The 46557-nt window shown below is 59.3% G+C and carries 55 protein-coding genes and 1 tRNA gene (1 of these 56 cut by a window edge); 31 read left to right on the forward strand and 25 right to left on the reverse strand.

Going from position 1 to position 46557, the window contains the following annotated elements; translation table 11 throughout:
• Positions 1–1143 carry the 5' portion of an MFS transporter gene (locus POI8812_RS10160; protein ID WP_108782423.1) on the reverse strand. The gene continues 9 nt to the left of window position 1, outside the view, so 1143 of the gene's 1152 nt are visible here — the first part of the coding sequence; its start codon is at positions 1141–1143; the stop codon falls past the left edge of the window.
• A gap of 138 nt (positions 1144–1281) precedes the next feature.
• Positions 1282–2547, reverse strand: coding sequence for a DEAD/DEAH box helicase (locus tag POI8812_RS10165; RefSeq protein WP_211310423.1), 1266 nt, complete (start codon positions 2545–2547; stop codon positions 1282–1284).
• Between the two features lie 319 nt (positions 2548–2866).
• Between POI8812_RS10165 and POI8812_RS10170 the strand changes: the two genes are divergently transcribed.
• The 3 genes from POI8812_RS10170 (at position 2867) to efp (ending at position 6467) form a co-directional block, all read left to right on the forward strand.
• Positions 2867–3952: an Mrp/NBP35 family ATP-binding protein gene (locus POI8812_RS10170; RefSeq protein ID WP_108782424.1), complete on the forward strand. Its 1086-nt coding sequence runs from the start codon at positions 2867–2869 to the stop codon at positions 3950–3952.
• A 126-nt stretch (positions 3953–4078) separates the two neighbouring features.
• Positions 4079–5791, forward strand: coding sequence for an ATP-binding protein (locus tag POI8812_RS10175; protein WP_108782425.1), 1713 nt, complete (start codon positions 4079–4081; stop codon positions 5789–5791).
• Between the two features lie 112 nt (positions 5792–5903).
• On the forward strand, positions 5904–6467 hold the full coding sequence (gene efp, locus POI8812_RS10180) for an elongation factor P (RefSeq protein ID WP_108782426.1): 564 nt from the start codon (positions 5904–5906) through the stop codon (positions 6465–6467).
• A 75-nt stretch (positions 6468–6542) separates the two neighbouring features.
• Here efp and POI8812_RS10185 read toward each other — a convergent pair whose 3' ends face one another.
• Complete coding sequence (locus tag POI8812_RS10185; RefSeq protein WP_245895341.1) at positions 6543–7388, reverse strand: YHYH protein; 846 nt, start codon at positions 7386–7388, stop codon at positions 6543–6545.
• Positions 7389–7529: 141 nt separating this feature from the next.
• On the opposite strand from POI8812_RS10185, the gene POI8812_RS10190 reads away from it, so the two are divergent.
• The 3 genes from POI8812_RS10190 (at position 7530) to POI8812_RS10200 (ending at position 9227) form a co-directional block, all read left to right on the forward strand.
• Positions 7530–7730, forward strand: a complete 201-nt coding sequence (locus POI8812_RS10190) for a hypothetical protein (RefSeq protein ID WP_108782427.1) — start codon at positions 7530–7532, stop codon at positions 7728–7730.
• 97 nt (positions 7731–7827) lie between these two features.
• Positions 7828–8619, forward strand: a complete 792-nt coding sequence (locus tag POI8812_RS10195; RefSeq protein ID WP_108782428.1) for an inositol monophosphatase family protein — start codon at positions 7828–7830, stop codon at positions 8617–8619.
• The gene (locus POI8812_RS10200; RefSeq protein WP_108782429.1) at positions 8619–9227 is read left to right on the forward strand and encodes a type VI secretion system-associated protein TagO; all 609 of its coding nucleotides are present in this window, start codon (positions 8619–8621) and stop codon (positions 9225–9227) included. The genes POI8812_RS10195 and POI8812_RS10200 overlap by 1 nt, the downstream gene beginning before the upstream one ends.
• Here the strand turns inward: POI8812_RS10200 and ygfZ are convergent.
• Together ygfZ and POI8812_RS10210 are read right to left on the reverse strand one after the other, a co-directional pair.
• Complete coding sequence (gene ygfZ, locus POI8812_RS10205) at positions 9224–9979, reverse strand: CAF17-like 4Fe-4S cluster assembly/insertion protein YgfZ (protein WP_108782430.1); 756 nt, start codon at positions 9977–9979, stop codon at positions 9224–9226. The genes POI8812_RS10200 and ygfZ overlap by 4 nt on opposite strands.
• Positions 9980–9995: 16 nt before the next feature.
• Positions 9996–11036 (reverse strand): DUF2332 domain-containing protein, encoded by a 1041-nt coding sequence (locus tag POI8812_RS10210; protein ID WP_162844993.1) that lies wholly within the window; start codon positions 11034–11036, stop codon positions 9996–9998.
• 63 nt (positions 11037–11099) lie between these two features.
• On the opposite strand from POI8812_RS10210, the gene POI8812_RS10215 reads away from it, so the two are divergent.
• Positions 11100–12062, forward strand: coding sequence for an NADPH:quinone oxidoreductase family protein (locus tag POI8812_RS10215; protein ID WP_108782432.1), 963 nt, complete (start codon positions 11100–11102; stop codon positions 12060–12062).
• A gap of 33 nt (positions 12063–12095) precedes the next feature.
• Here the strand turns inward: POI8812_RS10215 and POI8812_RS10220 are convergent, their stop codons facing one another.
• Positions 12096–12968, reverse strand: a complete 873-nt coding sequence (locus POI8812_RS10220; protein ID WP_108782433.1) for a LysR family transcriptional regulator — start codon at positions 12966–12968, stop codon at positions 12096–12098.
• Positions 12969–13093: 125 nt separating this feature from the next.
• On the opposite strand from POI8812_RS10220, the gene POI8812_RS10225 reads away from it, so the two are divergent.
• Positions 13094–13279: a DUF1127 domain-containing protein gene (locus tag POI8812_RS10225; RefSeq protein ID WP_108782434.1), complete on the forward strand. Its 186-nt coding sequence runs from the start codon at positions 13094–13096 to the stop codon at positions 13277–13279.
• Positions 13280–13306: 27 nt separating this feature from the next.
• Here POI8812_RS10225 and thpR read toward each other — a convergent pair whose 3' ends face one another.
• Together thpR and POI8812_RS10235 are read right to left on the reverse strand one after the other, a co-directional pair.
• Positions 13307–13861: an RNA 2',3'-cyclic phosphodiesterase gene (gene thpR / locus POI8812_RS10230; RefSeq protein ID WP_108782435.1), complete on the reverse strand. Its 555-nt coding sequence runs from the start codon at positions 13859–13861 to the stop codon at positions 13307–13309.
• Positions 13861–14535: an arylesterase gene (locus tag POI8812_RS10235; RefSeq protein WP_108782436.1), complete on the reverse strand. Its 675-nt coding sequence runs from the start codon at positions 14533–14535 to the stop codon at positions 13861–13863. The genes thpR and POI8812_RS10235 overlap by 1 nt, the downstream gene beginning before the upstream one ends.
• Positions 14536–14539: 4 nt before the next feature.
• Here POI8812_RS10235 and POI8812_RS10240 point away from each other — a divergent pair, with 4 nt between their 5' ends.
• The 3 genes from POI8812_RS10240 to POI8812_RS10250 all read left to right on the forward strand — a co-directional run bounded on the left by POI8812_RS10240 (position 14540) and on the right by POI8812_RS10250 (position 18614).
• Positions 14540–15229 (forward strand): ABC transporter ATP-binding protein, encoded by a 690-nt coding sequence (locus POI8812_RS10240; protein WP_108782437.1) that lies wholly within the window; start codon positions 14540–14542, stop codon positions 15227–15229.
• Between the two features lie 13 nt (positions 15230–15242).
• Positions 15243–17762, forward strand: coding sequence for an ABC transporter permease (locus tag POI8812_RS10245; protein ID WP_108782438.1), 2520 nt, complete (start codon positions 15243–15245; stop codon positions 17760–17762).
• Positions 17763–17858: 96 nt separating this feature from the next.
• Positions 17859–18614: a Bax inhibitor-1/YccA family protein gene (locus POI8812_RS10250; RefSeq protein WP_108782439.1), complete on the forward strand. Its 756-nt coding sequence runs from the start codon at positions 17859–17861 to the stop codon at positions 18612–18614.
• Between the two features lie 54 nt (positions 18615–18668).
• Here the strand turns inward: POI8812_RS10250 and POI8812_RS10255 are convergent, their stop codons facing one another.
• The 4 genes from POI8812_RS10255 to POI8812_RS10270 all read right to left on the reverse strand — a co-directional run bounded on the left by POI8812_RS10255 (position 18669) and on the right by POI8812_RS10270 (position 20647).
• A complete protein-coding gene (locus POI8812_RS10255; RefSeq protein WP_108782440.1) occupies positions 18669–19184 on the reverse strand; it encodes a GNAT family N-acetyltransferase in 516 nt (171 codons plus the stop codon).
• A gap of 68 nt (positions 19185–19252) precedes the next feature.
• Positions 19253–19420, reverse strand: coding sequence for a 50S ribosomal protein L33 (gene rpmG / locus POI8812_RS10260; RefSeq protein WP_108782441.1), 168 nt, complete (start codon positions 19418–19420; stop codon positions 19253–19255).
• A gap of 101 nt (positions 19421–19521) precedes the next feature.
• Positions 19522–20199 carry an NUDIX hydrolase gene (locus POI8812_RS10265; RefSeq protein ID WP_108782442.1) on the reverse strand — a complete coding sequence of 226 codons (678 nt, stop codon included), beginning with the start codon at positions 20197–20199 and terminating at the stop codon, positions 19522–19524.
• Between the two features lie 31 nt (positions 20200–20230).
• Positions 20231–20647 carry a DUF983 domain-containing protein gene (locus POI8812_RS10270; protein WP_108782443.1) on the reverse strand — a complete coding sequence of 139 codons (417 nt, stop codon included), beginning with the start codon at positions 20645–20647 and terminating at the stop codon, positions 20231–20233.
• A gap of 183 nt (positions 20648–20830) precedes the next feature.
• On the opposite strand from POI8812_RS10270, the gene POI8812_RS10275 reads away from it, so the two are divergent.
• The 4 genes from POI8812_RS10275 to POI8812_RS10290 all read left to right on the forward strand — a co-directional run bounded on the left by POI8812_RS10275 (position 20831) and on the right by POI8812_RS10290 (position 22890).
• Positions 20831–21322 (forward strand): EF-hand domain-containing protein, encoded by a 492-nt coding sequence (locus POI8812_RS10275; protein ID WP_162844992.1) that lies wholly within the window; start codon positions 20831–20833, stop codon positions 21320–21322.
• 118 nt (positions 21323–21440) lie between these two features.
• Positions 21441–21974, forward strand: coding sequence for a sigma-70 family RNA polymerase sigma factor (locus POI8812_RS10280; RefSeq protein ID WP_108782548.1), 534 nt, complete (start codon positions 21441–21443; stop codon positions 21972–21974).
• A 14-nt stretch (positions 21975–21988) separates the two neighbouring features.
• A complete protein-coding gene (locus POI8812_RS10285; protein ID WP_146186151.1) occupies positions 21989–22384 on the forward strand; it encodes a hypothetical protein in 396 nt (131 codons plus the stop codon).
• On the forward strand, positions 22381–22890 hold the full coding sequence (locus tag POI8812_RS10290) for a periplasmic heavy metal sensor (RefSeq protein WP_146186152.1): 510 nt from the start codon (positions 22381–22383) through the stop codon (positions 22888–22890). The genes POI8812_RS10285 and POI8812_RS10290 overlap by 4 nt, the downstream gene beginning before the upstream one ends.
• A 14-nt stretch (positions 22891–22904) precedes the next feature.
• Here the strand turns inward: POI8812_RS10290 and POI8812_RS10295 are convergent, their stop codons facing one another.
• Positions 22905–24308 carry a diguanylate cyclase gene (locus POI8812_RS10295; RefSeq protein ID WP_108782447.1) on the reverse strand — a complete coding sequence of 468 codons (1404 nt, stop codon included), beginning with the start codon at positions 24306–24308 and terminating at the stop codon, positions 22905–22907.
• A gap of 132 nt (positions 24309–24440) precedes the next feature.
• On the opposite strand from POI8812_RS10295, the gene POI8812_RS10300 reads away from it, so the two are divergent.
• Both POI8812_RS10300 and POI8812_RS10305 read left to right on the forward strand, forming a co-directional pair.
• Positions 24441–24725 (forward strand): DUF3572 domain-containing protein, encoded by a 285-nt coding sequence (locus POI8812_RS10300; RefSeq protein WP_108782448.1) that lies wholly within the window; start codon positions 24441–24443, stop codon positions 24723–24725.
• A complete protein-coding gene (locus POI8812_RS10305) occupies positions 24725–25378 on the forward strand; it encodes an HAD family hydrolase (RefSeq protein ID WP_108782449.1) in 654 nt (217 codons plus the stop codon). The genes POI8812_RS10300 and POI8812_RS10305 overlap by 1 nt, the downstream gene beginning before the upstream one ends.
• Before the next feature lie 18 nt (positions 25379–25396).
• Here POI8812_RS10305 and POI8812_RS10310 read toward each other — a convergent pair whose 3' ends face one another.
• From POI8812_RS10310 to POI8812_RS10325, 4 genes are read right to left on the reverse strand one after another with little or no spacing between them, the layout of a single operon-like run.
• Positions 25397–26038, reverse strand: coding sequence for an SOS response-associated peptidase (locus POI8812_RS10310; protein WP_108782450.1), 642 nt, complete (start codon positions 26036–26038; stop codon positions 25397–25399).
• Positions 26038–26565 carry a gamma carbonic anhydrase family protein gene (locus POI8812_RS10315; protein WP_108782451.1) on the reverse strand — a complete coding sequence of 176 codons (528 nt, stop codon included), beginning with the start codon at positions 26563–26565 and terminating at the stop codon, positions 26038–26040. The genes POI8812_RS10310 and POI8812_RS10315 overlap by 1 nt, the downstream gene beginning before the upstream one ends.
• 4 nt (positions 26566–26569) lie before the next feature.
• Positions 26570–27223, reverse strand: coding sequence for a guanylate kinase (gene gmk, locus POI8812_RS10320; RefSeq protein ID WP_108782452.1), 654 nt, complete (start codon positions 27221–27223; stop codon positions 26570–26572).
• 3 nt (positions 27224–27226) lie between these two features.
• Positions 27227–28090: a YicC/YloC family endoribonuclease gene (locus POI8812_RS10325; protein WP_245895343.1), complete on the reverse strand. Its 864-nt coding sequence runs from the start codon at positions 28088–28090 to the stop codon at positions 27227–27229.
• 156 nt (positions 28091–28246) lie between these two features.
• On the opposite strand from POI8812_RS10325, the gene POI8812_RS10330 reads away from it, so the two are divergent.
• Positions 28247–28906, forward strand: a complete 660-nt coding sequence (locus POI8812_RS10330; protein WP_146186153.1) for a PAS domain-containing protein — start codon at positions 28247–28249, stop codon at positions 28904–28906.
• A gap of 16 nt (positions 28907–28922) precedes the next feature.
• Here the strand turns inward: POI8812_RS10330 and serB are convergent, their stop codons facing one another.
• Positions 28923–29777 carry a phosphoserine phosphatase SerB gene (serB, locus tag POI8812_RS10335; RefSeq protein ID WP_108782454.1) on the reverse strand — a complete coding sequence of 285 codons (855 nt, stop codon included), beginning with the start codon at positions 29775–29777 and terminating at the stop codon, positions 28923–28925.
• A 79-nt stretch (positions 29778–29856) separates the two neighbouring features.
• Positions 29857–31224: a class II 3-deoxy-7-phosphoheptulonate synthase gene (locus tag POI8812_RS10340; RefSeq protein WP_108782455.1), complete on the reverse strand. Its 1368-nt coding sequence runs from the start codon at positions 31222–31224 to the stop codon at positions 29857–29859.
• A gap of 312 nt (positions 31225–31536) precedes the next feature.
• On the opposite strand from POI8812_RS10340, the gene POI8812_RS10345 reads away from it, so the two are divergent.
• The 3 genes from POI8812_RS10345 to POI8812_RS10355 all read left to right on the forward strand — a co-directional run bounded on the left by POI8812_RS10345 (position 31537) and on the right by POI8812_RS10355 (position 33705).
• A complete protein-coding gene (locus POI8812_RS10345) occupies positions 31537–32505 on the forward strand; it encodes a GlxA family transcriptional regulator (RefSeq protein ID WP_108782456.1) in 969 nt (322 codons plus the stop codon).
• Between the two features lie 3 nt (positions 32506–32508).
• On the forward strand, positions 32509–33300 hold the full coding sequence (locus POI8812_RS10350; RefSeq protein WP_108782457.1) for a phosphodiesterase: 792 nt from the start codon (positions 32509–32511) through the stop codon (positions 33298–33300).
• A 198-nt stretch (positions 33301–33498) separates the two neighbouring features.
• Positions 33499–33705 (forward strand): cold-shock protein, encoded by a 207-nt coding sequence (locus POI8812_RS10355; protein WP_108782458.1) that lies wholly within the window; start codon positions 33499–33501, stop codon positions 33703–33705.
• A 68-nt stretch (positions 33706–33773) separates the two neighbouring features.
• Here the strand turns inward: POI8812_RS10355 and POI8812_RS10360 are convergent, their stop codons facing one another.
• The 4 genes from POI8812_RS10360 to POI8812_RS10375 form a co-directional block, all read right to left on the reverse strand.
• Positions 33774–34370: a DUF6434 domain-containing protein gene (locus POI8812_RS10360; protein ID WP_108782459.1), complete on the reverse strand. Its 597-nt coding sequence runs from the start codon at positions 34368–34370 to the stop codon at positions 33774–33776.
• A 60-nt stretch (positions 34371–34430) separates the two neighbouring features.
• Positions 34431–34507 (reverse strand) — tRNA-Pro (locus POI8812_RS10365).
• Between the two features lie 42 nt (positions 34508–34549).
• A complete protein-coding gene (locus POI8812_RS10370; protein ID WP_245895345.1) occupies positions 34550–35029 on the reverse strand; it encodes a DUF192 domain-containing protein in 480 nt (159 codons plus the stop codon).
• Positions 35022–35513, reverse strand: a complete 492-nt coding sequence (locus tag POI8812_RS10375) for a cold-shock protein (RefSeq protein WP_108782461.1) — start codon at positions 35511–35513, stop codon at positions 35022–35024. Before POI8812_RS10375 ends, POI8812_RS10370 begins: the two co-directional genes overlap by 8 nt.
• Before the next feature lie 173 nt (positions 35514–35686).
• Between POI8812_RS10375 and POI8812_RS10380 the strand changes: the two genes are divergently transcribed.
• Complete coding sequence (locus POI8812_RS10380; RefSeq protein ID WP_108782462.1) at positions 35687–36508, forward strand: hypothetical protein; 822 nt, start codon at positions 35687–35689, stop codon at positions 36506–36508.
• A gap of 6 nt (positions 36509–36514) precedes the next feature.
• On the opposite strand, the gene pdxH is transcribed toward POI8812_RS10380, so the two are convergent.
• Positions 36515–37129, reverse strand: coding sequence for a pyridoxamine 5'-phosphate oxidase (gene pdxH / locus POI8812_RS10385; protein ID WP_108782463.1), 615 nt, complete (start codon positions 37127–37129; stop codon positions 36515–36517).
• 119 nt (positions 37130–37248) lie between these two features.
• Here pdxH and fabI point away from each other — a divergent pair, with 119 nt between their 5' ends.
• The 5 genes from fabI (at position 37249) to POI8812_RS10410 (ending at position 41047) form a co-directional block, all read left to right on the forward strand.
• A complete protein-coding gene (fabI, locus tag POI8812_RS10390) occupies positions 37249–38064 on the forward strand; it encodes an enoyl-ACP reductase FabI (RefSeq protein ID WP_108782464.1) in 816 nt (271 codons plus the stop codon).
• 1 nt (position 38065) lies between these two features.
• A complete protein-coding gene (locus POI8812_RS10395; RefSeq protein WP_108782465.1) occupies positions 38066–38680 on the forward strand; it encodes a LysE family translocator in 615 nt (204 codons plus the stop codon).
• Between the two features lie 19 nt (positions 38681–38699).
• A complete protein-coding gene (gene gpt / locus POI8812_RS10400) occupies positions 38700–39209 on the forward strand; it encodes a xanthine phosphoribosyltransferase (RefSeq protein WP_108782466.1) in 510 nt (169 codons plus the stop codon).
• On the forward strand, positions 39209–39658 hold the full coding sequence (locus POI8812_RS10405) for a tellurite resistance TerB family protein (RefSeq protein WP_108782467.1): 450 nt from the start codon (positions 39209–39211) through the stop codon (positions 39656–39658). Before gpt ends, POI8812_RS10405 begins: the two co-directional genes overlap by 1 nt.
• A gap of 90 nt (positions 39659–39748) precedes the next feature.
• On the forward strand, positions 39749–41047 hold the full coding sequence (locus POI8812_RS10410) for an ABC transporter substrate-binding protein (RefSeq protein ID WP_108782468.1): 1299 nt from the start codon (positions 39749–39751) through the stop codon (positions 41045–41047).
• A 71-nt stretch (positions 41048–41118) separates the two neighbouring features.
• Here the strand turns inward: POI8812_RS10410 and POI8812_RS10415 are convergent, their stop codons facing one another.
• Positions 41119–42117 (reverse strand): transferrin-binding protein-like solute binding protein, encoded by a 999-nt coding sequence (locus tag POI8812_RS10415; protein ID WP_108782469.1) that lies wholly within the window; start codon positions 42115–42117, stop codon positions 41119–41121.
• Between the two features lie 167 nt (positions 42118–42284).
• On the opposite strand from POI8812_RS10415, the gene POI8812_RS10420 reads away from it, so the two are divergent.
• From POI8812_RS10420 to POI8812_RS10435, 4 genes are read left to right on the forward strand one after another with little or no spacing between them, the layout of a single operon-like run.
• A complete protein-coding gene (locus tag POI8812_RS10420; protein ID WP_108782470.1) occupies positions 42285–43412 on the forward strand; it encodes an NAD(P)H-dependent glycerol-3-phosphate dehydrogenase in 1128 nt (375 codons plus the stop codon).
• On the forward strand, positions 43409–44191 hold the full coding sequence (locus tag POI8812_RS10425) for an HAD-IIB family hydrolase (RefSeq protein WP_108782471.1): 783 nt from the start codon (positions 43409–43411) through the stop codon (positions 44189–44191). Before POI8812_RS10420 ends, POI8812_RS10425 begins: the two co-directional genes overlap by 4 nt.
• Positions 44188–45669, forward strand: a complete 1482-nt coding sequence (ggpS, locus tag POI8812_RS10430) for a glucosylglycerol-phosphate synthase (RefSeq protein WP_108782472.1) — start codon at positions 44188–44190, stop codon at positions 45667–45669. Before POI8812_RS10425 ends, ggpS begins: the two co-directional genes overlap by 4 nt.
• A gap of 3 nt (positions 45670–45672) precedes the next feature.
• The gene (locus POI8812_RS10435; RefSeq protein ID WP_108782473.1) at positions 45673–46458 is read left to right on the forward strand and encodes a DUF4198 domain-containing protein; all 786 of its coding nucleotides are present in this window, start codon (positions 45673–45675) and stop codon (positions 46456–46458) included.
• Positions 46459–46557: the final 99 nt, after the last annotated feature.

The raw sequence follows: 46557 nt of genomic DNA on the forward strand, positions 1-46557 counted from the left end.
CTCCCGCGCGCCCACTGCGCGCACCAGCAAAATTACACAGAGCAGGACGATGGCAAGCATGGTCCAGGCGGCGGCCCACCCCGCCCCTCCTACCATCGTCCCCATGAGCGGGGACGCCGTCAGGTAGCCGACATAGGCCAGGGCCGTGACCCCAGCCAGCACCGGCCCGCGCGCGGCGTCCGACATGCGACGGGAGACCATGCGAAACACGGTTGGTTCCACGGGGCCAACTGCAATGCCGATGATTGCACAAAGCATAACCGTGACCGGGAGCGATGGCAGCATTGAGAGCAACAGGAAGGCCGGCCCGCCGATCAGTCCGGCTGCAAGCAGAATGCGGTGCGCCCGTATCCGCAATTCAATCATATGCGCGATGAACCGTCCGCCACTCATGCCCAGCATGAAGGCAGCTGGTGCCAGTGCCGATTGGAGCGGCTCAACCAGCCAGAGCGTTTCCAGGTAAAGCACGGTCCAGCTCATCGCCGCCTGTTCCGAGAAGGCACCGGCGGCGGCGATCAGGCCCAGAAGAATGGCAATCGCGCCAAACTGCATCCCCGACGCCGGCGTCGCAGCGGCGGCCCTTTGCGCTGTCGCGCCGGCGCGGTTTTCGATCAGCGCGGCAAGTGCGAGGCTTAGCGCGACCAGGGTGAACACCTCCTCCACGCCCCCGCCAAAAGCGCGGATCGCGCCCGCCAGCGGGGCCGCGGCGACAACCGACAGGGTGAAAATCCCATGCGCCAGATTGAAGAGCCGCATTGAATACGCGTTCTCCAGGATCGAGATTCGCATATTCAACGCAATGTCGAGCCCACCGGACGCAGCACCGGCAAGGCCGAGCGCCACGCCAAGCATGCCAGCGCCGTCAGCGCGCGATAGGATCAGGCAGGCAAGGCCGAACAGGGCAAGGGACGCCGGCAACATCACCGGCTGAAACCGGCGCATGAGAAAGCCGGAGATCAGCAGCGCGGGCAATCCCCCAACTGTGATCGCCCCCATAAGCCAGCCGAACCCTGCCGCGCCGAGCGCACTGATCGCCTTGAGATCGGGCATCGAGGCCGCCAGCCCGCCCCAGAAAAACCCCGCGGCAACATAGCCGAGGCACAGGGAACTTGCCTGAATGCGGGGAGAAAGCGCAGTGGTCATGGGTCACTGCTAGCCCGGCTTCAACCCCGCGACAATGCGCATCCGGCGCGATTGCTGTCTGTTCGCGACATGATCCTTGCAGCAGAAGGGCCGCGCGATAGTCATCGCGCGGCCCCTTCCGTTCAGATTTGGAGTATCTCAGGCAGCTGAGGACGCGCTGCCCGGCTTATTTCGGCCGCCCGCGTTGCGCCGCCGTCGGTTCGGACGGCGCTTTGCGTTCGGATTGGCTGGCCCGTTGCCACGGCGATTGCGCTGGGGCTTGCGGCTTTCCTCTCCCTGGACAGAGCCGGGCAAGAGTTTCTCCCCAGTGATACGCTCAACCGCGCGCAGCTTCTTCACCTCATCCGGTGCCACGAGGCTGATCGCGATGCCGTCCGCACCATTCCGACCGGTTCGCCCAATGCGGTGAACGTAGTTTTCAGGCTCATCGGGCAGATCAAAGTTCACGACGTGGCTGATGCCTTTCACGTCTATACCACGTGCTGCAATATCCGTAGCGACAAGCACGCGGATCGTGCCGTGCTTGAAATTGTTAAGCGCTTTCTGCCGGGCGTTCTGCGCCTTGTTGCCGTGGATCGCGTCCGCTCCAATCCCGTCCTTGACGAGGTTTTGAGCGACGCGGTCCGCACCGCGCTTGGTGCGGGCAAATACGATGGCCCGCTCCACACCTTCGCCCGAGACGATCTGAGCGAGGCGCGCCCGTTTCTTGGGGCCTTCAAGCAATTCCGCGCTCTGCTCGATTTTCGTGACCACGGTCGATTGGGGCGCCACCTCTACCCGAACAGGATCCTTTAGGAAGCTGTGGGCAAGGCCCGATACTTCCTCTGGCATCGTTGCCGAGAACAGCGCCGATTGGCGGCGCGGATGCAGCATAGATACGATCCGCTTGACCGGCTTTACAAAACCCATGTCGAGCATGCGGTCCGCCTCATCCAGCACGACCCAGCGTACCTCATCAAGACGGACCTTGCGGTCATCAACGAGGTCGAGAAGGCGCCCCGGTGTTGCGATCAGAACGTCGACACCGCGGCTGAGCTGACGGACCTGACCGCCGCGGCTGGTTCCGCCGAGGACAAGGCAGGTGGAAATCCGCGCGCCGCCGGCGAAGCGACGAAACTCATCCTGGATTTGCACCGCCAGTTCGCGTGTTGGGGCCAGGACAAGCGCGCGCGCCGTTCCCGGCGTCGGGCGTCCCTGAAGGCCAAGCAAGTGATGCAGGATGGGCAGGGCGAAAGCTGCCGTCTTCCCGGTTCCTGTCTGGGCAAGCCCCAGAATGTCGCGTCCTTCCAGTTGCGGCCCGATGGCCTGCGCCTGAATCGGCGTCGGTGTGTCAAAACCCGTGCGGGCCAGTGCATTTGTGATCGGTTGCGCAAGCCCGAAGCTTGCAAAGGTCAAATCGGTCAAATTCAGTCCTAAGGCCACAAGACATGTGGCGATCCGCAAAGCCGGGCGCATCCGGTGCGGCAATTCATAAAGCGATGATCGGTCTGGGGCCGTTGGCCGCCGGGCGCGTTGCGCCATCGCGAAGGGTCTGGTGCGTCCCGCACAAGCGGGGCGAAAGAGGTTCCCGTGGAACCGACCCACGGCGCGAGGACACTGATCCCCACGAATACGGTTGGATGCGACCTAATGTGCTGCGGTGCAAAAAGCAACCCTTTCCCCTTGCACCGCAGGCCCGATTGGCCGACTTGTCACAGCAGATAGATATGTGGAGACCCTTCCGATGGCCCTGACCAAAGACGCGCTGATTGCGGCCCTTTCCGATATTCCCGACCCGTCAGGTTCCGGAAATCTCGTATCGAACGACCGCGTGCGGGCAATCACCATCGACGGCGACGCGGTTCGGTTCCTGCTTGAAATGCCGGCGGAGCTTGCTGCGCGGGCCGAACGTCAGCGGGCCGCAGCAGAACAGGTTGCAAAGACGCTCGGCGCGGCCAAGGCCTCTGTCCTGCTGACTGCGCACAATGATGGGAGCGCGCCCAAGGCTGCGCCGCCGCCAGACCTGAAAATTGGCCGTCACCCGACCCAGCAGGCTGGGCCACAGAAGGTTACGGGCGTCAATCGCATCATCGCGATTGCCTCAGGCAAAGGCGGCGTTGGCAAATCGACCGTGTCCTCAAATCTGGCCGTGGCACTTGCCCAGCAAGGCAAGCGTGTCGGACTGCTGGATGCGGATGTCTATGGTCCCTCTCAACCGCGAATGCTGGGCATCTCCGGGCGCCCGGGTGCAGGCGACGATGGGCAGACCATTATTCCCCTGCGCGCGCACGGGGTCACTGTCATGTCCATCGGCTTCATGCTGGCCGATGACGAAGCGGTCATCTGGCGTGGCCCGATGTTGATGGGGGCCTTGCAGCAATTTCTGGGACAGGTGCAATGGGGCGATCTGGATGTGCTGATCGTTGATCTGCCGCCGGGAACAGGCGACGTGCAGCTTACGCTGGCCCAGAAAGCCGAACTGACCGGCGCGATCGTCGTCAGCACGCCGCAGGACATTGCGCTGCTCGACGCGCGCAAGGCGTTGAACATGTTCTCCAAGACCAAGACACCGGTGCTTGGAATGATCGAGAATATGAGCACGCATATCTGCCCGAAATGTGGTCACGAAAGCCATATCTTCGGCAATGGCGGCGCGAAGGCCGAGGCCGAGAAGCTGCGCATCCCGTATCTTGGCGCCGTACCGCTCGACATGTCGATCCGCGAGGCGGGCGATGGCGGCGCGCCGATTACAGCGGCGGATCCCGACGGTCAGCACGCCGCCATATTTCAGGGCATGGCGCAACGTCTGATTGAAGGCGGTCTGGTCTGATCTGTCCGATCCCGCGCGATTGCAACTTCGGGTTGTCAAAAATGAACGAGATCAGGCCCAAAGATTGCCACAATGCGGCGCAAGGTTGATGCTGTGGCTTGATGACTTTTGGGGGAAGGCACCAGCGTGACGGTGGAACGTGAACAGGTCGGGACGGAGGGGTTCAACTCGCAGCGCTTGCGCTTCGGGCGGCGTATTCTCATCCTGTCCTCTGTCACAATCTCCATCACCACATCGCTGATTTCGATCCTGCTGGTCTTTGGATTGCAGCAGGATCAGAACGCGGTTCTACCTGTTCTGATCGGCTCCCTTATCTATTTGATAATCCCGGTGCTTTTTCGGGTCGGATTGTCGGTCGAGATTGTGCGGGACTCGTTTTTCGCGATCACCTTTGCCGTGGTCTTGCTGATCTCTCTCGACCCTGCGGCCGGTGTCGCCTTCGGATTCATCAGCTATCTGCCGATTTTCGTATGTGTCGCAGGCATGCTCTATAGCCTGCGTGGCCTGTTGGTGATTGCCGGGCTGGCAACCGCGCTCGTCGTCAGTATCGCGATCCTGGACATCACCCGCCTGCCCAATGTGCGCACGGTTTCGGATCCCGGTGAGGTCATCATGATCGCGACGCGGCAAGGTTATGCGATCCTGTTTTCCACCGTTCTGGTGATCGTGGCGATGCGCCTGTTTCAGGACATGTTGGCCCGAATGCGCGAAGCCCGCGACGAAGCGCGGCGCATCAGCGAAAGCAAGACAGCCTTCCTGGCCAATGTGAGCCACGAGGTGCGCACGCCGCTCAACGCAATTCTGGGCATGGCGGAAATCCTGAAGACAACCGAGCTGACAGCCGGTCAGCGCCGCAAGATCGAAACCATCTCGCATTCCGGCGGCACCTTGTTGGAACTGCTCAATGATGTGCTTGATGTTTCGCGGCTCGAAGCCAATCAGATGCCCGTCACCCCATCCGCGCAGAGCCTTAGCGAGATTTTCGACGGGCTTCACAGGCTGTGGGCCCCGATGGCTCAAGGTAAGGGCCTGACCCTGCGCCTTTCGATTGAGCCAGGCGTGCCTGATCGTGTCATGGTGGATGCGCAGCGGCTTCGCCAATGCGTCACCAATCTGATCTCGAACGCGATCAAATTCACATCTGACGGAGAGGTCAGCGTATCCGTCCGCGCTGAACCGCACGAGTCGGGCGACACAAAGCTAATCATCGACGTCACGGATACGGGCATTGGCATGTCCGCAGATGCAGCCGACAGGGTGTTTCGTGCGTTCGGGCAGGCTGATGAGGCGATCAGCAAATCCTTCGGCGGAACTGGCTTGGGCCTGACCATCACACGGCAGCTTGCACGGCTGATGGGCGGCGACCTGCGCTTTAAGTCTTTGGAGAACTCCGGGACGGTCTTCACTCTGACACTGATCGCAGCCCCCGCCGTGGAAGAACCGGATGATATTGATCAGATGGGCGGGCAACCCGCAGCGGGAATGCGCGTTTTGATCGTGGACGACGTTCCGACCAACCTCATGGTTGCCGCGACTTACATGCGGGCACTTGGCGCCCAGGTTGACGAGGCGATGAACGCTGACACGGCGTTGGAGCTGATCCGCAATCAGGCCTTCAATCTGGTTCTGCTCGACATCCACATGCCGGGCAATAATGGCCTTTGGGTGTTGGAGCGGTTGGCAAATGGCAAGGGACGGGTGCCGCCGATTGTGATGATCACAGCCGGAGCCACAGAGCGGGAGATCGAGCGGGCGCGCAATCTGGGCGCGCGGGATGTTCTGGTCAAACCGTTGACGCCACGCATGCTCGAAGGGCTGGTGCGCGATCTTGCTGCGTAAGCGCCACGGCGCCTTTCGGGAAAAATGAAGACAGCTTTCAGCGCCCTTGCACGAAACAGCCCCCGCGCTGTATAGGCGCCGGAAAGCAGAGTTTTCATCAGGACAGAAGCGTATGGCCAAGATCAACGGTAACGAAATTCGCCCCGGCAACGTGTTGGAGCATAATGGCGGTCTTTGGGTCGCCGTAAAGGTCGGCCACGTGAAACCCGGTAAGGGTGGCGCGTTCGCTCAAGTCGAAATGAAAAACCTGCGCAATGGCTCGAAGCTGAACGAACGCTTCCGGTCTGCGGACAAGGTCGAGCGTGTGCGGCTGGAACAGAAAGACCAGCAATTTCTTTACGAAACCGACGGCATGCTCGTTTTCATGGACAGCGAGACGTTCGAACAGGTCGAAATTCCTGCCGATATCCTCGGCGATCGACGCCCGTTCTTGCAGGACGGCATGACCATCCAGCTGGAATATTACGAAAGCGAGGCGCTGAACGCGTCCCTGCCAGAACGTGTGACCTGCCAGATCGTGGAAACCGAGCCTGTGGTGAAAGGTCAGACGGCCGCGAACTCCTTCAAGCCCGCCGTGCTCGACAATGGTGTCCGGGTCATGGTGCCACCTTTCGTTGCACAGGATGAGAGCATCGTGGTGTCCACGGAAACCATGGAATATGTTGAACGCGCCTAATCCAGGACGCGTCAGAAAAGCAAAAGGCCGCTTTCCAAATGGAGAGCGGCCTTTTCCGTTTCACCCACGGTTCATTCAGAGGCGTCGTGGCGCCGGACCGCGCGGCGGTTGGCCCGGTTGTAATCCCACTGCCGCCGCGCCGCCGCCACCTTGTGCAAAGTTCGTAGAGATCTCTCCCCAGAAGCAGCGGGGAAAGAAGGGGTAGGTGTCGGTCGCGAAGTAGACGAATTCCCCATTCAGATATCCGCCATTGCACTGATCGAGGTCGCCCGAACCCGAAACATACTCCCAATCCTCGACATAACTGCCATCATAGGCGCCGAAGGGCTCAGACGGGCGCGTTCCGGATTTGAGTTGCCAGCTCGACGTCATCGCACTGCTGACATAGTGGATTTCGAACCCGTCTGCCGCATAGCCAAGATGCGTACCGTCCATGCCAGCCATCAGGACATCGGACGGGCCGTGGTAGTGATAGATGCCTTGATTGTCGACATGTGCCCCCGCCGCGTCGATGCCCAGAAGATCCGCTGACCCCATCCCCTCAAGGTTCCAGCCCGACGAACGATCCCGAGAATGGCCGCGCGGGCTGCTCGCATCATACCAATCTGCGGTTCCGGGGCGGATCGGGATGCCGTTCAAAGCGATCCCGACGGTTCCGCCAGATTGCTGCGCGGTCGTCCCTCGGGTTGGCGTCGCGTCTACACAATACTCATGATCTTGAACGGAAATCGAATGTGGGTTGCCAGCGTTCGGGAAGGTTCCCGTTTCATGGTCTGGAATGCCATTTGACAGAACGCAAATCTCCCCGCCCTGCTGGACAATGTCGGAGCGGGCGATGCTGGCGCCGACGGCCCCTGTGCACGCGGCGACAAGCAGAGTTCCTGCCAGGATGCGGGCGTGGGTCTTAAGAGTGGTCATCATGGCATTGGCCTCATTCTTAGCGGTGATTTGCCTGTGATACGGACCGCTGCGCATCTTCCGTCGCAGAAATGTCAGATCGTTTGAAACTTCTTTCAAACCATTCCGTGGTTGGTTGGAGTTGTTCATCCAAGGAGGCATGCGATGTTGAGTGAAAATATTATGGTCGGTCTGGGATTTGCCGCGTTTGGGATTGCCCTGATTGCCATATTGGCGCGTCCCGCTCCGGTGGAAGAGGTGCACGTCTTCAACGTGATCGCGATGACGGAAGCACCAGTCATCGGGGTTGTCCCGGAAACCGAGACGGTTGCCATTCTACCTGCGCCCGCGCCCAATCGCGGTTGATCTGCGTATTGCGCAACCCCGTGTGGCGCTATCTGCCCTTGCATATTGATCGGCTGAGCGTTACGCCCCGCCCGTCCACTCCATCGCAGGTAGTCCCATGTCCGTAGCATCCGCAAATATCAATCTGATGATCAAAGCCGCCCGCAAAGCGGCACGCGGGCTCGTTCGGGATTTCGGCGAGGTGGAGAACCTGCAGGTTTCCATGAAGAGTGCCGGTGACTTCGTTTCGAAGGCCGACATGAAAGCGGAAGAGATCATTCGGCAGGAGCTGATGGAAGGGCGTCCCAACTATGGCTGGTTGGGAGAGGAGAGCGCCGAGGTCAAGGGCGCGGACCCGACCCGTCGCTGGATCGTCGACCCGCTCGACGGCACCACGAATTTTCTGCACGGCATGCCCCATTGGGCGATTTCCATTGCCCTTGAGCATAAGAAGGAAATCGTGGCTGGCGTTGTCTACGATCCGGTGAAGGATGAGATGTTCGTGGCCGAGAAGGGCAACGGCGCCTGGCTTAACGACCGTCGCATCCGGGTCAGCGGTCGGCGTGACATGATCGAAATGGTCTTTGCGACCGGCGTGCCCTTTGCGACGAAGGGCGATCTTCCCGAAACCTTGAAAGATCTGGGCCGTTTGATGCCGCATTGCGCCGGTGTCCGTCGCTGGGGTGCGGCGTCGCTCGATTTGGCTTATGTGGCTGCGGGGCGATATGATGGATATTGGGAGCGGTCGCTGAATGCTTGGGACATCGCGGCCGGGCTGGTGCTCGTGAAAGAGGCCGGCGGGCTTCAGGCCCCGATCGAAGAGGATGAGAGCATCCTCGAAAGTGGCTCCGTCATCGTTTCGAACGAAGCGGTTCACGAACGCTTCACCAAGATCATCCGCAACCAGTGATGCGTTGGCTGGCAGGGATTGTCTTTGCCGCCGCCCTGCCCGCCAAGGCTGATGAGGCCGCGTTGCGGGGTGCCGTTCAAACCTGCCTTGGCATAGAAAGTCGGCTGGACCGGCTGGAGTGCTATGATGCTATTTCCCCGCGCTTTGCCATTGCGCCTGCGCAAAGCGCTTGGCGGATGGAAATAGAGCCGGGATCGCCAAACAATATTACGATCAGCCTGGAGGCCGTGCGCGGGCGTGCGGCTTTTGACCGACCGATCCTTCTGATCGCAAGATGTCGCAACGACACGACGGAGATGTTCATCCACTGGAACCAATTTCTGGGACAAGATGGCGGAACCCTGCCCGATCTTTGGAAAGAGGTTGAAATCAAGCTGGATGATGGCCCCGCCGAACGTGGCGAATGGCCCCTCTCGGATATACAAGAAGCGACATTCACACCTGAATGGGGCGGACGCCTGCTGCGCCGATTGTCGGAGAGTGATCGGCTGATCGCGCGCATCACGCCCTATGACGGTGAACCGCTGGAGGCGGAGTTTGCTTTGACCGGTTTGGAAACGGCGGCCCGACCGATCGCTGCGGCATGCGGCTGGTCCTTTGACGGCTAGTCGATCCGCCGCAAGACTGCCTCACCCGCCTGCATGTCGCCCGTTGCGCGATCGAAGCGCAGATGAGCGAGGCCTTCATTGCCCGAAACGGTGAAGAGCGTTCCTACAGCCTTCTCCCCCGCCGTGATCGGGGTTCCCGATGAAGGTGCAGGTCCCTCCACAGACACCCGTGAGAGGCCCTTGCGCAGCTCGGTCTTGTGCTTCATGCGCGCAGTCACTTCTTGCCCCACATAGCATCCTTTGCGGAAATCGACGCCGTTCAATCGCTCGAACCCTGACTCCAGAATGTAGCTTTCATCCGGGACCAGCTCGATCCCGGTCTCTGGCACAAGATAGGCGACACGGCGCGCGTCATAGTCTGCGCGCGTCATGCCTTCGCTGACCGACGCACCATAAAGCCGCCATCCCATGCGCGGGTCCCGCGGATCGGCAATCGCGTCTTCGACGGGCTGATCCAGTGCCGCAACCGACATATCTGTCGGCGTGATCTGAACATCCGCACGCAGCCGATACATCGTCAGGCGCCGCGCCAAACCAGCGGCCTGATCGCTCTGCACATCCAGCAAGACGGCGTCCCCTTGTGCGATCAGGAAGAAATCGCAGAGGTATTTCCCCTGCGGTGTAAGGATCGCCGCCCAGACAGGCGCATCTTGCAGTTTGGACACATCATTGGTGACCAGCCCTTGCAGGAAATCGATCACATCCCCGCCGGTCAGTCGCAGGATCGTTCGGTTGCTGAGCGCATGTGTCATCGGGAAGCTCCTCGCATCATGCGATCGATATAGGGGACGGATGCCACCGCGCCCACCTTCCGTGAAAATCTGCGCGCGCAAGTTCGACGGTGTCGCCTGTCGGCCACTCCGTCAGCTGAACCGTGGCGCTGTCCGACCGGTCGTCGAGCTCAAGACGCAGCCAAGAGAGAGGCCTTGTCCGGCCAAGCTCAGCCAACTGCGTGGCGACGGCCCTGCGCTCCACGTCTGACAGGTATCCCCACATCACAGAGTGGAAGATGACCGGATGGGCGGATGCGTTTTGAATTTCCGGGGCGATTGATGCGAGCCATTCGGCCGCCCCAGCGGTCGCAATGGGCGGACGAGCTGCACCCACGAGGGCAAGCGCTGCCCTAGCGCGAGCCAGACGCTGTGGCTGATCGGGCCAGATATAGGCGAGCATTCGGGCGGCAGCCTGCGGATTGGATGCGTCGATGGGTGAGAGGTCAGATCCGGCCCGGTCCATGATCTCAAGCGGTATGTCGAACGCGGGAGGCGCGCCGGACCACTCACATTCCAGCGTAACCGTAGCGTCTGGCGCGCCCCAATGGCGTCCACCGCCGAAGTCATAGCGATACTTTTCCGGGAATAGGTTCAGCCCCGCGCTTGATCCAATCTCATACAGGTTCAGAGCGCCATTCCGGGCAGCGATGGTGAGCAAGCCCCCCAACAAGACACCAGAGCGTGCGACCTCATTCGTCTGCGGTGCGGCTTTCAGCCAATCCTGCAATGCCTCATCAAAAAGGGCAGCGCTCACCCGCTGGCGCAAGATATGCGGAGGTACACCATTGGGCGGGTAGACCTCGGCCAACCGATCGTCCCGCCAACTCAGGGCATGCAGGCCGCCACACAAGCGCAATGCGAGAGCGGCGTCCCGTGGATCGGCGCTGAAACTCAAGACAGTCTTGGCAACGGGCGCATCGCTCATCGGCAACAGATCCGCCAGTATATGGCAGAGATTTCCCGTGAAAGGACTGCCAAGATTTGTGCAGATATCGCCCTGCGCCCGAAAATGATCCAATATTGCCGCTGACGTCACGTTGGCCCTTTCCCCCAAGGCGCATGGGCCTAGAGTTTGCGCAGAACATAAGGGAGCACGACCATGAAAGCGATGCAGATTACAGAACTTGGCCAGCCTTTACAGCTGGTTGACGTCGACGCTCCGACACCGGGAAAGGGTGAAGTCTCCATCCGCGTTGCCGCATGCGGTGTGAATTTTGGCGATACGTTGATGGTCAAGGGCACCTATCAGGAGCGCCCACCGTTGCCCTTTGCGCCCGGTATGGAAATCTGCGGCACGGTTGAGGCGGTCGGCGAAGGCGTAAAGGGCCTCAAACCCGGCACGCGGGTTGCGGCGCTCTGCGGATCAGGTGGTTTTGCCGAGGTGGCAACCGCACCTGCTGCAGCCTGCGTGCCCGTCCCGCCAAATATGAGCGATGCGGAGGTTGCGGCCTTTTTGGTGGCCTATGGCACCTCCCATGTCGGGCTCGACTACCGCGCGCGCCTGAAAGAAGGTGAGAACCTGCTGGTGTTGGGTGCTGCGGGCGGGGTCGGGCTGACCGCCATCGAAATCGGAAAGCTGATGGGGGCAAACGTCATTGCCTGCGCGCGCGGCGCGGCGAAGCTGGAGATTGCCAAGCAGACCGGCGCGGATCATCTGATCGACAGCGACACCGACGATATTCGCGAGGTCGTAAAATCACTTGGTGGTGCTGATGTTGTTTATGACCCGGTTGGGGGAGATCAGTTCAAAGCTGCGATGAGGGCGTGCAACCCAGAGGCTCGTTTACTGCCGCTCGGCTTTGCATCCGGTGATGTGCCGCAGATCCCAGCCAATATCCTTTTGGTGAAGAACCTGACTGTTCACGGCTTCTATTGGGGTGCCTACTCGAAGTTCAAACCTGAAGTCCTGGCCAACAGCTTCATGCAGCTCTTCCAGTGGCACATGGCTGGCAAGCTGAAGCCGCATGTCAGCCATCAGATTCCATTGGCGGATGCGAATGACGCCCTTGACCTGCTGACCACCCGTAAAGCGACGGGAAAAGTCGTTGTGACGATGGGCTAGATTGGGTTGGCGGGCGCCTGTCAGGCGCCCACATTACTCTGCCGCGACAGCGGTTGGACCTCCATAAGCGCCACGCACAGCCCGGGCGAGGTGCCCCGCCAATTCCGCATTGGCACCCTTTGCGACGTACATATTGATGTTGATCTCTGGCAGCTGCGGCAACGCCCCGCCATGCCGCACCGCTTCCATATAGGGCGGTGTCGATCCGCTCACGACGGCATGTACTGCAAGATCGGCCGAGACACTGGCCTCCACCGTACGTGTCGAGTCGCTCTCAACGGCCATCTCCCACGGGACGTCCGCTGAATCGAGCGCCACCTGCACACCCGCGCGGAAAATGCAGGCATATTCGAAGGCTAAGCGCAGCGGCCGTTGCTTCCACGCCTGACCGTTTGGTGCGCCAACCCATTCCAGCTGCTTGCTGGCCAGTGTCACGCCCCCTGCGTCCACGTCCTGCTCGGTGGTGAGGATCAGATCAACCTCACCCCGCGCCATTTGAGCCTTGAGGCCACGGGTGTAGGATGAAATCAGCGTTACCTTCACGCGGGGATAATCGACGGCGAAACGCTGCAGGATCAATGGAACATGGGGATAGACGATGTCGTGCGGGACGCCGAAAACAATTTCGCCTTCGTAATCAGAATGCGTCATCCGGCTCCAGACTTCGTCATTCAGACGTAGGATCCGCCGTCCGTAGCCCAACAGCTGCTCCCCCTGAGCGCTGAGCGCGACGCCCCGACCGGACCGATCGAGGAGCGGCTGGCCCAGAGACTCCTCCAACCGCTTGATCTGCATGGATACGGCACTCTGTGTCAGATGCAGCTGACCGGCGGCGCGCGTGACCCCGCCGCATTCTGCAACGGTCACAAATGACCGGAGGGCTGTCATATCGAGATTGCGGGGCATCATCACCTCCCGTGATGTATCACTTCACATTCATTCGTTTGTGTTACGTGAAGTGAGTCTCTAAATCAATCACCATCAACGATATGAAATGCGCAATACATTCGCAAACAAGATGGACCTTGACCATGTATATGACCGCAACCCTTCCCCGCTCTGCCCGCCCTGCCCTTTCGCTGGCCTGGTTCACCCGTTGCTATCTGATGGCTCGGACCCGTGCGCAGCTTGCAAAACTGGATGACGCTCAGCTTGAGGATCTGGGCCTGTCCGCACAGGACGCGGCACGCGAAGCAGCCCGCCCCTTCTGGGCCTGATCTGCCGCACAAACAGGATGGGGACGATCAATCGTCGAGATCGTCCCAGTCCGGGCCCAACGGATAGGACACCAGTGTTCTGTAATCTGGCCCATCTGGCGAGAGGCGGGATTCGATCAATTCGAACCGGTCCGCCCAAAAAGGCCCCAGCTGAACATCCACATTCTGCGCGAACCACGCGGCATCTCGCACGTCGAGCGGTGCGCGCAACCTGCTGAGCGTGATGTGAGGCACAAAGCGGCGTCGCTCGAGCCGCAAACCCGCGCCATCCGCGGCCTTCACAACCGAACGGTGCAAACGATCAAGGCCAGAGGCCTCCACATTTGCGTGCAGGTTCCGGGGCTTTGACGATCCAAATTGGCCAAGCCCGGCCACCTTCCAGCTGAACGGATCATCCTCGATGCATCCCAGCAGTGCTGCGCATTCTTCTGCCTGCGCCTGTCCAACAGCGTCGCCGAGAAATGCTAGTGTGATGTGATACTGCGCGGGGGGAACGATGCGCCCGCACCGAAAGCCAGCGCCAACATTGGCAACAGCCTCGCGCGCAGGTCCGTCAACGGGCACCGCCACGAATAGGCGCATCACTCAACCCGTTCAATCAGCTCGAGCACATATGGGCCAAGCCCCTCGACAATCAGGCTGACCCCTTCGGCATTTGGATGAATTCCGTCCGCCTGCATGTAGTCTTGCGCGGCCGCGAGGCTTTGTTCCTGCAACCCCAACCCTTCGAACCAGCTTGGCGCAAAGACCGCGCCATACCTCTGGGCGAGTTCGGGATACATGGTATCGAATGCTTCCTTGAATGCGGGGCCATAATTGCCCGGCGCCTCCATCCCCACCAGCAGCACGGGCAGATCCTTTTCAGCCGCCGTAGCCAGAATTCCATCGAGATTGGCACGGCTCATGGAAGGGTCGAGCCCCCGTAGCAGGTCGTTGCCACCCAGCGCCACGATCATCGCATCAACATCGGGGGTGAGGGTCCAATCCACCCGTGCCAGCCCGCCGGCGGTCGTATCGCCCGAAACACCTGCGTTCATAACGGTCACGTCCGCGCCTTGATCGCGAAGCCACGCCTGCATTTGAGGCACGAACCCGTCCTCGACCGCGAGCCCGTAGCCCTGGGTCAGACTGTCGCCCAAGGCTGCGACCGTGATCTCCTGCGCGGTGAGCGGCGTAGCAAGCACGATCAGGCCCATGGCCCCATTGCGGATCGACAGCGCCGCCCCATATGTGAACCGAAGTCCCTTACGGAGCATTCCAATGACCGACACTGTTCTCTCGCTCGTCGATGCGCGGCTCACGCTCGCTGGCAATGCAGGTCCGATTGACATTTTGCATGGCATATCGCTGGACATCACGCGCGGAGAAACTGTTGGGCTGACAGGGCCAAGTGGTTCGGGCAAATCATCGCTCCTCATGCTGATGGGCGGGCTGGAACAGGCGACCGGCGGAACGATCAACGCGCTCGGTCATGATCTTACATCACTGGGCGAAGATGCGCTCGCCCGGTTTCGCAGGGATCATATGGGCGTAGTGTTTCAGTCTTTCCACCTGATCCCAACGATGACCGCACTGGAAAACGTTGCGACGCCACTGGAATTGGCCGGCAAGGCCGACGCGTTCGACCGGGCCGCGGAAGAACTGGCTGCCGTGGGCCTGAAGGACCGCATTCACCACTACCCCAGCCAGATGAGCGGTGGGGAGCAACAGCGGGTCGCTCTTGCCCGTGCCGCAGCCCCACGCCCCGAAATCCTGCTCGCGGACGAGCCGACCGGAAACCTGGACGGCGCTACGGGTGAGGCCATTATGGATGTTCTGTTCGGGTTGCGGGACCGTCACGGATCGACGTTGGTGCTCGTGACCCATGCGCCTGAGCTTGCTGCACGGTGTGACAGGGTGATCCGCCTGCGCGACGGCGCGCTCGACACCCTTGCACAAGCCGCCGAATAGACCGGAGCGCGTCATGAGCTTTTCTGTTGCCACCCGCATCGCCCGTCGAGAATTGCGCGCGGGCTTGCGCGGCTTCTACATCTTTCTTGCCTGTCTCGCGCTCGGCGTTGCGGCCATTGCCGCGGTCGGATCTGTGCGTGCGGGTATCGAGGCTGGGTTGGCACGGGAAGGCGCGGCCATCCTTGGCGGAGATGCACAGGCACAATTCACCTACCGTTTTGCCACGGAAGAAGAGCAGGCCTGGCTTGCCTCAATATCCACACAGGTCTCGGAAACGGTCGACTTTCGCTCGATGGCTGTTTCGGGAGACGAGCGCGGGCTGACCCAGGTGCGTGGCGTCGACGACCTTTACCCGCTTTACGGTGAAGTTGAATTGAGCCCCCCGCTTCCGCTCGACCAAGCGCTGGAGATGCGCGCACTGCCCGGCGGTGTGATGCAACCCGTACTAGCAGACCGTATGGGCCTGTCCGTTGGAGATACGTTTACGCTGGGAACTCAGGAATTTGAGTTGCGTGCCTTGTTGGAGCGCGAACCCGATGGCGCTGGTGCAGGCTTTGGTCTGGGGCCACGAACCATCGTGACGCTCGAAGGGTTGGAGACATCGGGCCTCATAACCCAAGGAACCCTCTTTGAGACGCAATATCGCCTCGCCCTGCCCGCTGATGCCGATCTGGATACGATTGCAGCCGCAGCGGAAGAGCGTTTTGCCGATGCGGGGCTACGGTGGCGCGACAGCCGCAATGGTGCGCCTGGCGTGGCGCGCTTCGTGGATCGCCTCGGCGCGTTTCTTGTGCTTGTGGGGCTGAGTGGCCTTGCTGTCGGCGGGCTGGGCGTCAGCGCAGCGGTGCGCACCTATCTCGATGGAAAGATCGAGACAATTGCGACGCTCAAAACATTGGGTGCAACCGGGTCGACGATTTTCCAGACCTATCTGATCCAAGTCGGTGTGCTGACCCTCGTAGGGATTGCCATCGGCATCGCTCTCGGCGCACTCGTCCCGCTCGCCCTCGGTCCAATTATTGAAGCCCGCCTGCCCGTGCCCGCTGTGTTCGGCATCTATCCTGGTCCTTTGGCAGAAGCCGCTGTCTATGGCGTGCTGACCGCGCTGATCTTCGTGATCTGGCCCCTCGCTCGGGCACAGGATATTCGTGCGGCTGGCCTCTTTAGGGAAATTGATGGGGGCGGACGCAAGTTGCCACGGTTCGCTTACCTGTTGGTGATTGCGGCTCTCGCCGTATCACTTGTCGGCCTTGCCGCGTGGTTCTCTGGCGTTTGGATGCTGGCGCTGGCGACCGCCGGAGGCATTCTGGGCGCGCTGCTGATCCTTGCGATTATGGCTTGGCTAATCCGGATTGGCTGTCGCCGCTTGTCGCAATCCAGACTGGCGCGCGGCCGTCCGGCCCTGCGGCTCGCATTGGGGGCAGTTGGTGGACCCGGCGGGGAGACCGCAAGCGTCATCCTGTCTTTGGGGTTGGGCCTGACGGTGCTGGCAGCGGTCGGTCAAATCGAGCGAAACACCCGCGACGCGATCAGTCAGGATCTGCCCGAGATCGCACCCGCCTATTTCTTTGTCGACATCCAAAACACGCAACTTGACGGTTTCCTCTCAACCGCGTTCGAAGATCCGGCTGTGGATCGCATTGATACTGCCCCGATGCTGCGGGGCATTCTGACGCGCATCAACGGCCAGCCGGCCAAGGATGTGGCCGGAGATCATTGGGTGCTGAATGGCGACAGAGGGGTGACCTACTCGGCCTTACAGCCCGACGATGCCATCCTCACGGAAGGCGCGTGGTGGCCGGAGGATTATGATGGCCCGCCGCTCGTCAGCTTTGCTGCCGAAGAAGGGGAAGAGCTTGGCCTCTCGCTCGGCGATATGCTGACAGTGAACATTCTGGGGCGGGATGTAGAGGTTGAGATCGCATCCTTCCGCGTGGTGGATTTCGGCAATATGGGCATCAACTTCATCATGACGATGAGCCCCAATGCCCTTGCCGGAGCGCCCCACACCCACATTGCCACGCTTTATGCCGAGGAAGCCGCAGAAGGTCGTTTGCTGCGCGCGCTTGCGGGAGCCTATCCAAACATCACTGCCATCGGCGTCAGGGACGCAATCGCCCGCGTATCGGACGCGCTGGGTGGATTGGCGGCTGCAACGTCCTATGGCGCGTCGGCAACGTTGATTACTGGTTTCGTCGTGTTGATCGGGGCCGCAGCCGCGGGCACACGGCGGCGTGTTTTCGAGGCCGCGGTGCTAAAGACCGTTGGCGCGACACGCGGTCGCATCCTGGGATCTTTCGCCCTGCGCTCTGCCATTTTGGGCGCCGCGGCTGGCCTTGTTGCGATCCTGGGGGGCGCACTGGCTGGGTGGGGGGTCATGACATTCGTCATGGAGGCAGACTATGTATTCGAGCCGGTTAGCGCCTTCATGATCGTACTCGGTGGAGCCACCGCAAGCCTGTTGGCGGGTCTTGGTTTCGCGCTTGGACCGCTGGCGGCCCGCCCTGCCCGTGTCTTGCGCAGTAAGGACTGAACAACCCCAAGCTGCGTCTTGAAATTGCGCCTCTGATCCCAATATTATGACCGAAAGGCTCAGGATTGAGCCACTCATGCCGGAAAGGGAGTTTCAATGGCACAGTTTGACACCGTACGTCAGCAGACGGCTGCAACAGCCGGTGCTGGCGCCCGCGCAGCCGAGATCGATACGGGTCTGCGCGCTCATATGAACAAGATCTACGGGCTGATGTCCGTGGGCCTGGGTGTGACCGGCGCGGTCGCATGGGCTTTTGGCACATCCGAAGGACTGCAATCGATCCTGCGTGATCCGATCACCTTCCAGCCGAACATCCTCGGCTTTGCCGTGATGTTTGCGCCGCTCGCCTTCATCCTTGTGATGTCCTTCGGCATCAACAAGCTGTCGGCCGGTGCCCTTCAGTTCCTGTTCTACACCTTTGCTGCTGTCATGGGCGCGTCCATCAGCTGGATCTTCCTAGCTTACACCGGCGCATCTATAGCACAAACATTCTTTGTGACGGCAATCGCCTTCGCGGGTCTGTCTCTCTATGGCTACACGACCAAGAAAGACCTGTCAGGCATGGGCGCGTTCCTGATCATGGGCCTGATCGGTTTGATCGTGGCGAGCATCGTCAACATCTTCCTCGCGTCCTCCGCGCTTGGCTTTGCGATTTCCGTGATTGGTGTTCTGATCTTCGCGGGCCTGACGGCTTATGACACGCAGCGTCTGAAGAACGAGTATATCATGGCCGCCCGCGCTGGTGCGACCGAATGGCTGCAGAAGTCCGCAATCATGGGCGCACTCAGCCTGTACCTGAACTTCATCAACATGTTCATGTTCCTGCTTCAGTTCCTCGGCAACCGCGAGTGATCTGAGCAAAAGTCAATGATACACAGGGCCGGAGGGAAACCTCCGGCCCTTTTGCTATGTGATGTGTAAACGGGCGTCACGCTGCATGCGGATTGCGGGAAACGGAATGTCGCCCGGGAAGCGAAGTTCGACCGGCTCAATCTCCACAAATCCCTGTGCCGCATAGAACGGGACTGCGGTCAGAGTTGAGAGCGCTTCAAAACGATGCAGTCCGACAGCCCGCGCGGTGGCAAAGCAGTGTTGCAGGATGCGCGCCGCCACACCAAGGCGGAGCGCATCGGGATCTACGGCCACGTGACGGATATGGGCCAATCCGTCCGTCACCGCATCTCCACCGGGTGCGTTCAGCGTGAAGCCCCCGCAACCGACGATCTGTCCGGCCCGCTCGACCACAAAGTAGCTGCCGCTGGACAATAGGGCCGGTTGCGCGCGCACCATCACCGGAAGAGCCGTTACAAGGACAGATGGTGGATAATCCGCGGGCAGTAAGGCGGCATAAGAACGGCGCAGAACTGTTTCCACGGCATCCATGTCGCTCAGCGTTGCCGTTCTCAACTTAAGATCAGCCATATGTCCCCTCTAAACGAAAAAGGGCCGCACCTTGCGGCGCGGCCCCCTGATCCTAGGATCGGGCTAGATCACTTGATCTTGCCCTCCTTGTATTCAACGTGCTTGCGCGCGACCGGGTCGTACTTACGTACGGACATCTTTTCGGTCATCGTGCGGGAGTTCTTTTTGGTGACGTAGAAATGGCCCGTTCCCGCAGTGGAATTCAGGCGGATCTTGATCGTCGTCGGCTTCGCCATGATCCATCTCCTGTAACGGGCGGGGTCCGCCCCTTGGTTTACACTGAGTCCGTTTGGACCCTAAATCTCGAACCCGTCTCCTACACCGCTGGTCGGTGGTGTCAAGCGGTGAGCATCCGGAAATGGGACCGTTCGCCAACGTGATTGAAGAACGGCACAGGTCTTGGGCCAGTGCGCAGGCGCGCCTCAACCTCGGACAGTACGATCTCTGTTATGAAGGGCAATGCGAGCTTGCGGGCATCGGCAAGCGGAACCCAGTGCAAGTGGCTCAATTCATCGCAGGCTTCGCTGAAATCGTCTGGGTCCCCTGTGATATCCTCTACCCGCGCCATGAAGAACCGGGCGTCAAACCGGCGCGGCCGACCCGCAGGCGTCACGGCGCGAAAAATCACATCAAGCGCGCCAAGATCGGGAAGCAAACCGCGTGCAACAAAGCCAGCCCAGTCTGGGGGAACATCCTGTTCAGTCTGACCCGGTTGGCCCAGCGCGAGACCAGTTTCCTCAAACAGCTCCCGAATCGCGGCGAGTGCCAGGCGCGCCGACTTATCTGGCTCTGACTGCTGATTTAAAATTGCGCGTACGTGCGGAACAAGGTCCCGGTGGACCGGAATGTCGCGGTCCTGATCATCAAGTGCGCCGCCCGGAAACACGTATTTGTTCGGCATGAACACCGCCTTTGCGCCGCGCTGGCCCATAAGAAGGTGTGGATCATCTCTGCCGCCACGCAGAAGGATAATCGTCGCGGCATCACGGATAGGAACGTCATTTGGATCTGTCATAGCCGACTATGCGCAGAGCCTGGAGGTCGGCTCAATAGTTGTCAGGCTCCGCGCCGAACCCGTGCATGCGCTTGGCCCACTGGAACGCGATCCAACCGCCCTTGATCCGCGGCAATAGCCAAAGCGAGAGCAAAACGAACGGCACGGAGAGACCGAAAAACAGCACCCAGGGGCTGGGCCGCCATAGTTCGTAAATCAGCACGATCAGCGGTGCCATCAGATGGCCCGCGATCAGCATGGTGAGCCAAGCCGGACCATCATCCGCGCGCTGTGGCGTGAAATCCTGCTGGCAGACAACGCAGTCATCACGAACTTTGAGATAACCCTCAAAAACCGGTCCCGCGCCGCATCGCGGGCAGGTACGCCGCCATCCTCGCATGATGGCCGTCTTTGTATCACGCTCCTCAGAGCTAAGGGCGGGCGGTGTGTTTTGGGCATTCTCTATCATGCGACCTCCCTACTCCCTCTTTTGAGCGGCGTCACGTGGACAAAAGCGCCCGCCTGCCGTCGACCGAAGAATCTGAAAAATTCTGCGACGGAATTGCTCTGGCCGATGCGTATCACCCCCGACAACGCGCAAAGCGGGGTCGAGACAGACAAGAACCTATCGAGTGGAGCACAGACAATGTTTATGACCAAGAAAACCCTTCTCGCCACGGCACTGATTGCAGTGCTCGCCGCACCCGTCGCCTTCGCCCAAAGCGGACCAAGCGGTTTCGACTTTGACGTTGTCGATACCAACTCTGACGGAGAGCTGACAGCTGATGAGCTGAACGCCTTTGCATTGGCCCGTTTCGAGGCACAGGACCTGAACGACGATGGCGAACTTGACGCGGAAGAGCTGTCCGCAGCGATCGCGGCTCGCGCGGAAGAGCGCCGGACCCGTGGCGTGGAGCGCATCATCGAGCGCGCGGATGCTGATGGAAATGGGACGCTGAGCGCCGACGAACTGGGCGGCCGCCGCAGCCCTGAAGAGCGTATCGCGCGACTTGATACTGACGACAGCGGTACGATCTCGCGCGAGGAAGCTGAGGCTGCCTCTGATGACCGGCGTGGCAACCGTGGTGATCGTGGCGACCGAGGTGAGCGAGGCGACCGTGGCGGCGATCGCGCAGCAGAATAAGAGTGCTCTAGGAACTCTGTCGGGGGCGTGGTTTAGTGTGAACGCCCCCGATGCCCCTTGTCCTGACGGAGATACCCGCGCGTTGTTTTCTGCCAGCCGAAATCACGATGCGGAGCTCATGGCCGCATTCGCGCGCGGCGATCAGTCTGCGGCACGTGCGCTGACAGAACGTCATGCAGGCCGGGCGCTGTCGGTGGCGACTCGCATGCTGGGCGAAACGATGGAAGCGCAGGACGTCACCCAGGAAGCCATGCTGCGCCTGTTTCGCAAGGCGCCGGACTGGGATGGTGAGCGCGCGCAGGTCAGCACGTGGCTCTACCGTGTCGTGTCCAACCTGTGCATCGACAGGCTGCGCGGACGGCGGAGCGAACCGCTGGACGCGGCGGGCGAACCTGAGGACGAAACGCCAAGCGTTGATGCCCGATTGCAGCAGATGGACCGGGCCAAGGCACTCCATGCCGCCATTGATCGCTTGCCCGACCGGCAGCGTCTTGCCGTCACGCTGCGCCATATCGAAGAGTTGAGCAATCCGGAGGTTGCCGTGGTGATGGAGACAAGCGTTGATGCAGTGGAAAGCTTGCTGGCCCGTGGCGGACGGGCGCTGCGCGCGGCCCTTGGCCGACGCCGCGATGATCTGGGAGCCATGGAATGATACAGGAGGACAAGATGACCGATGCCTCAAAGCAGATTGATGATGATCTCAACGCGTTCTTCCAGGCCGCCCGCGACGAAAAGCCAGAGCCCGATGCAGAGTTGATGAGCCGGATTCTGGCCGACGCCGCCGTGATTGGTGCTGATCATCATCGGGCCCATGCGAGCCGTGGGGAGACGGCCCCGCCTGCGGGGTCTTGGTTCAGCCGTTTTTCAGAACTGTTCGGCGGGTTTGAGATTGCGGTTCCAGCCTTTGGATGTTTCGCAATAGGCATGATGATCGGACTGAATGGCGGTGCCGATTTCGCGATTCTCCAAGGGCTTGATGTGATCCTGGGGGCAGAAGACATTGTGGCCATGGGATACGCCATTGACGGGGTCGAACTGATCGGGACGGAGACGGGATTGTGAGCGAGACCCCACAAATGAGCCGTGGTTTCAGAATCGCATTCGCAATATCGCTTGGATTGAACGTCCTGGTCATCGGAGCGGTGTTGGGAACGTTTTTGCAAGACAGCGGTGCACCGACCCGCCTGGCCGCGACCCCAAATTTCAATCAATCCATTCAAGCACTTCCTGATGTGGAACGTCAGGCCCTTATCAGCCAGTTGAGGGACCTCGCCGCAGAGCGTGGGACCCCCCGCAGCCAACGGATCAACGCCATGCGGATGTTCACGCAGGCCCTGCGTCAGGAACCAATGGACCGAGAGGCTATCGTCGCCCTCTGGGCCCAGCGCCAGACAACCGGTGACATGATGCGGCAGGAGGCAGAAAACCTGCTCCTCGACACGCTGGAAGGGCTGCCGCTTTCCGAGCGGATGGCATTTCTGGAACGGCTCAACGAGCGTCAATCCAATCGTCCGCGACCGCCGCGTGGCGAAGGTGACTGGCCACGGCAACGCTCAAACGACAACTGATCTAGCGCAGGCCGCTATGCGGTTTTGCTCTTCACACTCTCAAGCGCAGACGTCACGACGCGGTTGCGGCCCTGCGCCTTTGCCAGATACAGCATTTCGTCCGCCTGCCCGATCAGTCGTTCTGCGGACAGTTCGGCACCGGTTGTCGCTGCCATGCCAATGCTGACGGTGCAGTTGATGGATTGACCCGTGCCGATATCGAATTTGGTATTCGCGATGGCACTGCGCACCCGCTCGGCCACCGGGCGCGCGCCGTCGACGCAGGTGTCGGGCAATGCGACGAGAAACTCTTCGCCACCCAGACGAACCGTCAGGTCGACGCCCCGCACCTGTTGCTGAATAAGCCGCGCAACGGATCGTAACAGTTCATCCCCGGCATCATGACCGTAGGTGTCGTTGATGCGTTTGAAATGATCAAGATCAAGGACCATCGCAGTGACGCATCTGCCCGCAGGTGCGCTGCTTTCCAACATCTGGCCAAGGCGGAAACTGCAAAACCGTCGATTATAGAGCCCGGTGAGGGGATCAATAGAGGCAAGCCGCAGACCATCGGTCAGGTTGTCCCGGAGCCGCATGGAATACAATCTGCGACGCAGTTGCGACTTCATACGCATCGAAAGCTCACTGGGATCGCAGGGCTCCATCACATAGTCCCATGCGCCAAGATCAAGCGCCTTTGCCGCCGTGCGCATGTTGTCATCATTTACAGCGACGATTACCGCAATATTCCGGGTTGCATAGTTCCGTGAGAGCGCCGCTGCACAGCGCAGACCATCGCCATTTGCTGACAAAGCCTGATGCACAAGGACCGCATCCGGCTGTCTGCTTTCTGCAAGGCTGAGAGCATCGCCTTCCGTGGTGCAAAAGCTTGCAACAACGCCGAGCCTCGACGACAGGCTGTCGCAACAGGCCTGCCCCTGACGGGCGTCAGGCGCGGCAACAAGAACAGACTGTCCAGGCCCGATTGCCGGCGCCTTGGTCAAATCATCAACCGGCAGGCCGAGGTCGCGTGCAACGTCGTTTCGGTGGCGCAACTCATCCATAGCGAAGCGGACACGCATCAAATTCCGGACTCTCGCAAATAGAGCGAGGTCATGGATCGGCTTGATGAGGAAGTCATCCGCCCCAGCCGCAAGACCGCGGACCCGATCGTCTGGATCGTTGCTGGAACTCATCATCACGACCGGAATATGCGCTGTCGCCGAACTGTTCTTAAGCTCAGCGCACAATTCAAAGGCGTCGATCTCCGGCATCATGACGTCAATCAGCACCATCGCGGGTGGTGAATGGCGCAGGATGCCGCCGACCTCTTCCGCATCGCCGGTCACGATGACATCGTAATAGACACTGGTCAGCTTCGCGCGGATCAACGCCCTGTTAGCCGCAACATCATCAATCACCAGAATGCGTCCAGACATTGCGCCCCGCTTGTGCTACCTGATCGTGCCGGTCAGACCGGCCTGCACAGGTCCAAGCCTGCGCGATCTGATGACCTTAATGCAATAAGTCTTGCGGAAGCCTTCCCTAAATCGTTCGAAAGCAATTCAATCATGAGTGATCAACTGCCTGCATCTGTACAACTCGCGGTCGACGTTCTGACGTGGCTGGCGCGAGATGATGAACGTCTTATGGCGTTTCTCGGCTTGAGTGGTGCATCCGTGGATGACTTACGTATCCGTGCCCAATATCCTGAATTTCTGGGCTTTCTGATTGATTTCCTCTTGCAAGATGAAGCGGCGCTGATCGCGTTTTGTGACGATATGGGCCACGACTATGAGACCCCAATGAGATTGCGCGCGGGTTTGCCCGGTGGACCGGGGCCGGAGTGGACCTGATGATCGATCCGATCGCACAGAGCCAGATTGACGATCTGAAACTGACACGCGGACGGCCCTTGCTTGCCGTCGATGCGGATGAAGTCCTCGTCTATTTTCTGCGTCATTTCCGCGACTACGCCGATCAGATCGGTTGGACGCTTAATCTGACGACCAAGCGCCTCGACTCGGCGCTCATCAAACGTGCGACGGGACGTGTCGCCGCGCGGGACGAAGCCTGGGCCATGCTGGAGACATTTTTTCGCGTGGAGACCTTGTCTCAACAGCCCATCGCTGCCGCGGCCGAAGTTCTTGAGAGGCTGTCAGCTGATGCACAGATCGTCGTCCTGACCAATATTCCACACTTCGCGCGGGAGGACCGGATCCGAAACCTCGGCGCGTTTGGGCATAATTGGCCGGTCATAACCAATTCTGGCGGAAAGGGGCGTGCGCTGGATCTGCTTTACCGGAAAGCCGCAGCACGGACGGTGTTCGTGGACGACAGCGCAACCCAACTGGACAGTGCCGCGAAACACGCGCCAGATGTTGGCCGCGTGCAACTGATCGGGTGCGATTGGGCGCGGCCCTATCTGCCCCGTTCCTCCGACGTACAGGCCTGCATCGGCGGATGGCGCGAAGCCGAAACGGCATTGCGCAAAGGTTTGGAAATCTAGGATATATCTGCAGCCAAGCTAAAATAACTGGTCCTTGCGGGGTGGCCCACGATCCGGCTCCACCCGCCACCACCCCTGATTAGGCGGGTGCATCAACCGGGCTGCACCATGACCTTCCTCACCAAGCCACTTGGCATAGCTTTCGGGCTCAATCACCAATGGCAGTCTGGCGTGGATGTGCTTTAGATCGTCTGATGCAGCACAGGTGACAATGGCGCAGCTTTGCAATGTAGTCCCGTCTGGACCGGTCCACTGCTGCCAAATTCCTGCAAAGGCACCACCGGAGGCTTCAGCTGGTTCGAGCCAATGCACCCGTTTTGCGCGGGGTCCCAGGACCTGCCATTCGTAGAAGCCCGACATCGGGATCAGGCATCTGCGTGCGCGGCATGCGGCACGAAAGGCAGGCTTTTCGGCAATGGTTTCGGACCGGGCATTGATCAACAGCGGTCCGCCGTCGACACGCTCATACCAATCTGGCAGAAACCCCCATCGCATTGGCACGACATGGCGGTCGCCCGCTTCGCTGATCACTGTTCCAACTGGCATGGTCGGGCGAATATCGTCATTGTCGACGAGAATCGCCTCAGCCTCTCGTCGGGGTACGCGAAATTCGCGGACCGCCTCGGTCAATGTGGGGTGGAGCGCAAAGCGACCACACATCAGAGTGCCCGCAACTCCGCCTTAAAGCGCCGGAAATTTTCCTGATAGTGCAATGCGGAGGCCGCGAGCATCTTTTCCCCCGCGGCATCAATCTGCCGAACGACCTTGCCCGGACTGCCCATGACAAGGGAATTGTCGGGAATGACCTTACCCTCGGTGATCAGGGCATTGGCACCGATCAGGCAGTTCTTCCCGATCACTGCCCCGTTCAAGACGGTCGCTCCCATCCCGATCAGAGAGTTCTCGCCAATCGTGCATCCGTGCAGCATTGCGCGATGTCCGATTGTGCATCCGGCGCCAATCATCATCGGGAAACCCATATCGGTGTGAAGAACGCAGTTTTCCTGAATATTGGTGCCCGCACCGACGTCAATCAGCTCGTTGTCGCCACGCAAGGTTGCACTGAACCACACCCCAACGGCCGAGCCGAGGCGCACCTTGCCGATGATGTTGGCGTCTGGTGCAACCCAAAAATCGTCATCTTGCGGGGTCTGGGGAACGTGATCTCCCAATGCATAGAGTGTCATCGGCTCAGCTCCTTGAAAGTTCCTTGATCTCGCCAGACATCTGTCGCGCCCGCTGTGCGATATCAGGTCGCCGATCACGGCGCAGGCGCTCCCCCATCAGGACCGAGCGCAGCTGATCATAGCATGCGTCGAGATCGTCATTGATCAGGATATAGTCATATTCGGCCCAATGTCGCATCTCACGCCGTGCGCCATCCATGCGCCGCTTGATGACGTCTTCTGCATCCTGGGCGCGCGCGCGCAAGCGACGCTCCAACTCTTCGATAGAGGGGGGCAAAATGAAAATAGAAATGGCCTCCCGCCCCATCTCCGAGTTGCGGATCTGCTGTCCACCTTGCCAATCCACATCGAACAATACGTCCTTGCCTTCGATCATGGCATCGCGGACAGGTTCGAGGGGCGATCCGTAGTAGTTATCAAAAACCTCTGCATGTTCGAGCATCTTGCCCTCGGCAATCAAACGCTCGAACTGTTCGCGGGATCGGAAGTGATATTCGCGCCCGTCAACTTCGCCCTCGCGCGGGGCGCGTGTCGTGGCAGAAACCGAGAAGCTGACATCGTCGAAATCGGCCAGCAACCTGCGCGAAAGTGTTGATTTGCCGGCACCTGACGGTGAAGACAGGATCACCAGCAAACCGCGTCGCGAGGGTTGTGTCATGGGCTACTCCACATTCTGAACCTGCTCCCGCATCTGATCTATCACGACCTTCATGGCAAGGGCGATCCTCGTCAGGTCCGTGTCCTGTGACTTGGACGCCAACGTGTTGGCTTCCCGATTGAATTCCTGCATCAGGAAATCGAATTTACGCCCAACGGGCTGCTTTTCAGACAGAAGTGCGCGCGCGGCGATGACGTGGGCCGCAAGGCGATCAAGCTCCTCCGTGACATCCGCTTTCACAGCGAGGATTGCGATTTCCTGCTCCAATCGTCCCTCATCAGGCGGAGATTGCAGCAGATCGGCGACGCGCTGACGGAGCCCGTCCGCCATGCGTTCGGCACGCGCGATCGCGATCTCTGCTGCTTCGCTCACCAAGTCTGAGAGTTGAGTGAGGCTGTCACCCAACATACGGGCCAACTCGACGCCCTCCGCCGCGCGCGCCTCAGCAAGTGCCGAGATCAATGTTGGGATCTGTCCGCCCGCCTCATCGATCCACTTGAAGTCAGGCTTCTTGCGATCTCCGCTTAGCGACAACGTCAGTACGTCTGCCGCCGTGCTGGGCAAAAGGGTCAAACCTTGCTCCAACGCTTCAGCCTCCACGCGAGCCAGCTCATTTAGAATATGTGAGGTCGCTGACGGGCCTGTCCCCGCCGTGTCGAGAACCGTATATCGCAGGCCAACACTGACACTGCCCCGATGGATCGTCCCTTTCATGGCCGCGCGCAAGAGCGGGTCGAGCCGGTCCGCACCTTCTGGAAGACGGATTCGCAAATCAAGGTTGCGAGCGTTGACGCTTCGCACTTCCCACGCCCACCCCATGCCGGGCAGCTCACCAGACATCCGAGCGAAACCAGTCATTGATTGCATGCGCGTTCCTCCTGCGAGCGTGGCGCATGTTAACCAAAAAACCAATCAATACAGGTAAAAGTCGACTTAAATCGGTAAGGTCTGCGTTGAACACCTGTGAACGTGCGGCTTTGGACAAAGGGCACCCGGTTGCAGTATGGTTAAGGAGTATCCGTTGTGTTTGGAGAAATTTGGATGGAGGCCGAAAGTGGCGAGCGCCGGGACCGGATCGCAAGCACTCTTGCGGCCTATTGGGAACGGCTGCGTGGAGAGCGTGTCGCGCCGCGGCGGTCAGAGCTTGATCCATCCCAGTTCACCTCCGCATTGGAGCATATGTTTATCCTCGAAGACGTGGCCCACGGCCCGGTACGGTTTCGTCTGACCGGAAGCGCGGTTGCGCGGACCATGGGAATGGAACTGCGCAGCATGCCGATGCGCGCCATTTTCGCACCAGAAGACACGTCGCGGCTTGATGACATTCTACGCGATGCGCTCGACCATCCGGCGAGCATCGACTTGGTTGTAGAAGGCGCGATTGGTCAGGGAACACTGATCCTGCGTCCGCTGACCGATGATTTTGGCAGCTTTACCCGGCTTCTCGGCTGCATCGTGTTTGATACAGACGGACCCATGCGAAGCGGAAACCTGCGCATCAAATCTGTCCGCTTCCAACCACTCACGGAAAACAAGCGCGCAAGCGCGGCCATGGGGTTGTCTGAGGATCAGGCGCCCTTCACCCCTGCGCCCCACCTTCGTGTTGTCAAAACGAGCGGAACTGGCGGCGGCAATTCGGAACGCAAACCGCCCGCCCTACGGATCGTTAGAACAGACGACTGATCCGCGATCAGGTCGGCTAAACGTTGACCCAATCGCCTTCCCGTATGCCTTGCAGCGACAGAAGGGCTGTCAGATCAGAGTTTTCCAGGCTGCAATTCGCCCCGGCTTTAAGCGCGGGTTTCGCCTTATAGGCAACGCCAAGCCCGGCGATCTCGACCATGGCCAGGTCGTTGGCTCCATCGCCAACTGCGATCACCGCATCCGGGCCGAACCCACCTTCATCGCAGAGTTCCAGCAGCGTTTCACGTTTGGCTTCCCGACCCAGAATCGGCAGGCCAACCTTGCCCGTCAGGTGATCGCTATCGTCAAACAGCAAGGTGTTCGCGCGGTTCAGAGCAAATCCAGCGCGTGCCGCCACACGAGAGGTAAAGAACGTGAACCCGCCGGAAACCAGGGCTGTCATCGCCCCTCGTCCCGCCATGGTGCGCACCAGAACCTCCGCACCGGGGTTCAGCGCTATCCGCTCAGCATAACACTGCTCAAGCGCGGCCTGCGGCAGCCCGGTCAGCAATCCGACCCGTTCGTGGATCGCCTCCTCAAAGTCGAGTTCACCCTGCATCGCCCGCTCCGTGATATCAGCGACGCGATCTTTAACCCCTGCAAAGTCCGCAAGCTCGTCAATGCACTCCACCGGAATCATGGTGCTGTCCATGTCGGCTATCAATAGACGCTTCGCGCGCCCGGCGAGGGACACGATGTTCAGGTCGTGCCCTTCGGGTCGAGGTGGCAAGACGCCGTCCGCAACATGCCATTCCGCACACATCTGCTCCAATGCAACCGGTACTGCGCCCAGCGCGGCAGTAATCCCAGCAACGGCACGATCAGAAATGCCAACGGCGGCGGTCAGGACAAGTGCGTGGGTGGCGGACATGTGAAGGCCCCTCTTAGCTCACAAAAAACCCGGCCCGCGATCTGCGTGGGCCGGGCAAATTCAGTCTCAAACACCGCGCTCAGACGGCGGCGCGTTGTGCCAGCGGTGCACGCTCCAGCTCCTCAGCGACGAGGAAAGCAAGCTCAAGGGCCTGGCTGGCATTCAGACGCGGATCGCAGGCTGTGTGATAGCGATCGGACAGATCCTCGTCAGAAACCGCGCGGACACCGCCGGTGCATTCGGTCACGTCCTGACCGGTCATCTCGAAATGCACGCCGCCTGCATAGGTGCCTTCAGCCTTGTGGATGGCAAAGAACTCCTGCACCTCTTGCAGCACACGCTCGAACGGACGGGTCTTGTAGCCAGACTCCGATTTGATCGTGTTGCCGTGCATCGGATCGCACGACCAGACGACCTTGCGTCCCTCACGCTCGACCGCACGGATGAGACCGGGCAGATGCTCACCGACTTTACCAGCACCAAAGCGTGCAATCAGCGTCAGGCGGCCTGCCTCGTTCTCGGGGTTCAGGCGATCGATCAGATCAATCAGTTCATCGGGCTCAAGGCTCGGCCCACATTTCAGACCAATCGGGTTCATGACGCCACGACAGAACTCGATATGTGCCCCGTCCGGCTGCCGTGTCCGATCACCGATCCAGATCATGTGGCCGGAGCCGGCAACGACGTTGCCAGAGGTCGAGTCCACGCGGGCCAGCGCCTCTTCATACTCAAGGAGCAATGCCTCATGGCTGGTGTAGAAGTCTACACGGCCCATTGCGTCCGTGTTGCCCGAATTGATCCCTGCCGCTTCCATGAAGGACAGCGACTCGGAAATCCGGTTTGCCATATCGCGGTATTTCGTGGAGGCCGCCGCGTCAGCGAACCCCAGCGTCCATTCGTGCACCCGGTGCATATCCGCGAAACCACCCTGGCTGAATGCGCGCAGCAGGTTCAGCGTCGCTGCCGACTGGGTGTAGGCTTGCAGCATCCGATCCGGGTTCGGGATCCGGGCCTCGGGCGTGAAAGCGATGTCGTTGATGATATCACCACGGTAGCTGGGAAGCTCCACGCCATTCACTGTCTCGGTGCCCGAGGAACGCGGCTTGGCAAACTGCCCGGCCATACGCGACACTTTCACAACCGGCAGCTTGGCACCAAAAGTCAGTACCATCGCCATCTGCAAAAGCACGCGGTAGGTGTCGCGGATATTGTCGGCGGAGAACTCGTTGAAGGCCTCGGCGCAATCGCCGCCCTGCAAGAGAAACGCTCTACCTTCGGCTACCTCTGCGAGCTTTGCGCGGAGCGCGCGGGCCTCGCCTGCAAAAACCAGCGGCGGATAGGAGGCGAGGCGACCCTCCACCTCGGCCAGAGCCTCGGCGTTCACGTAATCAGGCATCTGGATGCGCGGCTTTGCGCGCCATCCGGCTTTCGTCCAGGTCGGGGACATCTCGCGTCACTCCTAAAGGGTTACTTCAACTTCGGAGCGCTTGCATAACATGGGGATTCGGGCGCTGACCAGACGGCAATGCACCTGTTTCGCGCCGAATGTGTCACCAAGTGCGCGGTCAGCGTAATTTCATGAGCGATTCTGAGATTTTGTGGCGTTCCGGGCACTTCACCGCTGCTGTGCGGTGCAGCAAAAAACAGAAAAAATCGATCCTGATCAATTCAGACTTCCGGGCGTCGTTTTCTGACGCTTGACGCCCCCCTGCGATTGCGACGAACTGGCATTGCGATTTCTACAGAAGGGGCCGCGCGCATGGCCAGCAATCCGCTTCAGCCTGAGACGTTTGTCTTCCTGCTGACCAAAAATTTCTCGCTGCTGTCTTTTGCCTGCGCAATCGAGCCGCTGCGGCTTGCCAACTGGACGACTGGCCAGGAACTGTATCGCTGGAAACTATGCGCGGAAGGTGGCGAATACGCCGAGTGCTCGAATGGGCAGCGCAACCTTGTCGACATGGGCTTCGAAGAGATCTCGCGCGATGAGACACTTCTGGTCTGCTCTGGCGTCGATGTGAAGGATGCGACGACGCGTCCCCTGCTCCAGTTCTTGCGCCGCGAGGCCCGGAAGGGTGTCACGATTGGCGGTCTTTGCAACGCAACCTACATCATGGCGCGGGCTGGTCTGCTGGACGACAAGCGGTGTACCATCCATTGGGACAATCGCGACAGCTTCGTAGAAGAGTTTCCCGAAATTGATCTGAGCCAGGCGATCTATACGATTGATGGCAACCGGTATTCCTCGGCTGGGGGGTCAGCCTCTGCTGACCTCATGCTCAAGTTGATCGCGGATCGGCATGGGCAGGAGCTTGCCAATCAGGTCGCAGATCAGATGATCTACACGACCGTACGCACGGATCGCGAAGAGCAGCGCCTGTCCATTCCAACGCGGATCGGCGTGCGTCACCCTCGGCTGTCCAATGTGATCCAGCGCATGGAAGAGAACATTGAGGAGCCGATTAGCCCCTCACAGCTGGCGAGTGACGTGGGGATGAGCACAAGGCAGCTTGAGCGGCTTTTCCGCCGCTACCTCAACCGCTCTCCCAAGCGCTATTACATGGAGTTGCGCTTACAGAAAGCGCGTAATCTGCTGCTTCAGACAGATATGACCGTGATTAACGTCGCTTTGGCCTGCGGGTTCACATCACCGTCCCACTTCTCAAAATGCTATCGCGCTCACTTCGAGACGACACCTTATAAGGAGCGTGGCGCGCAATCGCGGGAGTAACCCATGTCAAAGCTGATCGTGATGACCGATCTGCACGTCACAACTGGCGCGCCAATTATCGGTATCGATCCCTTGGCGCGGGTCGAAGAGGCGCTGAGGCACGCGGGCAGTCACCACCCTGATGCCGCAGGCCTGGTGGTGACCGGGGATCTGGTCCACTCGGCTGATCAGACGGAATATGACCGCCTCGCACCGGTCCTTGCGACTGCCCCGTGGCCCGTCTGGGTCATACCGGGCAATCATGATCGCCGCGCGCCGCTGCGCAGAAGTTTTCCGAATGCGCCCAGAGATGCGGCGGGATTTATGCAAGCGGTCGTCGATCTGCCGGACGCACGGCTCATCCTGCTTGACACACTGGATGAAACGGATGGAGCGGGCCATTCGGGTTTCATTTGCTCAGCACGAATGGAATGGCTGAGCGATCAACTGGCCCAAGCCGATACACGACCGACCTTGGTTTTCTTGCACCACCCCCCATTTCGCACGGGTTTCGATGGCATGGACGCAATCGGGCTGCGAAATGCCAAAGAGCTCCGGGCAGTCTTGCATGCAGGAGGCGTCGCACATGTCTTTTCCGGTCACATTCACCGAACGATCACGGCCAGCGTTGATGGGCTGTCCTTGAGTGTGTTCAAGAGCCCCTGTCACCAGATGCCGATGCTGCTTGGCGAACCGGGTCATGGCCATTCCATCGCGGAGCCAGGGGCCTACGGGATCGTTTGCGTGAATTCAGACGGTATCGTTGTCTTTACAGAAGACTTCAGCCTGCCGCCCAGCACAAACGGTCAACATTGAGAGTTCGACGGATGGTATTTCTTGTTTTCCATCACCTAATTCAAAATATCACTTGCCGCAGTCAGCGCCACACCCTACGTGCTCAGTCGTAGAGTTATCCACACGACCCCTCCGACCTCTCGCAGTTCGCACGGTTATCGGTTGATCGCGCTGCAAGAACCCGCCGCACGTCGCAGCGGGCAATTTAGGAGAAAACGGATGGCTACTGGCACCGTAAAATGGTTCAATTCCACAAAAGGCTACGGCTTCATCGCACCTGATGAGGGCGGCAAGGACGTGTTCGTCCATATTTCCGCTGTTGAGCGTGCGGGTCTTACCGGTCTGCAGGACAATCAAAAGATTTCCTACGAGCTTGAGTCCGGTCGTGACGGCAAGCAGTCTGCCGGATCGCTTTCGGTCGAGTAATTGACCCAATCGCGGTTTGCGGTTTTTGAGATTTCGGACGGCGGCGCGAGTTCCTTGCGCCGCCGTTTTTATGCCAGGTCGAGATCAGACGGCTCGTAGACATGCCGACCATCCTCGGACGGTAGGGCGCGCTTCAACGCCCAGAATTTGCGAACCTCCGGCATGCCCAGATGCGAATTGTCGGCCAAAAAATCCCGAGTGTACTGATTGAACTGATTGTGGTCGGCGATCCGCGATTCAAATTGCGGGGCGCGGGCCTCAACCTGCAGTCGTTCATACTCGATGACGGCATCGGCCAGCGTCTTGCCGGCATTGTCCTTCATCCATGCCATGAATGCCGTGTTGAACTTGAAGCTATCGCCACAGCGCGATTTGAAATACCGCCGGACGTTCTGCGAATTTCGGTAGCTATCGGTGATGACGGTTTCGTCTGATAGCGTGGCGCCATGCCAATCAAAATCACTTCTTGCTTTGCGACGCGCAGCCTTGAGCCGCTCTCCGGTATCGAGAAAATGAGCAATCCTGTCGAGCAACTCAAACTTTCCGCCTGCTGTCGCGAGAGACAGTGCGCGGGCGTGCAACACCAGCTCTTCCTTCAACCAATACCAGCGCTTTAGCTCCGCACCAGACGTAATCGTGGCAATCTCGGGTCGTTTTTCGGTCATGGCGTAACCATGGCGCCCTAAATCGCCACGTAAAGCGGAAAAACCACATTTGAGGAAACCTGGTCGGAGCGGCGAGATTCGAACTCACGACCCCCTGTACCCAAAACAGGTGCGCTACCAGACTGCGCCACGCTCCGACCTGACGCGCTGATAGCGCAGCCTTCACCGGTTGAAAAGGGTCAATCGCACGCCCAGACCGCATCCGGCCCATTAAAGGCGGGATGACGGATTTCAGCACCTGGCTCAAAGCGCAACATCGCTGACAAACCGCCATTGATTTCGAGCACGGCAACGATGTCGTCTGTCTCCGACGGGATGGGGGTTTCATCCAGCGGAACCGCGTTTTCGTGAATATCGCGCACTTCACCCGTTTCCGAAATGAACAGCATGTCCAAGGGGATGAGCGTATTACGCATCCAGAAACTGCGCCGACGCGGACCGTCTTGGTAAAGGAACAGCATCCCGGAAAACTGGGGAATCGACTCGACAAACATCAGTCCGCGCGACCGTTCCTCAAAATCATCCGCGATCTCGACAGCGAAACTTGCCACAACGCCATTCTGGCGAATGTCGACCCGATCAACACTGCATGATTGTGCCAAAGCAGCCACAGGACCAATGAGCGAAACCGCAAGAGCGGCCACAAATGTCTTAATCAATGATCGTTTCCCACGTGCGAATATACAGCACCATCCGACCGCGCGGGCCGTCACCAATATGGACCGCGATCCCCTCATTCGGGACAAGGTCGTGAATGCCGCTCTTGCGCAGTGTTTCCATGTGCACGAAGACATCTTCGGCATCGCCGAATAGGTTCACAAACCCGAACCCCTTCACGCGGTCGAACCATTTCACGCGGGCGGCGACATATTCGACTTCGTGGTGAGTAGGCACTTCTACGAGTGCGTCGATATCGCCAATCTCAATTTCGTCGGTCTGATCGGAGTGCAAAACCTCTCGCGCCTGTCGACCGCGATCCGTTTCCTCAACCTCAACCGTAATCGCAACACCTTCGGCAAGATCACGCAGTCCGGCAGCCTTAAGCACGCTGGCGTGGATCATCACATCACCAGCGCCGTCTTCGGCAACCATAAACCCAAATCCCCGCGTGGTGTCGTACCACTTGACCATTCCGGTAACCATAATACTCAACCACTTCTTCTACTGCGCTGATCGGGGCGCCGCGCGTGGAGTTCTCTTGCCTCGCGGCATAGTTCTCGAGTCCGTGCTTTCGCTACAGACCGCTTCACGTTAGTTGGGAGGAGGCAGATGTGTCAACCCGACGCAGGCAGGGCTAACCGGACGAAAGAGGCGACATGGCGTATGATTTCAAGCGGTTCCGGCCCATTGCAGTCCTTTTTGTGGCGCTTGCTGCGGGCTGCGCGACGGCTGTACCGGAACGCCTGATGCCCGATGCGGACGGCATCGTCCGCTCTTTCCTTGCACCAGCAACCCGCCTGCCCCTGTCGGAGTCCGCGGCTGATGCGGCAGAGATTGCACAGATTGCGACGGCGACCACCCGTGTCGAACTTGACGAGCGGCGGTCAACCGAAAGGGTTCGCTTGGATCAGCTGGCCTATTTCTTCCGCTCCCCAGAGGGACGCGCCTATTTGCTGGCGGCTGAGCCCAAAGCCCTTGTCAGGGCCAGCCCAGCGGCGAGTTGTCCGGTGCAGGTATCAGCGCAAGGTGTCGAGGCATCGAGCGAGGTTGAAGTGATCGCCGACGCGCTTCGCTTCTGCCATGATGATTTAGCTAGAATGGGCGAAGACGATTGCAGCTGTGAGGTGCTGGCGCACGGCCCCATCCTGCGCGCGCCATTGGCGTCATTCGAGTACGCCATCGACCTGCCAGCCAGAATTTTTCAGGACGGGCAACTCGACCCCGTCCGGTACCTCGCGCGCGAAGCACTGGAGCCCGACGGGGCACGCCATCTTCGCGTCGAAGCGAACGGAACAGAAGCTGTCGAAATCACGTGGCCCGAGGGCGACTCCAGCCTGACAGTGTCCGCGCAGTTCGCGGACGGCACAATCGCAACGGGCACGCGTCAGCCAGTGGGCTTTGATCGCGGAAGGTTGGTGCAGAGCTTTACCCTGACGCGCACCGACGGCGTGCGTGTCAGGGTGATATTGGCACCTTAGCGGCGCTTAGGGATTCAAACGGGTGACAGACCATTCACCCTCTGGTGTTTCCCGTGTCCAACGAAAGCGGTCGTGAAGCCTGAAATCCCCATCTGCCCAGAACTCGATCTCGGTGGGGCGAATGCGGAACCCGCCCCAGAACGGCGGGCGTGATGGATTGAGGCCCTTTTCGAGCCCAAGCTTCGCTGCCTGTGCAATCAATGTGCCGCGGCTGTCGAGCGGGCGCGACTGCTCCGAGGCCCATGCGCCAATCCGGCTCTGCAACGCGCGGGAATTGTAGTAGGCATCTGCCTGAGGGCCGTCTTCCTTCTCAACATGCCCGCGGACACGGATCTGGCGATGCAGGCTCTTCCAATGGATCACGAAGGCCGCCTTGCCGGAGGCCAGGATCTCCTGCCCTTTCACGCCGTTATAGTTGGTGTAGAAAACAAAGGCGTCTGCCTCGACTTCCTTGAGCAGGACCATCCTAACATTTGGCATCCCCTGCCCGTCCACCGAAGCAATCGCGATGGCATTAGGATCGTTGATCTCTGACTTCTCGGCCTCGGCCATCCAATCCCGGAATAGCGCGAACGGGTCATCACCGGCGAAAATACCGGTTCTACCGCCTTTATCTTCCATGGTTTTCCCTCAACCGAAGCGGCCAGCTCTTGCAAATGCCAGACCTGACAATTTCTTGAATAAGCTCGATACGTGACGTAAAGCGGGGCAACCGCAAGAACAAGAGTGGAGCAGACGTAATGGCTGGACTTATGGCAGGAAAGCGCGGCTTGATCATGGGCCTCGCAAATGACAAGTCGATTGCCTGGGGTGCTGCCCAAGCCTTGCATGAGCAGGGCGCGGAAATGTGCTTCACCTATCAGGGTGAAGCGCTCGGCAAGCGGGTGAAGCCCTTGGCTGCACAGGTCGGCTCAGATTTCACGATGCCGTGCGATGTTACCGACACCGACAGTCTGGACGCGGTTTTCACTGCAATCGAAGAACGCTGGGGCAAGTTGGACTTCGTCCTTCACGCGATCGGCTTCTCCGACAAAAACGAGTTGCGTGGTCGCTACGTCGACACAAGCGCCGAGAACTTCCGCATGACCATGGACATCTCGATCTACTCGTTCACAGCCGTGATGCAGCGTGCTGAAAAGATTATGCCCGAAGGCTCATCCGCGCTGACCATGACCTATTACGGCGCCGAGAAGGTCATGCCGCACTACAACGTCATGGGCGTCGCCAAGGCGGGGCTTGAAGCCTCGGTAAAGTATATGGCGATGGATCTCGGCCCAAAGAACATTCGGGTGAATGCGTTGTCCGCAGGACCGATCAAGACATTGGCAGCCTCTGGAATTGGCGATTTCCGCTATATCCTGAAATGGAACGAGCTGAACTCCCCCCTCCGTCGGAATGTCACCACGACAGACGTTGGAAAGTCCGCGATGTATCTGTTGAGCGATCTTTCCAGCGGCGTGACGGGTGAGAACCACCATGTTGACGCGGGATATCATGTCGTTGGAATGAAGGCCGAAGATGCGCCTGACATTGACGTTGTGACCGGACGCAAATGACGTGAGCACCGCCGCCTTTCTGGCTGTGGCGCTCCTTCACCTGATGGCGGCCATCAGCCCGGGACCAGCTGTGCTGATGTCTGCACGGACAGGTGTGATCCATGGCTTTCGCGCAGGGTTGGCGCTGGCCATCGGAATTGGTTTGGGCGGAGTGATCTGGGCGGCCGCCGCGCTATTTGGCCTCGCCTTATTGTTCGAGATCGCTCCGAACTTGCTCATCGCTCTGAAAATTCTGGGGGGCCTGTGGCTACTACGGATGGGTGTGAAGATGTGGCGAAGCGCAGACGCGCCGCTGGATCTGGATGCTGGGACGGCTTGCGCCCCTCGCTTTTTTCAAGCAATGCGAACTGGTCTTTGGGTTCAACTCGCCAACCCAAAACCCGCTATCATGTTTAGCGCCATCTTTGTCGGAACCGTGCCGCAAGGGGCCAGCTGGGTGGTCTTCGCAATGCTTCTGACAGTGGTTTTTCTGAATGAGACACTCTGGAATGCGTTCGTCGCACGCGTTTTCGCCCTTCCGCTTGCGCGCCGAAGCTATATGACAGTGAGAACCGCAATCGACCGAGCCTTCGGTGGCATTCTGTGCGCCCTTGGCATCAAGATTGCCTCAACCTGAACAGCCGCGAGGTTCCGCCATGGCCGCCGACCGCCTTCCACACGAAAAAGGCTTCCACATTTCCTGGGATCAAATTCATCGCGACAGCCGCGCATTGGCGTGGCGTTTGGAGAATGATGGCCCCGGCGCAGGCGGCAAATGGAAGGCCGTTGTCGCCATCACCCGTGGCGGCATGGCGCCTGCGATGATCGTCGCACGCGAGTTGGACATCCGCACGGTCGATACGATCAGCGTAAAAAGCTACTCGCATCAGGATCAGGGTGAGGCGCAAGTGCTCAAATCCCCCGATCCGGAGTTGATGGGCGACGGTGAAGGCATCCTCATCGTCGATGACCTCGTTGACAGCGGCAAGACGCTCGAACTCGTCAGAGAACTCTTTCCCAAAGCCCATTTTGCAACTGTCTACGCAAAGCCAAAAGGCGAGCCGATGGTCGATACATTCATCACCGGGGTAAGCCAGGACACTTGGATCTTCTTCCCTTGGGACATGGCGCTGCAATATGTCGAGCCCTATCGGGGGACCGATTGATGCTCAGCTCCCTCATCGCGATGTTGAAGGGCGATGCAGAGCCTGCAACGCTTGCCGAGGAAGATTGCCGCCTCGCCCTGACGGCCATGATGGTGCGCGTGGCGCGCGCCGATGACCAGTATGACCAGTCAGAGAAGGACGCGATCGATGCCGTGCTCACCGATCGCTACGGATTGGATGCGACCGCCGCTGCGGAATTGCGCGCGAGCGGAGAAAGCGTAGAGGCGGAAGCATCCGACAATGTGCGGTTTACCAAGGTGATCAAGGACGCGGTGCCCTATGAGGAACGTAGCGCGGTGGCGGAAGCTCTTTGGTATGTCGCCCTGGCAGATGACAAGCGCACAGAAGACGAAAACGCCTTCCTGAGACTGGTTGTCAGCCTAATCGGCGTGAACGACCGCGACAGTGGTTTTGCCCGGCAACGGGCCGAAGCGCGCAGGACAAACTGACGCAGCGTTCAACGCGTCAGTGCCCTCACGTCACACTGGCGCCTCCAATTGCAGTGGTCTTACCTCCCTTTAGTCTGCGGGGAGGTAATTATGTTGCGCAAATCACTGGGTTCACTTTTCATATCAGTCGCGGCCATCGCCGCTCCTGCTATGGCCGACGAGGTCGTACGCATCGGGCTCCTTACGTCGCATGACAGCGAAGTTCGGCCACTATCCATCTCGTTCAACGACGGTCTTGCGGACTATCTGACGCTCGTGAACGTGCGCGACGGTGGCATCGATGGAACGCCGGTCGAACTCATCACATGTGAGACGCAATACACGCAGGAAGGCCATATGGCCTGCTATCAGCAGCTTGCAGCCGCCGGTATAGACATCGCAATACCAACTGGAACAGTCGGGGCCTACGCGTTGAACCAGATGGCGTTTCAGGTGGGCGTGCCCGTTCTGAATGGTGGTCTTGGACAGACTGCCGTTGCGGACGGTCGTGTCTTTCCCAACTCTTTCGCCTTCCCTGGCAACTACTATCAAGCCGCCTCCGCAATGGTCGAACATTTCGAGGCTGAGCTTCAGGATCTAAACGGCAAGCGCATCGCCTACGTTTATCACGACAGCCTTTATGGGGAGGAAGCCATACCACTCCTACAGGCGATCGCGGCATCCAAGGGCTTCGCACTCGACCTCTACCCCGTCGCACCTCCGGGAGATGATCAGGCAGCAATCTGGACACAGATCGCGCAAAGCGGCGCTGATCGTGCAATCCTCTGGACTGTCGGTCGCATGACCGCAACCAGCATCGGAACGGCAGCGGCAGTTGGCTATCCCAGAGAGCAAATGATGGGCAACTGGTGGACGACGCTAGAAATGATGATGCGACGCCTCGGTCCAGCGGCCGACGGAATGCGAGCCATGTCGCTCACCGGTGTTGGGCATGATGTCGCGGTCTATAACGATTTGAACGAAATGGTTTATTTCGCGGGCCTCGGCCACGGCACGATGAACAATATCGGTGATATCGACTATAACCGTGGATTGATGACGGGCCTTTATCTGGTAGAGGCCGCGCGCAACGGTCTCTCAATCTCCGGCGACGGACTGACAGCTGCGGATATGCGCGAAGGCCTGGAGGCGCTGAACTTCACCAGCGACGACAGTCAGCGCCTCGGCTTTGGGGATTTGGCGCCACCACTGGCAATGACCTGCTCCAATCACTCCGGCTTCGGTCTGTTGCAGGTCATCGAATATGATTCCAGCTTTCGGCGCTGGACCAATTACGGTGACTATGTCTCTGCCGACAGCGCAATCGTATCCGCTGCCGTCAGCCAGGCCGCGTCCGGTTTTGCGGACGCGCTTTCGATCACACCGCGCGATTGCCCGGCCGGCTCTTAGAACACAGTATTCCAAATAGAAAAGGGCGCAGTCTAAGCTGCGCCCTTTTCCGTTCGTTTGTGACTGTGTGCTTACGGCCGATCCGCGAGCATCGCACCGGTCACGTAACGCGTACCACCGTCGTTAATCCGGAATGTCCCTGCCGTCTGTGTCGCATCCGGTCCATAGAACGCGCCCGAGAAGGTGTTCGCCGTCGCAACATTGACCACGTTTGCCGCCGTGAGGGTCTGCAAGTTCGGACTAACGACCGCCGGGTTCGCCAGTCCTGTTAGATTTGCCGTCCAGGTCTGACCGCTGACATTACCGGTGAAGGTCATGTTCTCAAGCTGTCTGTTACCCGCGCCAATTTCGTCGATATTTGACAACAAACCAGTCAGCGGTGTGCCGGCGACGTTGAAGTCGAAGCGGATATTCACGTCACCTAGTGCGGTAAATGACGTTTCACCGACATTCTCACTCTCAAATTGCACAATCGCGCTATCCGTACCCGTATATGTCAGAGAGACATTCGCGGCATCGATGGCATTCATTGTCGTAGTGTCGGTGAACGAACCCGCCCGGAAACCGCCCATCAGCCTGACTGTCGCGCCATCTGGATCTAGGATCCAGAGACCTACAATCGCAGATTGCGTGCTCCCCGTTGTCGCCGTGGCTTGGTTGCCAATCGAGTAAAGATCCAGGTTGTCGCCTGCAAGCGTTGTGCGCACTTGGTTTGCAGCCGCCGCTGTGGCCGCCGCGAGCGTCACTGCCGGGAAAATTCGAGTATTTACACGCACTTCGAAGCGATCATCCGTTCCAGTCGTACGGAAGCCGAAAACGCGCCGGTCGCCCGAATTCACTGCAACATCATTGCCTGCATCGGCCACGCGGATCGATTGTCCATCGCCACCGCTGTCGATGTACTGACCGGATGTGGCCTGGATTTGCGCCAGTGTCTGGTTCGTCGAAGGCGTCGGGCCGTAACTCACCGTTGTCGACGTCGAGCTGCTGGCGCCCCCTCCCCCGCCGCCACCGCATCCGGCAAGCAGGCTGATGCAAGTCAAGGTGACCCCTAGCGGTACGAGCTTCATGAAAGATATCCTCGAAATAGCGCATTGAGCCGTGCCTGATCGGCGCCAACTCAGAATTTCTTCAATCATACTTAACTGCCGATGAATTGCTATCCCGCCAGCGGTTGAAAATGTCTTGGATCGTACCAGTCTCAGGTGCACAACGCCCCGGAGAGGACGCCTATTTTATGAGCAATACAATTCAACGCGCAGAGCAGCTGAGTTATGAAGAAATCGCCGTCATTGGGGCTGGTGCCTGGGGCACTGCGCTCGCGGCGGTGGCCAGACGGGCAGGATGTTCTGTTCGCCTGTTTTCGAGGGATGCCGCCACCGCAGAGGCCATCGTCAATGGCAGGCAAAATCCGCGGTACTTGCCCGGCATTACTCTACCCGAGGGGCTCATGGCGACGACCTCGCTAGAACAGGCGCTGGACGGGGCTGAGGCGGTACTGATCGTGACCCCTTCTGGAACGATCCGAACGGTTTCCCGTGACGTCGCTCAATTTGCACCAGAGGGCGCACCGCTCTTTGCCTGTGCCAAGGGGATCGAGGCACAAACCGGCCTGCTTATGACAGGGATTATTGCCGAAGAAGCGCCAAACCGGGTTCTTGGATGCGTATCTGGCCCGACTTTTGCTACGGAAACGGCAGCCCAGCAGCCAACCGCCGTGACAATTGCATGTACGTCATCCTCTGCTGGCCCCGTTCCGCCGCACAAATTGGCTGCCGCACGCATGGCTGCCAGCCTGACCACTGACAGTTTCAGACCCTATGTCTCGGACGATCTGATCGGCGTGGAAATCGGTGGTGCCGTCAAGAACGTGATTGCGATTGCCTGCGGGATCCTCGACGGCGCTCAATTCGGTGAAAACGCGCGCGCCGCCCTGATCACCAGGGGTCTTAACGAAATCAAGGAACTTGCAGTTGTACTGGGCGGTCGGCGCGAGACGGTGACCGGGCTTTCAGGCATTGGTGACTTGATGCTGACCTGCTCGTCCACCAAGTCGCGCAACTTCTCCTATGGCCGTCAAAGGGGACAGGGAATTTCGGAAGCAGACGTTTTCGATGGCAAGCCCGTCGTCGTTGAAGGACGAGAGAACGCGATAACCATCACCGATCTCGCGCGCCGTTATCGGCTTCACATGCCGATCTGCGAAATGGTGCGTGCAATTGTTGAGGGCCAGCAACCTATTGGGGAGGCTTTTGCGGCGTTCTGGGCCGCACCGATCGAAGCCGAGCCACGCGCGATGCAGATTTCGATTACTCATCCGGCTGAAACGGCCGCACAGGAAAAATTTGAGGAATTGCTTCCATGACAACTCCATTACCTGCAAAGGCATTCACGCTTGCGACGGATTTGGATGGCACTTTTTTGGGCGGTACCACAGAGGATCGGCAGGCCCTCTATGATTGGATTGAACGCCATCGGGAAAGCGTGCGGCTGGTCTTTGTGTCTGGCCGCGATCCGATGTTCATAACCGACCTTTGCGAAAGCGGCTCTGTCCCTTGGCCGGAATTTGTCATCGGAGATGTCGGAACAACCATCGCACAGGTTGCCAATGCGCCAGAGGGCGGGAAACGGATCGAAACCATTCCCGCATTGGAACACCAAATCGCGCATATCTGGGACAATCGTGGGGAGCCGGTGCGCAAGGCACTTGCCAATGCGAAAGGGCTAAGCCTGCAACTGACCCCCTTCCGATATCGGGTGAGCTATGATTTCGATCCGGAAAGCTATGACGGCCAAGCCGAGAAAATCGTTGCAGATATGGGGCTGGACGTCCTCATTTCGGACAACCGCTTCTTTGACGTGCTACCGCCTGGGGTCAGCAAGGGCCCCTCGTTGCTTCGTTTCCTGAAACATATGGGTATTGCACATGACAGTGTTTTGGTGGCCGGCGATACGCTCAATGACTTGAGCATGTTCCAGACCGGGCTACAGGGCGCCGTCGTCGGAGGATCGGAACCCGAACTGTTAAGCGCCACCGCTGATCTACCGAACTCCCGGCACTGCACGGCAATCGGAGCGGCGGGAATTGCCGAGGCGATCAGCGCCTTCAACCTTCATCCCCAAGCATCCGAGGCACAGGCATGAAATCAGATCTCGTCATCGTCTATCATCGCCAACCTTATGAAGAGGTGGAGATCGACGGCAAAATCGAATTGCGCGAAAATTCAAGCCCGAATGGAATTGTCCCGACCTTGAAAAGCTTCTTTGGTCGCGTGGATCACGCCAGTTGGGTTGCATGGAAATATGCCGACGATCCGGCCAACCCTGATTTCGACCGCGTCATCGACATCAACGACAGCTATGGAAGTTACTCGGTCTCGCGCCTTCCGCTCACAAAGGAACAGGTGTCGAGCTTTTACCACGTCTCCTCAAAGGAGGCGTTCTGGCCAATCCTTCACGGCTTCAAGGAGCGCTACAACTACGATCCCGTCGACTGGCCCACATTCCGGCAAGTGAATTGGGCATTCGCCGAAGCCGCCGCCGCACAGGCGACGGATGATGCCGTAATCTGGGTCCACGACTACAACCTTTGGCTTGTCCCGGCCTATCTTCGCCAGCTCAAACCGAATGCCCGGATCGCGTTTTTCCATCACACGCCATTCCCAAACCCGGACCTTTTCAACGTGCTGCCGTGGCGTGAGGAAATCATCAAGAGCTTGCTGCAAGCCGATGCGGTTGGGTTCCACATCCCAAGATACTCCAACAATTTCAAGGCTGTCGCGCGGTCTCTCACATCCTCGAAAACAATTGATGAGACTGTGACCTCCGACGAAATGAGCCCGCGCGGCATGGCCTTGTCAGAGCGTATGACGGTGCGTGCCATCCAGCATCACGACCACAAGGTCATTGTCGATACCTCTCCAGTGGGCGTCGATACCGACTACATCGCCGAATGTGTGGCCGCTCCGCAAGTCGACGAAAAGGTTGATGAGATCCGCGCCGATCTCGGCGACTGCAAGCTCATCGTTTCGGTCTCTCGTACAGATTACACCAAGGGGAACATTGAACAGCTGGAGGCCTTCGAGCGCCTTTTGTCGAACCGTCCCGATTTGCACGGCAAAGTGCGTCTCATGCACGTCTCTGTCGGTGCCAACCGCAATATGACCGCATATGAAGAAATACAGCAGCGGATCGAAGAACTAACAGGGCGCATCAACGGGACCTATGGATCTTTCGAATGGCAACCCGTTGCCCTCATCTCCACCGCAATTCCTTTTGCTGAGCTGGTTGCTTATTACCGGGCCGCAGATGTCGCGTGGATTACGCCCCTGGCCGACGGTCTAAACCTCGTGGCCAGTGAATTCTGTGCAGCACGCTCTGATAACGAAGGTGTGTTGGTGCTTTCTGAATTTGCGGGCACAGCAGTGTTGCTAGACGGCGCAATTCCGGTCAATCCTTTCAGCCACGCGAGTATGGATAGCGGGATCGAACAGGCGCTTTCCATGGATCCTATAGAAGCAAGAGATCGAATGCAGCGACTACGAAATAGAGTCGCCAGATTCGATATCAACGCATGGGTCAAATCACAGGTCGAGCTGTTCGACAGACTACGTCAAAGGTAATCCATGTTTCGCACCATCGCCCTCTCAGCGACGCTTCTTGCAAGCCCACTCTTTGCGCATGAGTTCTGGATCGAAGGCGGCGACCACACGGTGGCGGTGGGCGAAACGATCACAGGTGATATCAGAGTTGGCAGCGAGTTGAGTGGCACGCGCCAACCCTACCGGCCAGATCGCTTTCGCCGTTTCGAGTACTACCAAAACGGCGTGAGCCAAGAGGTCGGCGGGCGTTTGGGCGACCTGCCAGCTTTGTCCTTGGACGGCGCATCACCAGGACTTGTCTCGATCATTCACCACAGCGGTCAGTCGATTTTGACGTATCGCGACGAGACATTGCTGGAGAGGTATCTCGCAACAGAAGGTCTCGACCACCTTATGGCCCGCCACCTTGAACGAGGATTGCCACTGACGGGCTTTATGGAAAGCTATTCACGTCAAGCCAAGGCGCTCTACGCCGTAGGTGACGGGGAAGGTTCAGACCAATTTACCGGCATGCCATTTGAAATGGTTGCACTGGACAATCCGTACACGTTAGAGGGACCCGTGCGCGTCAGGCTCCTGCTTGACGGCAGGCCATACCCAGATGCACCAGTGAATTTGTTTCATCGGGTTGATGGGGAAGGCGTGCAGGTTCGTCTGCGCACCAACGCGGAAGGTGTCTTCACCGTAGATCACACCGAACCGGGAACAGTATTGCTGAACTCCGTCTACCTTTTCGAAACGGATGCGCGCAGCCTTTCCCAACCTGTATGGGAAAGCTATTGGGCGTCGTTGATTTGGCGTCGTGATTGAGTTTTGTGGTGACGGCAAGTATGGGCGCTTGCGCGCACTCATGTTCTTGCAATGCTTTTGATTTGGTTGCGGGGGTAGGATTTGAACCTACGACCTTCA

This window comes from Pontivivens insulae, assembly GCF_900302495.1.
In the GTDB taxonomy this organism is placed as follows: Bacteria; Pseudomonadota; Alphaproteobacteria; order Rhodobacterales; family Rhodobacteraceae; genus Pontivivens; species Pontivivens insulae.

Coding starts and splice junctions, on each gene's coding strand:
- POI8812_RS10170 (WP_108782424.1), top strand. CDS start 2,867: ATGGCCCTGACCAAAGACGCGCTGATTGCGGCCCTTTCCGATATTCCC.
- efp (WP_108782426.1), top strand. CDS start 5,904: ATGGCCAAGATCAACGGTAACGAAATTCGCCCCGGCAACGTGTTGGAG.
- POI8812_RS10185 (WP_245895341.1), bottom strand. CDS start 7,388: ATGATGACCACTCTTAAGACCCACGCCCGCATCCTGGCAGGAACTCTG.
- POI8812_RS10190 (WP_108782427.1), top strand. CDS start 7,530: ATGTTGAGTGAAAATATTATGGTCGGTCTGGGATTTGCCGCGTTTGGG.
- POI8812_RS10195 (WP_108782428.1), top strand. CDS start 7,828: ATGTCCGTAGCATCCGCAAATATCAATCTGATGATCAAAGCCGCCCGC.
- POI8812_RS10200 (WP_108782429.1), top strand. CDS start 8,619: ATGCGTTGGCTGGCAGGGATTGTCTTTGCCGCCGCCCTGCCCGCCAAG.
- ygfZ (WP_108782430.1), bottom strand. CDS start 9,979: ATGACACATGCGCTCAGCAACCGAACGATCCTGCGACTGACCGGCGGG.
- POI8812_RS10215 (WP_108782432.1), top strand. CDS start 11,100: ATGAAAGCGATGCAGATTACAGAACTTGGCCAGCCTTTACAGCTGGTT.
- POI8812_RS10220 (WP_108782433.1), bottom strand. CDS start 12,968: ATGCCCCGCAATCTCGATATGACAGCCCTCCGGTCATTTGTGACCGTT.
- POI8812_RS10225 (WP_108782434.1), top strand. CDS start 13,094: ATGTATATGACCGCAACCCTTCCCCGCTCTGCCCGCCCTGCCCTTTCG.
- thpR (WP_108782435.1), bottom strand. CDS start 13,861: ATGCGCCTATTCGTGGCGGTGCCCGTTGACGGACCTGCGCGCGAGGCT.
- POI8812_RS10235 (WP_108782436.1), bottom strand. CDS start 14,535: ATGCTCCGTAAGGGACTTCGGTTCACATATGGGGCGGCGCTGTCGATC.
- POI8812_RS10240 (WP_108782437.1), top strand. CDS start 14,540: ATGACCGACACTGTTCTCTCGCTCGTCGATGCGCGGCTCACGCTCGCT.
- POI8812_RS10245 (WP_108782438.1), top strand. CDS start 15,243: ATGAGCTTTTCTGTTGCCACCCGCATCGCCCGTCGAGAATTGCGCGCG.
- POI8812_RS10250 (WP_108782439.1), top strand. CDS start 17,859: ATGGCACAGTTTGACACCGTACGTCAGCAGACGGCTGCAACAGCCGGT.
- POI8812_RS10255 (WP_108782440.1), bottom strand. CDS start 19,184: ATGGCTGATCTTAAGTTGAGAACGGCAACGCTGAGCGACATGGATGCC.
- rpmG (WP_108782441.1), bottom strand. CDS start 19,420: ATGGCGAAGCCGACGACGATCAAGATCCGCCTGAATTCCACTGCGGGA.
- POI8812_RS10265 (WP_108782442.1), bottom strand. CDS start 20,199: ATGACAGATCCAAATGACGTTCCTATCCGTGATGCCGCGACGATTATC.
- POI8812_RS10270 (WP_108782443.1), bottom strand. CDS start 20,647: ATGATAGAGAATGCCCAAAACACACCGCCCGCCCTTAGCTCTGAGGAG.
- POI8812_RS10275 (WP_162844992.1), top strand. CDS start 20,831: ATGACCAAGAAAACCCTTCTCGCCACGGCACTGATTGCAGTGCTCGCC.
- POI8812_RS10280 (WP_108782548.1), top strand. CDS start 21,441: ATGGCCGCATTCGCGCGCGGCGATCAGTCTGCGGCACGTGCGCTGACA.
- POI8812_RS10285 (WP_146186151.1), top strand. CDS start 21,989: ATGACCGATGCCTCAAAGCAGATTGATGATGATCTCAACGCGTTCTTC.
- POI8812_RS10295 (WP_108782447.1), bottom strand. CDS start 24,308: ATGTCTGGACGCATTCTGGTGATTGATGATGTTGCGGCTAACAGGGCG.
- POI8812_RS10300 (WP_108782448.1), top strand. CDS start 24,441: ATGAGTGATCAACTGCCTGCATCTGTACAACTCGCGGTCGACGTTCTG.
- POI8812_RS10305 (WP_108782449.1), top strand. CDS start 24,725: ATGATCGATCCGATCGCACAGAGCCAGATTGACGATCTGAAACTGACA.
- POI8812_RS10310 (WP_108782450.1), bottom strand. CDS start 26,038: ATGTGTGGTCGCTTTGCGCTCCACCCCACATTGACCGAGGCGGTCCGC.
- POI8812_RS10315 (WP_108782451.1), bottom strand. CDS start 26,565: ATGACACTCTATGCATTGGGAGATCACGTTCCCCAGACCCCGCAAGAT.
- gmk (WP_108782452.1), bottom strand. CDS start 27,223: ATGACACAACCCTCGCGACGCGGTTTGCTGGTGATCCTGTCTTCACCG.
- POI8812_RS10325 (WP_245895343.1), bottom strand. CDS start 28,090: ATGCAATCAATGACTGGTTTCGCTCGGATGTCTGGTGAGCTGCCCGGC.
- serB (WP_108782454.1), bottom strand. CDS start 29,777: ATGTCCGCCACCCACGCACTTGTCCTGACCGCCGCCGTTGGCATTTCT.
- POI8812_RS10340 (WP_108782455.1), bottom strand. CDS start 31,224: ATGTCCCCGACCTGGACGAAAGCCGGATGGCGCGCAAAGCCGCGCATC.
- POI8812_RS10345 (WP_108782456.1), top strand. CDS start 31,537: ATGGCCAGCAATCCGCTTCAGCCTGAGACGTTTGTCTTCCTGCTGACC.
- POI8812_RS10350 (WP_108782457.1), top strand. CDS start 32,509: ATGTCAAAGCTGATCGTGATGACCGATCTGCACGTCACAACTGGCGCG.
- POI8812_RS10355 (WP_108782458.1), top strand. CDS start 33,499: ATGGCTACTGGCACCGTAAAATGGTTCAATTCCACAAAAGGCTACGGC.
- POI8812_RS10360 (WP_108782459.1), bottom strand. CDS start 34,370: ATGACCGAAAAACGACCCGAGATTGCCACGATTACGTCTGGTGCGGAG.
- POI8812_RS10375 (WP_108782461.1), bottom strand. CDS start 35,513: ATGGTTACCGGAATGGTCAAGTGGTACGACACCACGCGGGGATTTGGG.
- POI8812_RS10380 (WP_108782462.1), top strand. CDS start 35,687: ATGGCGTATGATTTCAAGCGGTTCCGGCCCATTGCAGTCCTTTTTGTG.
- pdxH (WP_108782463.1), bottom strand. CDS start 37,129: ATGGAAGATAAAGGCGGTAGAACCGGTATTTTCGCCGGTGATGACCCG.
- fabI (WP_108782464.1), top strand. CDS start 37,249: ATGGCTGGACTTATGGCAGGAAAGCGCGGCTTGATCATGGGCCTCGCA.
- gpt (WP_108782466.1), top strand. CDS start 38,700: ATGGCCGCCGACCGCCTTCCACACGAAAAAGGCTTCCACATTTCCTGG.
- POI8812_RS10405 (WP_108782467.1), top strand. CDS start 39,209: ATGCTCAGCTCCCTCATCGCGATGTTGAAGGGCGATGCAGAGCCTGCA.
- POI8812_RS10410 (WP_108782468.1), top strand. CDS start 39,749: ATGTTGCGCAAATCACTGGGTTCACTTTTCATATCAGTCGCGGCCATC.
- POI8812_RS10415 (WP_108782469.1), bottom strand. CDS start 42,117: ATGAAGCTCGTACCGCTAGGGGTCACCTTGACTTGCATCAGCCTGCTT.
- POI8812_RS10420 (WP_108782470.1), top strand. CDS start 42,285: ATGAGCAATACAATTCAACGCGCAGAGCAGCTGAGTTATGAAGAAATC.
- POI8812_RS10425 (WP_108782471.1), top strand. CDS start 43,409: ATGACAACTCCATTACCTGCAAAGGCATTCACGCTTGCGACGGATTTG.
- ggpS (WP_108782472.1), top strand. CDS start 44,188: ATGAAATCAGATCTCGTCATCGTCTATCATCGCCAACCTTATGAAGAG.
- POI8812_RS10435 (WP_108782473.1), top strand. CDS start 45,673: ATGTTTCGCACCATCGCCCTCTCAGCGACGCTTCTTGCAAGCCCACTC.